The sequence below is a fragment of the Psychrosphaera sp. B3R10 genome (assembly GCF_018861025.1).
In the GTDB taxonomy this organism is placed as follows: Bacteria; Pseudomonadota; Gammaproteobacteria; order Enterobacterales; family Alteromonadaceae; genus Psychrosphaera; species Psychrosphaera algicola.
Genome location: NZ_JAHKQH010000005.1, coordinates 1 through 57671, shown reverse-complemented (window position 1 = coordinate 57671; position 57671 = coordinate 1). Strand labels below are relative to the sequence as shown.

Genomic DNA, 57671 nt, shown 5'->3' with positions numbered 1-57671 from the left:
GAGGCCTTAAATACCCTTAAAATACAAGGGGTTGCATCTTGGTTCGTAAATTGCTTATATTAATCCATTAGAACTGTTTATTTATCAAGCAGGCCCGATTATAATGCGGGGTCGTGCGCTGTAACAAAATTAGGTATTGAAGTCATGAAAGCAAGCAATGAAAATCCAGTAGAAAAAAAGGTTTCTTCTAGAAGGAAGTTTTTAACAAAAAGTTCAGCCGGAATTCTGATCGCATCATTACCTGCAAAATCTGTTTGGGCAACTGGTGGCAATATCGCCGGCTCAATAATCGCCTCTGGTGGTTCGTCAGACTGGTCTTCAAGTAACGCTGTGTGTTTACGTTCGCATGGCTATTGGAAAACCCACTTAAGCAATATTGACAGCAGTGAAAAAAACAAAGCATTTAAAGATGCGTTTAATGCCTATCCAGTAGATGATAACCTTAACAATATTATTGTTAAGCGTAGTTCTAACGGCTCTTACATTGATTGGCACCCAACGTTAAAATACTGCGTTAAAAGTGAAGGCGACAGCGGCGTTTATTTGAACAATAGAAGCAATTCTAAGCCATTCATTACTGACAGAAGTATTAACAATACGTGTACAGGAAAATACCGTAAAGAACATCAATATGGTAAGGATTACCCGTATTTTGATTTTTCAGGACCAGACAATGTAAATGCGCAAATGGTAACCATGTATCTGAACGCGCTTTACCATGGCCAATATGGAATTAACTATCCTGTGCTTTCTGCCTATGGTGGCCCTTTTGCAACAATAGCCGATTTTGCAGATAACTTAATTAATATGCGAAATATAAATGGTGCTGGCGCATTAGGTCGTGCACTTGCGCAGCTAATTGATCAAAATCCTGTATAAGTTGATTAATGTTTAGTTTTTCAGACTTTGTCGAGGCTCATGATTTTTCAGATGGGTCTGGGTGTGTTTTATTTCATACTGAAACAGGCGAGTCTTTAGCGTATGCATGCACCACTGATGTTTTATTGAGTAACCAAACTAACGAGATTAATAACATCGTTAGTTTGTTACTTGAAAAGCGATTTATTCAATCTACTTAGGATAGTTAAATGCACTTTCAATTAGAAGTGGCGCCATTTAAATTAAATATCCAAACCACAATCCCACTAGTAATCGACAATCTAACTAAGTTATACCCTCCTCAATTATTAACGTCAGTTGATGATAATTCTTTGGCTGACTACGATGTTTCTATTGATTACAGTGGCTTAGTTCGGAAATATATTAAACCTCAATGTTCCTTTAAATTTGACCAGTTCGAACCGTTTTTAGGCTTGCCCATTGGTCATGCCTATGCAAACTTAGAATGGGGCATGAATTATGTTATTGCGAGTAACATATTTAATTACTTAATTATTCACTCGGGTATTGTCGCCAAAAATAACAAAGCCGTACTTTTCCCTGCGCCTCCTGGCAGCGGCAAAAGTACCTTAACCGCTTATCTACAGGGACAAACATCATGGCGTTTACTTTCTGATGAAATGGCTCTAATCGACCCTGAGACACTTGAAGCGATTCCGTTTGTTCGACCTATTTGTTTAAAAAATAGATCAGGCCAACTAGTACAACAATGGTTTCCGGAAGTCGCCGTTTCAACAATTGCAGGGAACACCCATAAAGGCGATGTAGTACATGTTAGCCCATCGAAATTTAGTTGGGAGCAACGTAAAACACGAGCTGAAATAAAATCAGTGGTCTTCCCAAGATATGACCCAGATGTCGAGCTGGAAGTTTACGCCCTGACCAAAACCCAAGCTTTTATGCAACTAGCCGAAAATGCGTTTAACTTTAGTTTATTGGGCGTTGAAGGTTTTGAAACAATTATTCAAATAATCGAAAAAGTAGACTGCTACGAAATCGTTTACAACAACGTTAAAGAAGTTGAGAAGTTTTTAGATGAAGAGGTTCTTTTTGAAAGCTAAAGACATAATTTCGCTACTTAATGATCCGGCTCAGGCCGCAAGTTTGTCTAAACTTAACTGGCAAATACTCATTAAAGTTTTGAGAAAAGAACAACTACTCGCTCGTTTTGCAATTAATTTTAAGCGACAAAATATTGCTTTAAGTGACGATGAAATATCTGCACACCTCGACGTTCATTTAGGCAACTCAATAAAAATAGCAATTCGCCAAAGCCAAAGTGTAAAGTTTGAAATTGCCGAATTAGCTCGCCTTTTAGGTCAGTCTAGTCAGCAACTTATTTTGCTAAAGGGTGCGGCCTATTCAGTGATGAACAACCTTGCTAGTGAAGGTAGGACCTACGGCGACATTGATTTATTAGCCGCAAAAGACAAAATTGACAGCTTTGAAAAAATCCTTAATACCTATGGCTGGACTGGCAAAGAAGTTAATGATTATGACGATAAATATTATCGAGAGTGGAGCCATGAAATCCCACCATTGATGCATTCAAGCCGCGGTACGGTAATCGACTTGCATCATAACTTGGTCCCTATAATTTCGGGTAGAGCACCGAACATTGAATTATTTGTCAAAGATGCCATTCCGGTAGCTGATATGAACGTATTGCGCCCTAGTGCAATGACATTACATAGTGCGGTTCATCTATTTTTAAATGAAGACTACGACCATGGCTTACGCAATATTCATGATATTAGTTTATTGATCAGCGAACATCACTCAGCAGAGTATTGGGCAGATATTTACAGCTTAGCTACAGAATCAAATTTCAGCCTTGAACTTTATCTGGCGCTGCGTTACTGCAAAAAACTATTTAACACAACCGTATGCGAGAGTACTTATCGCAAACTCGGTAAAAAGCATGCTTCACTAATAAAAAATGCATACTGGGACCTTGTGTTCCATGGCGCTCTTGCGCCGAAACACCCTTTAGTGACAGGCCCAATAAACAAGCTGGGATTGCTTCTTGCCTACATTCGAGGGCATGCTGCAAAAATGCCGATGAAAGTGCTTATTCCACATATTTTTACAAAAGCTTATCGTGAAGTGGTAGAAACATTTGCTGGAAAATCTTACTTTGTTAAAAATCAGGATACCCAAAAATGACTAAATATTTAGCATTGTTTTTATTGCTTATAAGCCAAGTAGCTTTTGCCCATGATATGCAAAAGAAACTGACACTTATCAAAACAGCGAAACAATCTATTGTTGGCGTCGGCATATACAACCCACTTGGTGCGCCGCGTTATCAACTGAGAGGGACAGGCTTTGTTGTTAAAACAACAAACAATAATGAATCCTTTATTGCCACTAATCATCACGTGGTCAACGGCAAAGGGTTTGATGACGCAAAATCTGAAATATCTATCCATGTCGGGGAAGGTAAAGACGCCCTGTTTTATAAAGCGGAACTTATCGCTCAAGATGAACGCTCGGATGTCGCAATATTAAAAATTCGAGCTCACTTACCCACTTTGCCCCTTGCAACACCTAAATATTCCTCTCCCGCGGGTTCTGAGATATTTATCGCCGGTTTACCGATAGGTTCGGTACTTGGTTTGTATAAATCTGTTCATACGGGGTATGTCGCGGCTTATGTTCCTATGGCCATTCCTCAAAATAATGCCAGTCAGCTAACGATTGAAGTCATTAAACAGTTGCGTAATCCATTGTTTGTTTACCAACTTGATGCCACTGCGTATCCGGGAAACAGCGGTAGCCCTGTGGTTGATAGTGAGTCCGGTAAGGTCATCGCGATTTTAAATAGTGTAAAAGTAAAATCCACAAAAGAGCATGTATTGTCTGACCCTAGCGGCATTAGCTATGCAATTCCAGCTGATTACATTTGGGCACTTTTACCACAATAAATGTACTAAATACTGACTTTTAACGATGAAAAAGTCTTATTTGGTCGACAACTTAAATGACTAAATAAGACACAATTGATTAGTTAATTTTATTCGCATTCGTTTTGTGACAATATTAACAACTTCATATTTTTAATTGGAAAACTACTGGTGAACATCGTACTTTATATTGGTTTCGCTCTTGTTTGTTTCTTTTATCTTGCAAGTTCTGCCCTCATATTTACCAGTAAGGCTAAAGGCACTCTTAGAACGGTATTTCTGGTTACGTTTTTAGGTACGTCAGCCTGGGGAGCCGCATCACTTTTTGCCGCGACCATGCTAACTCGCAACCCATTTTTAGTCTGGCCCTTATTAGAGTCGCTATTTATGACAACATGGACCTTGTTGTTACTGGCGATGCTTGATACTTCCACAAAAAACTTTTTTTGCTTTCTAAAACAAAAATATAGCATCACAGTAATCGTAGCGGCGATTCTCTTTAATTTGGCTTTTGCATTTTTAGGTTTATCTCCTGAACTGAAGTTTAAATTGTTAGTTAGTGCCAGCCTGTTAACCGCCATCATTCAATTGATCCTGCTTGAGCAAATATATCGCGCAGCCCACAACGATCGCTGGGGTTATAGACCGTTCATTTTAGGATTGGCGAGCGTAAATATTTACCACCTTATTATGATGTCTAATGCTTTGTTGCTAAATACCTTGGACCCGGTTTACCTTTCTGCAAGACCCTTTATCTACGTGCTCATCGTGCCTTTTATTTTACTGACCATTAAGCGAGTCGATAATTGGAATTTGAGGATCTTTATTTCCAGAGATGTTGTTCTGCAAAGTTCGTTATTGGTATTCGCCGGTGGCTATTTGTTATTAATGTCCTTGACTGGCTACTTCATTCAACGGTCAGGTCAAGCATGGTCGGGCGTAGTGCAAATCGTATTTGTTGCCGGGGCTTTATTGCTTTTGGCCTATATATTTATATCTGAGTCGGTTCGCAAGTATTTTCGTATCTTTATCCAAAAGCATTTTTACGCTAATCAATTTGATTATCGTGAACAATGGCTAGGTCTAACCATGACTTTAGACGCTGAAAACTCAGATGACGACTTTTATGAAGTGGGTTTGAAAGGCCTGTGTAAGTCACTAAATTATACACATGGAGCCTATTACAAATTAACAAATGGCCAGCTTGAACTTAAAACAAAAGATCTTTTTTCGTTAAACCAAAACGCCACTAATGAGTTGCTGCATTTGTCCACCAAGTTAGCGGAAAATAGATGGTTTGTTGACGTGTCCGATTTTGGTGCAGCGGAATATGCCGTGGAATTTAGAGGCTATTTTATTAATCATTTAATTATGTTTGATGTCGAAATTATTGTCCCTATCTTTATTAACGATGAGTTTCATGGTGTTTTTGCACTGAGTAGTTATGGTAATGAAAAACTGGCACTTAATTGGGAAGTTAGAGATTATCTGACGACTATTAGCTCTCAAATCGGCAGTTACATTCGATTTGGTGAAGCGCGTCTTAAATTGGAAGAAAATGCTAAATTTGCCGCCTTCAATAGGATGTCTGCGTTTGTCGTTCATGATTTAAAAAATGTCATAGCGCAAATAGGCATGATAGTGAAAAACGCCGAAAAACATCGAGACAACCCCGAATTTATCGACGATACATTCGAAACGTTAGGTCACACCAAAGAACGTATGGATCGGATGTTGTCTCAACTTAAAGAAAAACAACAAACGCGCGGAAGCGAAACCCGATTTGAGCTTAATGCTTTTGCGGCTAAACTTCGTGACGATTTCAATCGAAATCTTCCGCAAGTGGATATGGTATTACCTTCTGAACCTATTTCAGTTTTTGCAGATTATGATAGGCTTTACTCTATCGTTGGCCACCTTATTGAAAACGCACAACAGGCAACGTCGGATGATGGGCAAGTCAAAATGACTCTGGATCAGGTCGACAATAATTATATTTTAACAATTACTGATACAGGCGTTGGCATGACGACTGAATTCATGAATAATCAATTATTCACGCCATTTGTCACAACCAAAGGAAACGCTGGGATGGGCGTTGGAGTGTATGAAGCAAAAAGTTATGTCGAGGAACTCAACGGAACATTGACAGTTTCAAGCCAAGTTGGCAAAGGCAGTACGTTCAAGATAACGATACCTAAAAAGGAAGACTAGTGGAAAAGTTACTGATAGTAGAAGATGACTTAGGAATTCAGAAGCAACTTAAGTGGGGCTTAGAAGGATATGAATTGGTATTTGCTGAAGATCGCCAAACCGCAATTTCCCTACTACGTCGCCATGAACCTAAAGTCGTGACTTTAGATTTAGGACTTCCACCCGATCCTGCCAATGCCAGTGAAGGCCTTGCAACACTTTCAGAAATAATGACTTTGGCCCCAAACACAAAAGTCATTTGTGTCACCGGCAACTCAGACAAAGCCAATGCATTAAAAGCAATAGAGCTTGGCGCATACGACTTTTATCAAAAGCCTGTTGAAATGGATACCTTAGCCATCATCATTGGCAGAGCTTTCCATGTGGCCGATTTAGAAGCTGAAAACAGAAACCTCCAACTCGGTGAAAACCCTTTTGGTACTATCATAGGGTCAAGTCCAGCGATTCAAAAAGCCTGTAAGCTTTCTGAGCGTATTGCGAAAGCTGACATCACAACTTTATTGTTAGGTGAAAGTGGAACGGGTAAAGAGGTTTTTGCCCGCGCTATTCACGACGCTAGTCCAAGAGCTAGAGGTCCATTTGTTGCGATTAACTGTGCTTCTATTCCAGATAACCTATTAGAAAGTGAACTATTTGGATATGAAAAAGGTGCCTTTACCGGTGCGGCTAAACAAACAAAAGGTAAAGTAGAATTTGCCAATGGTGGAACCTTATTTCTTGACGAGATAGGAGACATGCCTTTAAACCTGCAAGCTAAAATGCTTCGTTTTCTTCAGGAAAGAGTCATTGAACGGGTTGGCGGCCGCAGCGAGATAAGTGTTGATGTTCGCGTAATATGTGCGACGCACAGAAATTTACCGGACATGGCCAAACAAGAAAAATTCCGTGAAGATTTATACTACCGTGTTGGTGAAGTTACTATTGAACTTCCGGCATTGCGCGAACGAAGCGGCGACGTTGTTGTATTAGCGAAGCACTTTTTGAATGTCTTTAATAAAGAGTTTGGGCAAAACGTCAGAGGCTTCTCTGAAGACGCAATAAAAGCGATGTTGAATCATGAATGGACCGGTAATATTCGTGAATTACAAAATAAACTAAAATCCGCCGTTATTATTTCTGATGCGAGTCTGATTACTGCTGACGACCTTGGCTTTTACGACGAAGCTGATGAAGACGATATAACGGAACTCAACTTAAAAGCCGTTCGAGAACAAGCAGAAGGTAAGGCGATTCGTATGGCATTTGCCCAGGCAAAACACAACATATCGCGAACCGCTGAGCTACTTGGGGTGACACGCCCAACGCTATATTCTTTGATAGAAAAATATAACCTCAAAGACATCAAACCTGATTAACAGGCAATCCGCAGCTGGTGTGAAAACGGCCTATCGTTGATAGCGTAAAACCGTACAACACATTCCAGCACGGGATACTCGTTACAAATAAAGGAGACGACAATGTCTCCTTTTTTCATTTAATGAAGTAATACTAGCCCTCAGAATTATCCAGTCACCCCAATGGCAAGTTTATACGCTTTAAAGTGTCCATAAAAAAAGTGAGGTAAAACCTCACTTTAATTTTAAGCTATATACCCGTAACAAGATTAGCTTTCTTTGTCACTACCGCCGTTTTCGTTCATTTTACGCAGTTCTTTTAAAATTTGTCCCTGCAATAACACCGAACGTCTATTCATGATCAAAACGGACTCAAGCAAGGTTTCCAACTTCTCAGTTTTCATATTACCTTCATAAGCCAATGCAATTTCTTGCATTTCAGCGTCGCTTACCGCTTCCTCTTTTATAGAGTTCATGGCTTGCTGCTGTGCTTGATTAACTTGCTTCTGTGGTTGCGTCGTTGCACGACTCAACTTAGTACCCGTTGCAGTCTGGGTGATTTCCATATTCTGAGTTTTACCATCGTCTTGGTGGTTTAGTTCCCCAGATACTTCTTTAATCACTTCTTCAATTAGGCCGATATCCACTTTTCGCTTTTCTTCCATGAATGCATAAAGAAGAACACGATCTAAGAAAGTGTTTATTTTACGTGGAATACCTTCTGTGAATGCATGGATCCGAGTGACGGCTTCATCACTAAATAGTGGTTGCCCTTCCCAGCCAGCCATTTGCATACGATAGGCGATATATTTATACAATTCTTCTTCAGATAACGGCGTCAGGCTTGCTGATGCGATAACCCGTTGTCTAAACTGCTCCATTTGAGGAGCGCTTAATATGTCCTGTAATTCAGTTTGACCTAGCAAGAAGCTTTGGATAATTGCTTTGCCATCCACCTGAATATTAGACAACATTCTTAATTCTTCGACTGACTCAATCGGTAAGTTTTGCGCTTCGTCGATGATCAACAACAAGCGACGACCTAAACTATTTAACCGACGCATATAGTCTGTTAATTCAGCAATGTGAGCCGCCTTTGTGTCGCCCTCTGGGTGTAAATGAAATAATTTAGTGATAGCGACTATTAGATCATCAGGCGATAAGTTAGGGGTTACTAACTGCTTAGCAACGATACTTTCTTCTTCTAATTGCGAGATCAAATGATTGGCGATGGTCGTTTTACCTGTACCAACATTACCGGTGATGACAATGAACCCCTCACCTTGGCTCAAGCCATATTGCAGATAAGATAGCGCCTTTTGATGGCCAGTACTTGCGAAAAAAATCTCTGGATCAGGGGTAAGTTGAAATGGTTTTTTACTTAACCCGAAATACTCCTCGTACATTAACCTGATACTCCGTTATTTGAAATTTCGTTATGTGTTTTAGCATTTCGACCTGATATTAAAACGGTCAATGCTGGAACCCAAACCAATGATGCCAGAGTCGTAAACAATAGACCAGTAATGATAACTGTACCCATTGGTTGCCATAACTCGCCACCGTAAAGTGTTAAAGGCAATAAGCCCACTATAGTTGTTAAGGACGTTAAGATCACTGGTGTGAAGCGACTACTCGCAGATTGCACCATAGCGTTCCTGGCCGATAGGCCATTTTTTATGCCTCGGTTAAAGCCATCAACCACAATAATTGCGTCGTTGACCATGATACCGATTAAACTTATTAACCCAATAAATGCCATCATTGAAAAGCTGATACCGGTCATGAACATACCAAAGACCCCACCAGCAAACGCGATTGGCAGTAAACTTATGATTACCGCTGGCTGAGCAAAGCTATTAAACTGCACAAACAACAGTACAAATATAGACAGCACAACAAGTATCATGATTTCTGACAGTCCTCCGAAGTTTTCTTTTCGGGCTTCTTCTTCACCACCGACAACATAAGAGAGTCCATCATCCCAAGATAAGGTATCAAGATAACTGATAAGCCCAGCGGTGATTTCGGCAACATTTCCACCCGGTAATACATCTGCTGAGACGCTATTCATTCTCATTCTTTGGTAATGGTAAAATGGTCCTTGTAACTTATTGAGTTCAACCCGCGCTACCGCACCTAATGGAACGGCCATGCCTTGAGCGTTTACCACTAACAAATCGTCTATCACTTCTGGTTCAATATCATTGCCCTTAACGACAATGGGATAACCTTGGCCATACCTATCGGTCATGTTGCCAACGATAGCACCATCTAAATGATTTCTAACTTGTTGCTCTACATCACCACTAAAAATAGACGACTTTGTTGCAAGATATTCATCAACTCTAACATCGTACGCCCAACCCGCATTAGCTGAAATATTACGTATATCGAACACGAACTTTTGCTTTTCTAAGTAAGCTTCGACCGTGCGACTGCGTTCAGCTAATTGTTCCAAATCGTCACCTAGGAACCTAATGGTAATAGGTCTGTCGGTTACAGGCCCCTGTTGAAATTCAAACACATTGACCTTCGCTGCTTCAAAATCTGCATAATCGGTTCGAATTTTAGCAATTACGCCCTGCACTTTTTCTCGCTCATATGAGTCAATTAACAACATGATTTGAGCAAAATTCACCACACCTCTGCGAGGAATGTGGTTGTAATAGATTCTTGGGTTACTGCTTCCGACCGTTAACATGACATCGGTAACGTCAGGGTACTTTTCAAACTCTTCGCTTAATGACAACGCAACGCCTTGAGTATGACTTAGCGAAGAAAACTGAGGTGTTTCGACATTGACTACGATGATATTTTTTTCCGCTTTCGGGAATAAACTCACGCCCACTTGAGGGAATAAACTGATACAGCCAGCAGCAATTGCTATAAATATTACAATGGCGACAATAGGTAATTTTAGTACCCCATGTAACCCTCTTGAATATAGGCCATTGGCAAATTTATCAAGAACATAAGACAAGGTTAACTTAGAGTGTTTTGACACCCCAAATACACTAATCAAAGCAGGAAGGATAATGAGTGCGACAAACAAAGAGGCAACCAGTGCTATGGTAACTGCAACTGGCAAAGCTCGCATAAAGTCGCCGGTATCACTGCTTAAAAGCAGCATAGGTAAAAATGCAAACACTGTAGTTAGTGTGCCCGCGACGAGCGGCATGCCGACTTCTGAAAGTACTTGTTTAATTTTGTCCAAACGAGATTGGCTCTGATCTTTTAATTTTGCAAACTGCTCTACCACTACAAGCGAGTTGTCGACTAACAAACCCAGTGACACAATTAGTCCCGCGATGGTCATTTGTTGTAGTACAAAACCAAAGGTTTTCATGATCACAATAGTAATAAATATTGTCAGCGGTAATGCCAGTGAAACCCAAAAAGATTGCTTGAGTCCCATAAAAAACAGCAAACAAATAAGTATTAGTAGAAGGCCATAAAACAAGTCGAACATAAACCCACTAACGCGGTTTTGAACGCCGGATTCTTGGTCAAAGGTTGTCTGAATGTCAACTTCTGGGTAGGCTTCTAAAAACTTAGAGACTTCAGCACGAACTGACTCACCAAAATTAAAGATATTCTCACCCATTTTGAGCTGGGCGGTAACAAATACGACAGGTTGTTGATTTAAGTAACTTAAATTGTCTGGTTTAAAAGGCGCTAACGATAACTCGGCAATGTCTGATAACACCACATGGCCATTGCCATCGGACTTAACAATCGTGCCAGCTAGTTCTTCAAAATTGGTGTACTCACCCGACAGGTTGATTGAAAAACGCATATTATCGCTGTCGATATAACCCGCATGGTCTGCTCGGCTATTTGCAGCGAGCGAACGACTTATATCTTCGATTGAAATATTGTGTTCCAGCATTTTTGCCGTATCAGCTTTAACAGAAACAACAAGTGACGGTAGTCCCCAGACTTCAGCCTGTCTTACAATTGGTATGGCTTGTAATCGTTTTTGTAAATTTTGTGACGTGCGTTTCAACATTTGCCAATCGTTTGTTGGCGAAGAAACCGCTAATTGCACGGCATTAACAGTAATAGGAGATGCTTTAACAAATATTATATTGCGGACGGTTTCTGGAAAATCAGAACGAACTCGATTTACTGCATTTACAACATCATCAAAACTTTTGGGCGCTGCAGTACCGTGCAAAAATTTAATTGTAAATGTAACTGCACCTTGTTTAATTTCCGTTTCAATCGTTTTAATGTCTTCGACAAGACCTAGAGACTGCTCGATTGGACCGACAACTTCACTTTCTAACGAATTAGGCGACATGCCCGGTGCCATCACTTCCACCACGTTAATAGGCATGTCAAATTGTGGGTCTTCTGCTTTTGGCATCGAAACTAAAGCAGATGTCCCCAATAACAAAATCATTAAAATAATTAGATTAAGTAGTCGTATATTGTTGGCAAAATATTGAGCAAGTTTTAACAGCACGTGGCTTAATCCATTTATTTAATAATTGAAAGAGTTGTTAATCCGTTTGGTTCTACTAAAACGTAATCTTGAGTGAAATCAACAATATTAAATCGCTGCATACTGACAGTGCCAGAATCTGACTTAGTTTTAATCAAGGCAGTTTGATTAAAGTCGACTTTCAACAGATGCGCAGGGACGCGAAAAACCAACTGATTTTCGCCAGAAAGTTCGACATCAAATAGAGTCCCAATGACCATGTTTTTATATGGTTGGATCGCAAGACTAACGTTATATAAGCCGGTAAATTGATTAGGTGTTGATGTCAGTTTTTTTACTTTAGCCAGTTGCGAATTTGATTTATCTCTGGCACTAACGGGCAGTTCGACACCATAATTTAAATACCTCAATTCACTACCTAACACGTCAACATTGATAACTAGATTGTCTTTAATTGGCGCAATTTCCAATATGGTTTGCCCTGGCGCTGCGAATTCCCCAAGTTCTAACAATCTTGAAATAACAATTCCATCGTACGGTGCGACAATCGAGGCCGCTTCAAGTAGCTGACGCACTCTAATAATGGCGGCTTTTAATTGCGAAGATTGTGATTTGTTTCGTTCGTATTCACTTGCTGATACGGCATTTTGCTTTCTTAATGTCAGTAGGCGTTTGACCTCTTCATTAACAAATGCTTTTTCAGCCAATAAAGAGTTAAGTTCAGAATTTAATTCATCGGTGTCAACCGAAGCCAGCAAATCCCCTTTTTTAAACTGCTCGCCAACATCGACATTGAGATGCTTTAAGTTACCTGAGGATTTAAAGGAATATTGGTAGGTTAAGTAAAAATCCAACTTACCGATCCGCTTTGCTGATTTAGCGTACGGTTCCAGTTGTAAGTCATCGTTATCATTTGCAAAAACGCCGAACCCTGTAATTAGCAACGCTGCTAAAATGATTAATTTCTTGAGGTCACGCAATTTCTATCCCCTTTTAGGTCTAACTTCACATTAGACAATCCAATATTTTGGCGTTTACGCCTTCCAACGATCTCTACAATACAGCTGAATCAACAAGTTTACATTTTTCAATGCACTTTTTTGTCTTAAATTTGCACATTTTTTTCATGGCGATTACTGTTAAATACTATTCTGCATAATAAAAACAATAATATGAACCATTTTGTCATCGAATTCAGAAATCCAACTGCCGCAGAATGAATACGCTAACCAATTAAAAACTGGATTATTCTTTCTTTGGATAACATCTATCCCGTCACTTGTACGATAACAACTTGCATAACACTATCTTACAATCGCTCTTTGTCAGCCATATGACCAACAACGGTGTCTACATGTTTTGTTCAAAATAATGTTGTGCGTCAAGGACTTTAGTTATGTATCGCTTTGTCTCTGGGTGTGCTCTAGACTTAATCTTATCGTGTACTTGTTGTGCTGACAGTTTGTTAATAACATTGGCGGCTTTTTTTAGGTCTTTGGTACCATCGCGACTAAACAGTGCCGAAACATTTCCCATGCCTGTATTATAGGCTGCTATAACACAATAGTGTTTACTCAACGGGTTCTTAATATCTTTAAAATAGGTTTGATATAACATCGCCAAATAAGTTGCGCCATACAGCACATTTTGGGGTGGCTGGTAAAGCTCATTAGCGGACGGTGCTTCTGAGCTTTTGCGTAAGTGACGATTGACGTCCAATCCAGCCGTGGTCGGTACAATTTGCATTAAACCAAACGCTGGTATGGGTGATTGTGCTCGCGGATTAAAACTCGACTCCACTTCCATTACGGCATAAATCAAAGATACCGGCAGACCGTGATATTTTGCCTGCTTGTTAACATCCGTTTTATATAGCAATGCCCGATCAACTCGCTTATTTGGCAAAGACACTTTTGAACCAATGACATCTTTAGAAACTGCTTTCCCAGATCGTAACAAGCTTTCGGTCTTAGCAATCTCCTTATCAATTTCTTTAATGTATGAACGTTCTTTTTTCTGTTCTCGCAAACTGAGTTGAGTAGATTGAAATTGCAGTTGGGATTTAGTTTTTTTCAAATCGTCTATGTTCGACCGAATAAACTCGGCACTGGCGGCCAAATTCGCGTCACTGATCAACTGCTCTGCTATTTGATCAATGTCGACAATATCGATACCTAGTGATTCAGCCACTGACTTGTCACCAATTTTTTGTTTCAGAGCATCTTCAATAAATTGTTTAGTTTCTGGGAGTGACTGATTTGCAGATCGTTGTAGACCGATGGCATTGTTTTCGTAATCGATCACCAGCTTTTCCGATAGGTCATCGGAATAATGAACCCATTTAGAATTAGTACTTACGTCGGCATAACCCCACACTTGCTCCACGCGACCTTTATATTCGGCTAAGCCATCTCTAAATGCATCACGGTAAGATTTAAACGCTAACTGATTGTCGAGTTTAAATTTTGCTAACTGTGCTTCTTGTTCTGCTTTATGTGCCAGAGCCGCCGTTTTGGTTTTGTCATCAACAATTACACCGTACACCTGCCAACTCAAAATAATGCAACATGTTGTTGTTAATATCTTTTTCACTACAAAATTCCTTTTACAGGTTGCCAGTAAATTTTCATTTCTAAATAGTCATTATAGTCGTACTTTTGAGAACTGAAATTTAATCTTAAAAACACATTTTAAGTGTCCAATAATCACGGTTTAACTGGCATTTTTGGCCTATTTCTGGTTAAATTCCGCCAAATTTTATCGACACGAGAAACCAGCCTGTGATCACCACCGCAAATGTCACTATGCAGTTCGGCGCTAAGCCATTATTTGAAAATATTTCCGTAAAGTTTGGTAACGGCAATCGCTACGGCCTAATAGGCGCGAACGGTTGTGGTAAATCCACATTTATGAAAATTTTGACCGGCGATCTTACGCCTTCCTCTGGTAACGTAAGTTATGGCGAAGGTGAGCGACTGGGCATTTTACGTCAAGACCAATTTGCGTTTGAAGAATGCACAGTGTTAGACACTGTCATCATGGGTCACGAAGAGCTTTGGAACATCAAACAAGAACGCGACCGTATTTATAGCCTTCCTGAAATGTCTGAAGAAGATGGCATGAAAGTAGCGGACTTAGAATCTGAGTTTGCTGAAATGGGTGGTTATGAAGCTGAATCTTCAGCAGGTGAATTGCTGTTAGGTCTGGGTATCTCAACTGATTTACATTATGGCCTGATGAGCGAAGTTGCTCCGGGTTGGAAGCTTCGTGTGTTATTGGCTCAAGCGCTATTCTCAGAACCTGATTTCTTGATGTTAGACGAACCGACCAATAACTTGGACATCGATACAATTCGCTGGTTAGAAGACATTCTTAACCAACGTAATTCAACGATGATCATCATTTCGCATGACCGTCACTTTTTAAACTCAGTTTGTACTCACATGGCCGACTTAGATTACGGTGAGTTGCGTATTTACCCAGGTAATTACGACGAATACATGTTGGCCGCAACTCAAGCCAGAGCGCGTATGTTAAACGACAACGCAAAGAAAAAAGCTCAAATTGATGACTTAAAGCAGTTTGTTGCTCGTTTCTCTGCCAACGCCTCTAAAGCTCGCCAAGCAACGTCGAGACAGAAGCAAATGGAAAAAATTAAACTCGAAGACGTGAAAGCGTCGAGTCGCGTCAATCCATTTATTCGTTTCGAGCAGGAGAAGAAACTTTATAGAACCGCTTTGGAAATCGAAGACGTATCTAAAGGTTTTGACGAAGGCCCGTTATTTAAAGGGTTAAACCTAATGGCGGAAGTAGGCGAACGTATTGCGATCATTGGTGAAAATGGCGTCGGTAAAACAACCTTATTACGCTGTTTACAAGGCGAACTTACGCCGGACAGCGGTTTTATTAAGTGGTCTGAAAATCACAAGATGGGTTACTACGCCCAGGACCACGCGGCAGATTTTGAACAAGATTTAAACTTATTTGATTGGATGAGCCAATGGCGTCGTCCAGATGACGATGAGCAGTCGATCCGTAGTTTCTTAGGCCGTATGCTGTTCTCATCAGACGACATTAAAAAGTCGGTAACCGTGCTATCTGGTGGTGAACAAGGTCGAATGTTGTTTGGTAAAATAATGATGTCGACACCAAACATTTTGTTAATGGATGAACCAACTAATCACATGGATATGGAATCGATTGAGTCATTGCAAATGGCTCTTGAGCAATATGAAGGCACTTTGATTTTTGTCAGTCATGACCGTCAATTTGTATCTTCAATTGCAACCCGTATCATTGAAATCAAATCTGATGAAATCGTCGACTTTAGCGGTACTTACGACGAGTATTTACAATCAAAAGGGGTTGATGCGTAAGTATCGATATCCCTTAGGTGATACCTCAGTTGAATGCTGGTCGATAGCGTTCAACTGAGTTTCTCACCTCCACAAACCTCGCCACGCAGTTGCACCTGATACAAGCCTCAATTTACTTTATATTGAACTAACAAAGTTTAATAACGTCTTACCTCATGTCATATTATGAGGTTGCATTATTTCTAGTTGGAAAAAATATCTACTGTACTCAGCCCTATTGCACGTGGGAATCGTAGCGATAAGCGCCTTTCTGTTCGACACTAAATCTAGCTCTATATTAAACTCAAGCACACCGCCAAAACCGAAACTGGCAATATCCTCTTATTTAGTTCAATTACCTGAAAAACCAAAAGATCCAGTTTCATCACCCAATGTAACATCTACTGCAACGGCAATTGCAACAAGTCCATTAACGCCAACTCAAGCCTCCGAGGAAAATAGCGAATTACCAACAGAAATAACCGGTGCAGAAGAGTCTACCGCTGAAAAAACACTTACCGAAACAAAAGAAAACACGCTTGTCTCGAAAGTTACGCCAAATCCGAATTCGTCTATCAAAATGCCATCCAGCGAAAACCAGCTAAGCAATCCGTCATTACATTCCATATTAGAATCGACCAAAAATTATATTCAAACCCAAACCCCTCAACCAACAATAGATTCAATACAGTCTACAGGAGCGAATACGTCGAAAATAAGGAGACCAGACATGGATAGCCTGCGTTTTGCTGCTAAAGGCAGTGGCATAAAGGTCATTGGGGTTGCGACACATGGCGCCTTGCAGGTTAAATTTAATTCAATATGTTTTAGTATTGAAACCGACCAATGGCGCGATTTGGTATGGGTACCAACCCCCTGTCCACGCTCAGCAGATAAAACCCAACAAATACTTAATCATAGCCTCAAAAAGTTTGGTTTAAAGTAATAAGACTTCTATTGGGTTTTACCACTTATAGGTTAGTAAAGGATTTATCATTCGCTAGGTGACCAATAAGCTGGGATTTGACGGGAAAATAACATATTATTCTGCGCTAACTTACCTTAATGAAAAGGAATTCTGATGAATAAACTCCTTGTTGGCGGCGCCATTGTTGCTGCTTCTGCCGTCGTTGCTGCGCCTAAAATAATCTCTTTGAATATCGCTGAAACGATAACCGGCTTAGTTCAAAATGTTACCGAAATGCCTATTTACAACGCTGAAATAAAGTCAATGGATTCAGGCTGGTTTTCTACGTCAGGTGTAATTTTAGTGACTTTAGAATTAGACAAAGTCATGCCACCTAGTTCACCTGACAAAGCGCCAATGGACGATATTGAAATTGAGCTGGATTTTAACATAGACCACGCGCCCGTTTTGACCTCGGGTAGCAAGTTAGCAAACATCGAAGTTAATTACCGCGCTGAAAATTTAAAGTCGAGTGTAACTTGGGATCATGCTAAACCGCTTTACCAAATACATGCACAAATTGACCTCAGCGGCGATCTGTCCTATCAAGACAAGTCAGAGAAGTTCCAGTTTACCAGTGACGACAATATAAAATTTGACGTTAAATCTTATGCGGGTAATGCACATACACTTGACGGTCACCTCATTTATACCGGCGAATTACCGGCGATAGACGTTACGTCTCCTGAAGTAAACATGACTCTGCAACAGTTAGTATTTGATTCTGTAATTAAAGGTGATTTGGCATCAATGTTTAATTACGACCAAATACCTCAATATGAGATGACGGTGTCGGTTAATCAAATTGAAGTTAAAAATGAAACCTCTCCTGATGTTTTGACCCTAGACCACATGTCTATTTTGGTAAATTCAGAACTGGATGACGCAACAAACCTAGTGCGTAGTGACCAAATCTATAAGCTTGGTCGTTTTAGTTTTGGTGAGTATTTTGGCGAAGAATTTGAAATCGCTTTAGAAGTAAACAAACTCGATAAGAATATGTATATGGAATTAGCTAAAATCTTTTCCGAGCCAGCGCCTGTCGAACATCCAGAACAGCAGGTTGAGAAAATGGTGACATTTTTAGAAAGCAATTTACTTACTATTTTAGGCCCAGAACCAGAATTTAATATCACTCGCTTTAAAGGTAAACTGCCGGAAGGTCACTTCAACGCTGTGCTAAACGCCAAAATTGAAAATGTCGAAACGGCCCCCGCAACAATTAAAGATCCAAATTTCTGGTTAAGCCATGTAAATGCGTCTAGTCAAGTTCAAATTTCTAGACCTTTGTTTACTGTAGCTGTTGCAAAGTTTATTCGAGGTCAACTGGTTAACAATCCGCAACTCGCTGATGCAACGCCGGAAGAAATTGATCAGATCACGGTTCAACAAACGCCTCAGTATATCGCAATGTTAGAGTCTCAAGGCATGATAGTGCCAAACGAAGCAACTGACGAATATACGGTAGACTTTTCAATTGCCGAACGTGCCGCTAAGCTAAATGGTAACGATATACCATTACCGCTATAATTTTACTCGTCGTAGTGAGTTATTTAGCACGGCTCTAACCGCGTTGATTATGTTTGAAATAGCTCCACCTTTGGTGGAGCACTTCAAACGTCAACATTCAAATTTGTAGGTAACTCTTGAATCTAAAACGACTATTAGTGTCTTCACTCATCGCATTTACATTTTATGCGTCATGGGCGTATTGGGCCAATCTATCGCCTACGATAGCGTTAAATGACACAATTCGAAGCGCCTTGGTGCAAGGCCTTTACAGTGGTTTAGTTACTTTGGTATTTACGTTTATCTTAGAGAATATTGCAGCTAAATTTCACAGCCACATTCTTTCTCTAAGCTTAGTTACACCATTTATTTGTAGCCTTCATAAACTGACCAAACGAAACAAAGTGGTTTTTGGCAGTTTTCATCATGGATTACAAAGCCTTGCCGTAATGACAACAAAGCCACGACGCCTTATTTGGGTTACCCCTATCGTGCCTATCATGCTGCAATCGGTTTTAGTTATTTCGGTTAATGTTGTGAATCAAACACCTAACCTTTGGTTAACAGTAGCGCCAAGCATTTTATTTAGCGCCATTTATGCGTACGCCTATTTAATTTCGTTTCTTACAAAGTCGCCCGCCGAAAAATAAGTCATTCGAGAAACAATACTTTGAATATTAGCCCGGGCCGTTTAGCCTAATTCGTTGGCTTTTCGATATCGCCCTTCATAATCGAATATCCGTTCTACGATTTGCCAATAATGCTTTTGCTTTCTGGCGACCACAAAGTCAGGTGGCGTAAACCCGTTTTGTTTTGATTCAACGTCATCGGCGGTTTTAAAATCCTGGGGCGCGGCCGAATTATTTAGACGTCGTCCGTAAAGGCGGTTAAATTTATATTTCGCTTTGTCGTTACTAAAATCAAAAGTTTCAGTCAACTCTAGGCCGTCTTCATCAAAGTATCGAATTTTGACTTTTTGGCTGTCGCGTTCACTCTCTTTTTGAAATTCAAACATCATTCCGGCGCAACGAATTACCATGGCATTTTTTAATTTGAGTGCTGCTTTTAATTTGTCGTCTGGGTCGACAATGTCTTTTTGGCATTGATGGCAAACCCGAGCGGCGATGTCATTTTCCGCGTTGCAATGTTCGCATTCCTTAAATCGAAAGCGGTAATCGCAATCGATGCGCTCAATGGCCTGATTGCTATTTTCAGCGGTTTCATCGTCTTCGTAATCATGCTGTAAAAATCCCTGACACTTACGACCATAGTGTTCTATCACCTTTCCTTCTTGGTCTTTTTGCCCCCAAAAAGTATTGGCAAAACCACAACTTGGGCAAAATACTTGAACAACCTCTGAACTAGAGTTCGGCTTTTTTTGGCCAACTTCTGGATAGAAAATATTGATGCCGTTGCCCGCATAGTCGATTACCAAACAGTCTTTTTTGTTGTCACATAAACGCAAGCCGCGGCCCACAATTTGTTGATACAAACTCACCGATTCTGTTGGTCTAAGTATCGCGATTAAATCGACATGCGGCGCATCAAAGCCCGTGGTCAACACGGACACATTAACTAAATATTTTAGTGTCTTATTTTTAAACTTGGCAATTAAGACAGCACGAGTCACTAAGTCTGTTGCACCTGTGATCAACGCAGTGGATTGTTCTGGCAAATAACCACAGATTTCTTTTGCATGTTTTACACTCGCGGCAAATATCATTACACCTTGTCGTTTCGACGCTAGCTCTTCCACTTGCTCAATAATTGCCTGAGTGACTCTTGGGTATTTAACCAACAAGGCATTAACTTCCGCCTCGTTGAAATTGCCGTTAGCTGTGCTGTTTAACGCGGAAAAATCGTATTGTGCTACGGGGGCATCGACCAATTTAGGTGGTGTCAAAAAGCCATGTTTGATCATGTAGGTTAGCGGTAGCTCATATATACAAGATTTAAAAGGAGTCGGGGTCGCACTGCGTTTTATACCGTGGTAATGATATTGATAAATCCAGCCTAACCCCATTCGATATGGAGTCGCGGTTAAACCAAGTACCTTAATGTCTGGATTGTAGCCAGCAAGCTGTTTGATGATCTCTCCGTACTGGCTGCTATTTTCACCTTCAGTTAATTCACTTACTCTGTGGCATTCGTCAATAATAACTAACGAATAACTTGTAGCGAACAGGGGTAAATTTCGAACGACGGATTGCACACTGGCAAACGTCACTTGGAAGTCGGTTTGTTTGGTATTTAAGCCCGCTGAAAATACCCCAGCTTTAACGCCTTGTTGATCGCCATAGCTGCGAAACTTTTCTACATTCTGCTCGACCAGTTCTTTAACATGGGTCAGCACAAGGATTTTACGTCGCGCTAAACGAGCAAGTTCAGCAATAACTAAGCTTTTTCCGGCACCAGTAGGCAATACAATGACCGCGGGTTCATTGGTTTGCCTAAAGTGTTTGAGCGTTGCGTTAACCGCATCTTGTTGATAAGGACGTAATGTATACATCAAACAATTTTTTTAATAAAAGTGGTCTATTATTGTATCTCACTCGTAAACTAAATCTTATATATTTTGTAAGTTGGCTAGGCCAAAGACAAAAACTGTATCGGTCTATTTCCAATTATTTATATAAAGCAGCGTAAAAATATCCGGAATAAACAATTTCTTACACTTATAGTAGCTTTCTTCATTGTGAAAATACGATAAGATACGGCATCAATGTAAAAATCGCCAAAATTATAATTTGTAACAGGGATTTCAAAATGAGTAAAACATGGTTAAAGATTGCCTTACCTCTAGTTGTACTAGGCGTTGGTATTGGCTTAGGTCAAGTTGTTGGTCAATCTGGTCACAAAGAAAAAGATAAAGAGAAAGTAGATACTCGACCTATTGTCAGTGTTCGAGCCGTTAACTCAGAATCCCATCAAGTTAAAATTGTTGGACATGGTGCAGTGACTCCTGTTGAAAAAACCATGTTGTCAGCGCAAGTCGCCGGCGAAATTTTAAAATGGCACCCTAACTTTGTTGCCGGTGGTTTGGTTAAAAGTGGCGAAGTGTTAGTTGAAATTGACCCTGTGCCTTATCAAGCCGCTCTATTAAGAGCCGAATCAAGCTTGTCAGCCGCCAATTCCAAGCTTGTTGAAGAACAAGGTCGTGCGGACGTTGCCAAAATTGAAGCTAAAACTTTACCTGATGCCAAAGTTACTGACCTATATTTGCGTAAACCACAATTGATGAGTGCAATGGCCGATGTTAAGTCAGCACAAGCCTCGGTTAAAGCTGCGCAAAACGACTTAAACAATACAAAAGTGGTCGCCCCTTATGACGCGTTAGTGATTAACCGCACCATTGGCCGAGGCCAATATGCTTCTCCGGGTATGTCCATTGGCGAAATTTACAATATCGAAAAAGCCGAAGTCTCGTTTCCGATTGCCGGCTTCGACCGTTCGTTTTTACCAACGCAGTTAGCTGGTAAATCTGCTCAAATTAGTACCGAAGGCAACTTTTCATATACACGCCAAGCGGTGATTTCAAGAGACTCTGGTCGCATAGATTCAGACACTCGTATGAGTCACTTAGTCGTTGAAATTAACGATCCATACAGCCTAAAAAGCGACCAGCCTAAAGTTATGTTTGGCAGCTATGTTCAAGTTAGTTTTGACGGCGCTCCTTTAAACAACGTTTTCCGTTTATCTCAAGATTTAGTCAGCAACCGTAAAGTTTGGATTATTGACGAAGACAATAAACTTCGTGTTAACAAGGTTGAAGTGGTCAGAGAAGAAGGCGAGATCTACTTAATTGGTTCGGGCTTAAACGAAAATGACAAAATTGTCACCACGGTGCCAGAATATCCTCAAGTTGGTATGGAAGTACGTGTTGCAGGAACTGAAGCCATGGAAAAAGATAAAAAATCAGATGAGTCTCAAGTTGTTTCCCCAGCTGCTGCACAAAACGTGACGAATGGATAAGGCAATATTATGAGTGACACAAGTACTAAACCCACAGGGATAATAGCTTATTTTGCCCACAATCCAGTTGCGGCAAACTTAATGATGATCTTTATTTTGTTCATGGGCATTGTGAGTTATTTCACTATACAGCGTCAGATGTTTCCAAATATTGAAATCAACTACATTGAAATTAGTGCCGCGTATCGTGGTGCATCCCCTCAAGAAATAGAAGAAAGTATTTTAATTAAGGTAGAAGAGTCTCTTAAAGACGTCACCGAAATTAAAAAAATGTGGTCACGAGCGTTCCGTAACTCTGGCCAAATGACGTTAGAAATACACCCTGATAAAGACCTTGCTGAAACCCTCGATAAAGTAAAAATGCGCGTTGACAGTATAGCGACATTTCCTGCGGCGATGGAGCCGGTCAATATTCGACAAATTGAGTTTAACCAACAAGTTATAGAGTTATCGATTGTAGGTGATTACCCACTGTCTGAACTCAAACCAATGGCCAAACGACTTGAAGACGAGTTATTGCAGTTGAATAACGTCTCGTTAGTTAATGTCGCTGCGCCTGATGAAGAAATCGCAATTGAAGTTAAACCAGAAGAGTTACGTAAATACAATCTGACCCTAACTGATATTTCACGTGCGATAAGCAGGCATTCTGCAAACTACTCTGCAGGTCAGTTACGCACTGACAGTGGCATAGTTTCAGTCCGTATTGAAAACCAATATTATAGTGGTGAAGAGTTTAGACTTATCCCCGTTAAGGTTGGTAAAAATGGTGATAAAGTTTTACTACGTGATGTGGCCGTTATCAAAGATGGCTTTACTGAAGGCGAACGTTATAACAAATACTCAGGCCAAAACTCGATTTACATCGCTGTAAACGCGACTAAAGATCAAAGCATGATACCGGTTGCCAAGTCTGTAAAAGACTTTATTGAAATGCGCAACAAAACGTTACCCGATGGTATGGAAATTAAAATCCTAGTCGACATGACTTACTATCTCAATGCACGTTTAGATATGATGCTGAAAAACCTTTTACAAGGTTCGATTTTAGTTGCTTTAATGTTAACTATCTTCCTCCGCTTTAGACTTGCTGCCTGGGTAATGATTGGCTTGCCATTGTGTTTCCTCGGGGCTGTTTTTCTAATGCCGATGTTTGGTGTAACAATTAATATCCTGTCTTTGTTTGCCTTTATCATGGTACTCGGGATAGTGGTCGACGATGCCATCGTAATAGGCGAAAGTGCGTACTCTGAGATTGAGAAAAAAGGTGGCGGTGTCGATAATGTTGTCCGCGGTGCACAGCGTGTTGCAACACCGGCCACATTTGGTGTTTTAACCACAATCGCGGTATTTGCACCATTTTTAGGTTCAAGCGGCCCTCAAGGCGCGTTTTTCTATAATATTTCAGTTGTTGTTGTTTTGTGTTTGGTCTTTAGTTTAATAGAATCAAAACTCATTTTACCTTCGCATATTGCGCATACTAAATTCCCACCGATAAAAGAAAACGGCTGGCGTTCTAAGTTCAACAAGAAGTTCTTTGGCTTTGTATATGGCCCATACCGCAGCTTTTTAACCAAATGTGTTGAATGGCGTTGGACAGTATTCATGACCTTTATCGCCTTGTTCTTTGTGAGTTTTGGACTAATAACGGCTAACCATGTTCGTATGGTACCAACTCCTAAAGTGCCACATGACTTCCCTGATGTTCAAATTGAAATGAACGACAATGTTTCTGACATTCAAACAATCGAAACATTACAGCTCATTGAACAAGTCATCATGCGAATCGAACGAGAGACTGTAGAACAATACGGTACTGGTATGGTTCGAGATATTTTGGCCTTTAACCAAGGACGAACTCAAGGTCGTATCGTTGTGCCATTGGTTGACGAAGAATTACGCCCATTTGATACCTTTGAACTTGCCCGTAGATGGCGCGAAGCGTTACCTCGTTTACCTGGCATGAAGTCGATGACCGTACGTGACGACGTCAATAGCCAAGGCAATGGCGACGGTGACTTTGGTTACTTACTATATGGTTCTGATATTGACACCTTAAATGCAGCAGGTTTGAAATTTATTTCTATGTTACAGCAGGAAAATGGGCTGTTTGATGTCAGTTCAACCATTGACCCTGCGAGTAAAGAAATTCAAATGTCGCTCAAACCTGTCGCGTATGACTTAGGATTAGATCTGCAGACGATTGCGTCACAAATGGGCGCGAGTTTCTACGGTGGTGAAGCACAACGTGTTATCCGTGGCGGCGAAGAAATCCGAGTCATGGTTAGATATCCTCAGTTAACACGCGAACGTTTTGCTGACTTAAAATACGCTGTCGTGACAACTCCTGGCGGCCAAGAAGTCATGTTAGGCGATGTGGTTGAGTTAATTGAAAAACCTGGTATCAGCTATATTCGACGTGAAAACGGCTTCCGCAGTGTATACATTTGGGGTTCTATCGACGAAGAAACCGTTGAGCCAAATGAAGTTGTTGAAAAAGTCAGAGAAACATTATTACCTGATTTAAAAGTCTTATTCCCATCGGTGCAAACCGAATTGGGTGGTTCGATTGAAGAAGAACAATCACAGCAGAACGAACAAATTATGTTCTTCCTAGCTGGTATGATGCTGGTCTATGTGTTGCTCGCCGTACCACTGAAGAGTTACAGCCAACCTATAATCATAATGTCGGTTATACCATTTGGTTTAACCGGTGCGATTTGGGGCCATTATTTCTTTGGCATCGACCTAAGTATGATGTCGACGTTTGGACTCATTGCCGCCGCCGGGGTGGTGATAAATGACAGCCTCGTTATGACCGACTACGTAAACCAAATGCGTAAAGAAGGTCATTCAATAACGCGGTCTGTCATTGATGCTGGTTGTGTTCGTTTTAGGGCGATTACATTAACGTCGATTACTACGTTTGTAGGTGTATTGCCGATTATGTTTGAAACCAGCTTACAAGCTCGATTTGTTATCCCAATGGCGGTAGCACTTGGCTTTGCCGTGTTATTTGCTACGGTGATCACTTTAATTTTGGTACCTTGTTTGTACCTTATTTTGGAAGACAGCCGAAAACCATATAGAGCCTTAAAAAAGCTTTATAGCAAAGAACCTAAGGTTAAATCAGACGACTTAGCTTCTGATCCATAACTCCAGGTTTAATAAAACTGTGGGCAAACCGGATACGTCTGGTTTGCCTGTTTCCCCCTCAAATAGCAGTAATCCCGACTCATGCTAGATCTCACATTATTTGCCTTATTTATCCCTACATTTTTTGTCGTTAGCATTACCCCAGGTATGTGTATGACATTGGCACTTACTCTTGGTATGTCAATTGGTGTTAAACGCACGATGTGGATGATGTTTGGTGAATTACTTGGGGTTGCCATTGTTGCGGTGTCAGCGGTCATTGGTGTATCGACCATAATGCTGCAATACCCATTTATTTTTCAAATTCTAAAATGGGTCGGTGGCTTATATTTAATGTGGTTAGGTCTAAATATGTGGCTTAACAGAGGTAAACTTGCGTTATCCAGTTTGCCCCAAGAACAGCAAACCATATCGAGAAAGCAATTGTTTAATCAAGGATTGGTAACTGCCGTTGCCAATCCCAAAGGTTGGGCCTTTATGATTTCATTACTGCCGCCATTTATTAACCCTGAGCTGTCGATGCCACTGCAGTTAACGATATTAGTTGCCATCATAATGGTCTCGGAATTTGTCTGCATGATGTTATATGCGTCTGGTGGCAAAACATTGGCTAACTTATTAAAGAGTGAAAACAACGTGACCAAAATGAACAAAATTTCAGGCACGCTTATGGTCGCAGTAGGAGTATGGTTAGCCCTTGGTTAATGTTCAGAAAGCCAATTTTTGATTAGTGGAAAATGGTCGTTTACCGCATTTTTGTCGGTAAGTATATTGATATGGTCATAGTCGAGCATGTTGCCATTGACCTTCGATAACTCCGAAAACTTTGCGTTTTGATTCGATTCATTAATAAATAAATTAACATCATCTGAATGACCCAACACCCGATCCTTAGAACCCGTTAAATGCCATGTTGGTGGCCAGTTAGTGGTTTTAGCGGACTCTCCGTAGTCAAATCCGTCAACAGAATCGACCCATTTACTTGGTTTCACCCAATCTGAGCTTTGTTTAACAGCTAAATACGTTTCACTTTCGGCACCAATACCAAGTTTTACAGCGTCTAAATAACCCGACTTTTTGGCCATCCAAGGTGCAAAGCGATGCCAAAACAAACTCACCTTTAATAACCGCTCGAGATTCCAAACTAACACCTGTCGCTTTGTTCCAAAGCAGATGGCAGATACTACTTTGTTTTGTAATTGCTCAAATCGGGTATAACTGCTGTGAAACAAAATACCGCCCCAAGAGTGGCAAATCACATGCATTTTACGGCCAGTAAGTTTAAACACATATTCAATAGCAGCCGGAATATCCTCAACTATGCATTCGTGATAACCATGGTTAAAATTATGCTTGATTTGAGGCCGACTTTTACCGCGTCCACGATAGTCTAAAACAAAGACATTAAACCCTTGGCTCGCTAGATAACAGGCAAGTCCCTTGTCTTTGTCATTATAAAATATCCGCCCATTTTCTATTGTGCCGTGCAGCATCAATATTGGTTGGCCGTCATCACGTTGATAAATATGACGTAAGTGCAATTGGTGAGTTTTTAGGTCTAAAGTTCGTGACGTCTGGATCATACTTCCTCCACTGGTCGGATGACACAATGTAGACCAATAAATTCGTAAACTCAATTAATTATTTCACTTGCGGTTCAACTAATTCCTAACTATTGTTACTTATCGAGAGGACTTTCGAATATAAGTATATGGACGTAAATACACAATTTTCTAACACCATCAGCAATAAACATAGATTTGGATTAGGCGTAATCTTTGCGCTCGTCATCATTAATCTAATGGCATTGCAACTCACTATAAAACAACAAAAAAATGATAATCACTTAGTCAACATTGCTGGCCAGCAAAGCATGTTGTCGCAGAAGATCACACTGTATTTAACTCGTTTAGCGCAATCTTCTGACATGCAAACTCGTCGTCAAAATCTAACCATACTTGAGGCCGCAATTACCCAATTCGAACAGAACCACAATCAGCTCACTCAAACATTGCCTCTAGCAAATAAACAAACATTATCGGATGAAATTCAGCGGCTTTATTTTGAAGACTCCCCCTCTTTGAACAGCGACATCATTGATTTTATATTCTGGGCGAGAAGAACGGTCGAGTTTGGATTTGATGCCACATTAGATGAAATGCCGTTCTCCACAATTGAGCGACTAATGACCAAATTAAATTCTGGGGTCGATACATTTGAAGCCGCCGCCAATAACAACCTAGTTAAATTGGAATGGGTTGTGACTGTGTTGACCATCGCCATGATTATTGCGCTTATTGCGCAACTGATTTACGTATTTAATCCATTACAGAGGCTAATAACTACTGCGATTGCACAGCTATCTAGTGAGAAGGAAACCGCTCGAAAATTGAAAGAACAGGCTGAATTTGCAAGTGAAGCCAAAACGCTCTTTATGCAAAATATGAGTCATGAATTACGCACCCCACTTAATGGCTTATTTGGTATGTTGGAATTAGCAATTGAACAAGAAGGCGTTATTGCGAAAGACACTCTTATTCGAAACGCTAAGCGTTCCGGTAATCAACTCCTACGTATTATTAACGAAATTTTAGATATTTCGGCGATCGAAAATCGAGAACATACCGTTAAAAACAGTAACTTTTCCATCACTCAAATATTCGACGAGTGTTTGTCGCCAATAGCCATTATTTGCGACCAGAAACACATCCAGTTAGAGATGGACATTTCAGAAGCAATTCCAGAAAATTTATACGGTGCTGGTAATAAACTTAGGCAAATCATCAACAACCTACTTAATAACGCCGTTAAATATACTGACCACGGAACCATATCGTTTAAGGCACACTGTCAGTTGCAACAAGAAAACGTCTTACTTTCCATCGAAATCGCGGACACTGGTATTGGCATGACAAAAGATCAGCAAAGTGTGATTTTTAGTGACCACTCACCTGAAGATTCGACTAAACATTATAATCGTGCAGGCCTTGGACTTAACATTGTGTCTGAACTCACTACACTAATGGATGGAGAATTAAAATTACATAGTGAATATGGCAGAGGCTCCAAGTTTACGATTATTGTGCCCTTTGCCTTGGCAAAAGCCCCCTCTGAGCAGGAACTCGAAATCGTTAATTTCAATAATCAATACGACCTCGCCCATAAAAAAGTCGCCGTCGTTGATGATTTAGCCACCAGCCGAAAGCTTATTTTACATCAACTTGTTGCCTTAAATGTAAAGGCTGAAATCTTTAGTTCTGGTGAAGAGTTATTAAAATGCGATATTAATCAGTTTGATTTATTTATCATCGATTTGAACATGCCTGGTATGGGTGGTGAGCAAGTTGCGGAAATACTTAAACCGAAATTATCACCGCTAAAAAATCAAAAACTAATCCTCATTTCAGCGTCTGAAGACAACCTTGACGCTTTTCAATTAAAGGAAAACTTATTCGATTTCCATTTTAGTAAGCCACTGCAGGAATCGAAGTTTTTTGACACATTAATCACTGCATTATCAAACGACAAACTCGATCATACCCCGAGCAATTTCCATATTCTTGTCGCTGAAGATAATGACATTAATGCCCATGTTGCTGAGCAATACTTAAAATCTATGGGCTATAAAGTAAGTCGGGTGAGAGACGGACAACAAGCCATTGATTTATGCAGTGATCCCAATAACCAATATGACGCTATATTGATGGATATCAATATGCCTAAGGTTGATGGTTATGAGGCGACTAAAGTTCTGCGCGAAAAACTTAGATTAACCATTCCAATAATTGCATTAACGGCCAACGCATTTGAAGAAGATATTAAAAAATCCCTTGCAATCGGTATGAACAAACATTTGGTTAAGCCCTTTGACAAAGAGGATTTACAACTCGTATTACGGTCGGTACTGGCCGAAAACGAAACGATTAATTAATCATTTTTAGGATCCAAACCTGCTGGTTTTTATAGGATTTTGTCGGTTTTCAATCTAGTATCATGGTGTACGTATAAAAAGAGCAGTAGCATGACAAAAAATCAGCAAACGATCTCGCAAGTATTAACACAACTAAATTCAGTTTTATTAGGTAAACCGCATCAGGTCAAACTCGCGGTGACCTGCCTTTTAGCCAATGGGCATTTGTTAATTGAAGATTTACCGGGAATGGGAAAAACAACATTATCCCATGCGCTCGCCATTGTTTTTGGCCTTGATTATCAACGTATTCAATTTACCTCTGACGCACTTCCTGCTGACTTAATTGGTGTTTCGATATTTAATCAACACACTCATGCCTTTCAGTTTCACCAGGGGCCTATTTTTAATCAGTTAATTTTAGCTGACGAAATAAATCGGGCAAACCCAAAAACCCAAAGCGCTTTGTTAGAAGCCATGGAAGAGTTGCAAGTGAGTGTTGACGGTACAACCTACCCACTACCAAAGCCGTTTTTTGTCATTGCCACACAAAACCCGTTGCACCAAACCGGAACTTACCCACTGCCTGAGTCGCAATTAGACCGCTTTTTGATGCGAATTAGCATAGGCTTCCCGCCACACGAGGCAGAGCTAACTATGCTAAAAAATGGCGGCGCAAATCAGACACTAAAATCGCTGACCGCCGTATTTACTGGAAAGGAATTGGCCGAAATTCAACAACAGATCCAAGATGTGAATATTTCTGATGCCACCTTAGGTTATGTCATGCGCCTGCTGCATTTTACTCGTCAACCTGGGCAATGCCCTAACCCACTATCTCCCCGTGCAGGCTTGGCTTTGATCAGTGCGGCGAAGGCTTATGCTTTTATCGAAAACCAAGACTATGTTACGCCTGATCATATAAAACAGGTTTTTGGTGCGGTTGCTGAACATCGATTTGGTATTCATAGCGTAAGTAATGAACACTCTATGTCAGCCGCCATTTTAAATAACGTCGACCCCTTGTTGTAATTACGATGGCTACCCAAAAAAAAGGGACATTAAAAAAGTTTATCGAAAAGCGAATTCCTCGCCAAACGCGGATGACGTTAGACCATAGCCGTTTATTTATTGTTCCTACGGGTTTTGGCTTCAGTTTACTTCTGATAATCGTGTTGCTTTTTATCCTTGGAACCAATTATCAAAACAACCCTATCCTTATTGTCAGTTACTTGCTGTTTACTTGGCTTTTCGGTGCGATGTACCTATGTTTTTTTAATTTAAACGGCGCCACGCTGGCCTTAACAGACTTACCTGACACTGTGAGTGGTGAGCCATTCTCAATGTTGTTGCACCTAGGCTCTAAAAAAGATCGTCACAATTGGATTTTTAGCTTACCTGACCGTTCCGAGCATTGCGTGTTTGACGTCAAAGCGAACACGACGTTTACGGTTCCTTGCACGGCGAAACGGCGAGGCCACCAGCAATTAGGAGATATTAGACTTCAATCTCGGTATCCATTTGGGTTATTTCGCTGCTGGACTTTTTTACGCTTTTCCAACAAACAATGGGTTTACCCTTCGCCTTTGGCCGAACCATGGCAATTAGGTTCAGCTACTGCAGGCTCAACTTTACAAAATCATATCGACAGTTTGGAACTTGATACCTCAACTAAACAGTCAACCAGCGACATGGACTTTGATGAGCTCCGCACTTACCAAGTTGGGCAACCCCTTTCTCGTGTTTCATGGAAACATCAAGCCAAAAATCCCGATGCAGATTGGTTGGTAAAACAATATTCCAATAACGACATCGACTTAAAGTGGCTGTCCTTGTCTTCCCTATCGGGCCACGACTTAGAGCAAAACTTATCGATATTGTGTTTCGCCTGTTTTGAATTAACCAAACAAGACGCCGAATTTGGGTTGGCATTAACCTCGTCTTTATTTGGCAACAAAATCATCATGCCAAATAGAGGGGAAGCCCATCTTACTGAGTGTTTAAAAGCCCTTGCCTTGTATGGACTAACATCACATGAAGCTTAATTCGAGCAATACGCGATTTGAGTTAACGCAGCAAATTATTGCCAGCGTTTTATTCTGCTTGATGTTTGCATTAGACGAGCCTATCACGACAGCGGTTTTTATTGCCTGCTCTGGTCTTTTGGTCTTTCGATTAGTGTTAATCCACCAAGGCTCAGCATTACTTAGTGTCTTATCCCGCGCATCCAGTAAAAATATCGGGGCCCTGGGGATGACGGTTGTTATCCTGTTGTCTGTTCGGCACTCAGGCTTAATCAACGCTATGGTCAACTTGTTGTTGGCAGGGTCTGCTCTTTGGTGGTTTACCCTGCCCGCTACAATTAATAGTCAAATACCCCGACAGTTTTTTATTATGCATAAATTGTGTTTATGTCTGTTTTTCCTGATCAGCGTTGGTTTTATTTACGAACAAACACTTTTGTATAGCTTGTTGTTTTTCGTGCTCATTTTGATTACTTGGCTAGCCCTTTTTATTTGTGAGAACCCAGAACAACCCATATCAAATACATTTCGATTTTTGATTAAGTACACTCTGGTTTGCGTGCCATTAGCAGCTTTGATTTTTTTACTGTTACCAAACCTAGCGCCTTTTTGGAAACTACCTAAACAAGAGCAAACGGTGTCGGGCCTCAGTGAAAGTATGACACCAGGTGATATAGCCGAATTAGCCCAATCAACCCGTTTGGCCTTTCGAGTCGCATTTGATGACAACAATCCGAGCCAGCAGCAGTTGTATTGGCGTGTTATGACAATGCCTAACTTTAACGGCAAAACCTGGGCAATCGCCGGGTTGCCCAAACGTTCTCGGAATGCCCAACAATCAAATTCGTCCCTATATATTGCTGATGATTTATCGTCTGATAACGACGTTTCCCCCTCTAAAATAAACTATTCAGTAATAGCGGAACCAACCCACCAGCCTTGGTTGTTTTCGTTGGCAAATAGTCATTCAAATACCGACAAAGTGAACCATAACCACGATGACACTTTAAGTTATGCCACTAAATTAACGACTAAACTGAAATATGAAGCGCAAACTGGCCAGCTGGCTTTAGCGTCTGTTTTAGGTGCGGAGCAAGCGGTAAAGGTTTCAACTAGACCAATAACTTTGACGGACAGGCAAAAGAAAAAAAACCTATATTTGCCACCTAACCTACATGCAAATACGGCGGAGTTAAGCCATCGTTGGATGTCTATCGCAAAGCAAACTACCAGTGACAAACAACAGCAGAGCCAACTTTTTATCAAATCTATTGCCAACTACTTCCGTCAAAATGGTTTTATATACACCTTAACGCCACCCAAATTAACTGGGGATCATATAGACAACTTTTTGTTTGATACACAACAGGGCTTTTGCGCTCATTATGCCAGTGCCACAGCAGTTATGTTGCGACAACAGGGCATTCCTACCCGAGTTGTCGCAGGGTATCAGGGAGGCGAATACAACCCCAATGGCAACTACTTTAACGTTTATGACTCATCAGCGCATGCCTGGGTCGAATTTTGGGTGCAACAAGCAGACAATAGCAATTCTGGACATTGGTACCGCTTCGACCCTACTGCGACGATTGCGCCAAATAGGATTTTGCAGGGACTTGGCGGCTCAGAGGTCATTAATAACAACGTAAATGTCGAGCCGATGGAAATGGTTAAATCCGTCGCTTGGTTAAATACCCTACGCCAGCAAATCCAATCTCTTGATTATTATTGGACGATATGGGTTTTGGATTTTGATCCCACCCGTGAAGAGAATCGCATTACCAGTTGGTTACAAAGTACCGATATGCGCCATATCCTTTATGTATTTATTACCCTAATTGTCATCATTGCAGGCGCGGTCTGGATGACAATCAGACCCCGTGGCCAAATTAATGAAATCACCCAAGTATTAACCAAACTAGAACAACGTTTAACAAAATATGACAGACAACATAATCCTAAAAAAAGCTTTACGCCCCGTGTCTTAACTCGTCAATCACAGCAAACCCTTGCCGACTATCAAGCGCACTTATTGCAATATTTCCCCGAACTGGCGGAGCCATTAAACGCCATTTTTTCTAACATTGATGCCTATTTGTACCAACCCCAAGCAAGTGACAAAAATGTATTTATTAAAATCGTTTTTCGTCAAATTTCAGAGTTAAGTTAAGATCGAGTCACTAGCAGAGACTCAATTGTTACGGTCTCATATCCGCTCACAAATATTATAAAAAACGTTAAATATCAGTCAAATAACTAAAGTTCAAACCGGTTTCAAAGTCCCATTTATTTCTAATTATGACAACCCCAAATGACCATTTGTAACAGAAGCGTCATACAGTCGTTATAAAAATGACATTAACAACCAGTAGATTGTGCCGCAGATTTTTCGATTAATTGGACATTTTGTCCAGTCAGTAATTAACAACAAAATTTTGAATGCGGAGAGCAAAATGGAACTTAAAGATTTATTTAAATTGTCAGCTCTGACTGTTGCTGTTTCATTAACAGCGGCTTGTAGTAGCGATGATGACAAAAAGACAGAAGTTGATGAATGTGCAGTGACGCCAATTCCAGCTGGTTGTGCAGGTTATGAAGAACCTAAAACGCAAACTGAAATTGACCAAGAAACACTTGAAGCTGAATACTTAGCGGCAACTGGCGTTGAAGCCGACATCATTCTTCTTGAAGGTACAATTACTGCTGACATGACGTTGGAAAGCGACAAAGTTTACGCACTTCGTGGTCCTGTTGTTGTTGGTAACGACAATGCGGATGCAACGATTCTAACCGTAGAAGCCGGTGCAACAATATTTGGCGAAACTGGCGGCGACTACTTAGTTGTTAGTCGTGGTTCAAAAATTATGGCTGAAGGTACAGCTGACGCGCCAATTATTATGACGTCTAAACAAGACATCCTAGGTGAGCAAACAGCACCTGGTCAATGGGGCGGTGTTGTTATCCTTGGTAACGCAAGCTCAAATAAATGCCCAGACGACGGTACGTCTTGTGCGCTTCAAGTTGAAGGCGCATTTGATGGAGCGGTATTTGGTGGGACAGACGACACAGACAACTCTGGTGTGTTGAAATATGTTGTTGTTAAATATGCGGGTTACGAAATTGCCCCAGACAACGAATTAAACGGCGTAACATTTGGTGGTGTCGGTTCAGGTACGGTTGTTGACTACTTGCAAGTACACGCAAATGCGGATGACGGTGTTGAATTTTTCGGCGGTACAGTAAATGCTAAACACTTAGTATTAACAGGCAACCAAGACGATTCAATTGACTGGGACAACGGTTTCCGTGGCTCAATCCAATATGCTTACGTTGAACACAATCGCAGTGGCGGTGAAGCAAACCGTGGTATCGAAGGCGACAACGACAAAGACATGACTAAAACACCAGTGTCTAACCCAATGATCGCTAACTTAACTATTGTTGGTAACAGCTACGATACTGCAGACAAAGATTCTGAAGGCGTTTACTTACGTGAAGGCACAAAAGCGTCAATCTACAACTCTATCATCACAGGCGCTGGCGGCGAATGTTTTGAAGTTGAAGCGGTTGATGTAAATCCAAACGGTCAAGACTACTTAAGCAATGGCGAAATCACGATTCAAAATACCGTAATCGCATGTTCTGAACCATTCAAGTATGGCGATGCTGACGTAAACCTAGATACATGGTTCACTGATGTTGCTAAAAACAACTCACTATCTGACAGTGCTTTCTTAGCGGCTAACGGCCAACCACTTGCACATGATGACTCTCCAATTACAGGCGATAACAAAGTTGTTGCAATGGATGTTGTAGGTAAAGGCGCATTAGAAACTGCAGACTTTATCGGTGCAATTCCTGAAACATCAGATTGGCGTGAAGGTTGGGCATTTGGTTTCGGTGGTGGTGTTCCATCAGTTGCAGGTTGTCCTGCTGGCACAGCATCAATTGATTCTGTTGACGGTGTAATGGATACATGTGAAATTTCTGGACGTTTAACGTCAAACCTTACATTAACTAATGACAAATTGTGGGCGATTAACGGTCCGGTATTTGTTGGTGGTGACAAAGAACAGTCAGCTATCTTAACAGTCGATGCAGGCACAACAGTTTACGGTTCGAATGGTGGCGACTACTTAGTGGTTTCACGTGATTCTAAAATCGAAGCGGTTGGTTCGGCGACAGCGCCAGTTGTATTTACATCTAAAGAAGACGTTCTTGACCAAACTGAAGGTTCTGGCCAATGGGGCGGCATCGTTATCTTAGGTAACGGTATCTCTAACAAATGTCCTACTGACGGTTCTGAATGTGCTCTACAAGTTGAAGGTGTCACTTCTGGTGGCGTATTTGGCGGCACAGACAACACTGATAACTCAGGTACATTAAAGTATGTTGTTGTTAAAAATGCAGGCTTTGAAGTAGCTCCTGACAACGAGTTAAACGGTGTAACATTTGCTGGTGTTGGTTCTGGTACAACGGTTGATTACTTGCAAGTACACGCAAATGCAGACGACGGTGTTGAGTTCTTCGGCGGCGCGGTTAATGCAAAACACTTAGTCCTTACTGGTAACAAAGATGACAGCGTAGATTGGGACAACGGCTATGTAGGTAAACTACAGTATGTTCTTATCCAACACGATTCTGCAGACGGCGAAGCTAACCGTGGTATCGAAGCGGATAACGACAAAGACATGTCTAAAACACCTGTATCTAACCCTATGATTTCTAACATCACTATCATAGGTAACGCCTACGACACAGCTGATAAAGATTCTGAAGGTGTTTATCTTCGTGAAGGTACAGCAGCTAAGTTCTACAACGCGGTTATTACTAACGCAGGCGGCGAATGTTTTGAAGTTGAAGGCGCTGACGTTAACCCGAACGGTCAAGCTTACCTTGAAGCAACTAGCGGTTTACAAATCAGCTTCATGACTTCTGTAATCGCATGTTCTGAGAACTTCAAAAATGGCGACAACGATGTAGACCTAGACGCATGGTGGACAGCCGCTGGTAACACTAAAGCAGCAGACAAAGCCGCAGTGTTAAATGGTTACTTCACTATCGACGCAACAACAGCGACTGATGTTAATGCAGTAGATTCGTTCTTCGACACAACTGATTTTATCGGTGCGGTTAAAGATGCGGACAACGACTGGACAGCGGGTTGGGCAGTAGGTCTAGACTAAACTCCAGTAGAGTAAATTCGTTAAGGTTGGTATCAGCCTTAACGTCAATATCAAAAGCCACTGCATGTCAGTGGCTTTTTGCTTTTTGCTATTTACTTTTTACGTGATAGCTATTTGGAATTCGGTTTATCCCATTCCTCAGAGCTAACAATTTTGATAATGACGCAGAAAATGAACAAGGTGCGGAAATCTATGGATATTCAATTATGATCGCCTATAATTCTGCGCAGCGTTGTCCCGTTAACCAGTTTTATACGAGGTCCATTTGAGTAGCGAAGTCATCCGAGTTGAACCCAATTTATGCCCTTTGTGTAATACCGATAACCAGTGCGGAAATCTGACAAATTGTGGAGAAGATTGTTGGTGTACATCACCCGACATTACGTTTACCAAAGAACTGCTAAACAAAGTGCCGGATGACCTTAAAGATAAAGCCTGTATTTGCAAAGCGTGTGCGCTAATGCAAAATTAATGTGGTTGGCTTACCGATTTTTGACTCGCGTCAAAAAAGCGTTGAGTCTCTACTGAACCTATACCAAAGGTTGAATCGTAATTTGATTTGTTGTGAGAACTAATATTCACCAACCGATTGCCAATGACTCGATATTCATCATGGCGCTCACCTGACGCTTTCAATGAAAAGACGATATACGCACGCCCTTTCCCGCTGTAAGTAAGCGTTGACGCCATTGGGAATCCGTTGTCGTCGATAATGACTCGATAGTCGCTGTTAAATTTATCCACATAATCACGCGTTCGTTGATCATTTATTATTGAATCCAATGCCAGCTTAAATTGTAACTCTCTTACTTGCTGACCTTTGTATTCCACTTGTTTTTCAGAAACAAACTCAGCTGTTTTTAACATTTTTAGTAGACGCTGAGATTGGGATAATATCGCAGTGACATCTCGAGTTCTAAGTTCGTTTAGTCCCTTTAATGTCGGCGTTTTAGCCTCTTCATCTTCTGCTACCAATTCAAACTCGGTTTCCAATTGACTCATAATATCGGCGTCATAGGTAATCGCTAAGCCATTTTTACCATAGTTAATATACGAACTGATGTAACCAGAGTTTTGCTCAAAATCATCATCGTCTTTTTCACCGCGGGTTTCATCTACCGACAAGGTAATTCGACCCGATACCTGGCTCGTTTCAGTGAGCGATGCTAACGATGTTTTTAATTCATCGAAGCTGTCGGCATAGACGTTCGGGGAAAAATAACTACAGGCCAAAACCAAAGGGATGGCTAGTGAGCGTATTTGTACCAAATTAGCTTTGCTAAAAGGGGGGATATTGAACATGTACTTTCCATAGTGAAATATATAATTAATGACAAGGTAACTGCCGTTTTAATAAATAGTGTGCAGGCAGTTTGACCTAGTTACAAGCTAAGTTACAAGCTAAGTAAAAACCCACAATTGTAACAAAGAATGTAGTTTTAGATCCCAAAGCACTCAGTTACCGCGATCAAGTCGAGGTTCTGTTTTGATTTTGTTACAACTTCGTTTTGGCTTTTTTACTTAACTCACCTGTCAGACTTGCAACATTTGATTTCGTTCAATAAATTGTAGCTTGTCTCCTTTTTTGGATTGCCTTATGTTTCAGCAGTATTATCAGCGATTTTTAACCGCAAACCCTAATGTTCAACATTTTGCCTGTCACAGTCATCATTATTGGCCCGACGTAACACGAGAAGCGATGTTGGAATACTGGGATGACACCGCAGAACTGGTAGACGATAAATGGCAACGAATTTTGGGCGAAAAAATGCCGCAGTGCCAATCGCTTATTGCCGACGCACTGCACATCCAAGCACCTGAACGAATTGTCTTTGCGCCCAATACGCATGAACTTCTCTACCGTATTTACAGCATTTTTGACCAAACAAAAAAGATCAAGATTCTAACCACGGACAGCGAGTTTTATTCATTTCAAAGACAAAGTGAACGTTGGCAACAGGACGATCTCGTCGACATAGTTCGAATCCCAACCGAGCCCTTTAGCACCTTTGAACAACGTTTTACTGAACAAGCGAACAAGGACGAGTACGACTGGATCTTCTGTAGCCAGGTCTTTTTTAATTCCAGCTTGGCCATCTCAGATCTTAAGCAGTTTATCGATGGCTTACCGCAATCGCCAATCATCACCATTGACGGCTATCATGGTTTTTTTGCTATCCCTACTGACTTAAGTGAATTAGAACACAAAATATTCTACCTCGCGGGCAGTTACAAATATGCTCAGGGCGGTGAAGGCTCATGTTTTGCTGTGATCCCAGATGGCAACTTCCAGCCGAGTTACACGGGTTGGTTTGCGGAATTTGGCGATCTCCACCAGCGTGTTCCCGGCAAAGTCGGTTATGCCAAAAATGGCCAACAGTTTGCCGGTGCGACAACGGACTTATCGGCTATGTATCGCTTACACGCGTCATTAACTTTATTTAAAAAGAATGGCATTACCGTTGATACCATCCACAACCATGTCCTCAAATGCCAACGGGCGTTTTTAGCCATCATCGACGACTTGCAACACCCTGACATTAATCGCAGTAATCTAATCCAAAATAGTCTATTTGATGCCATCGAGTCCTCGAACGACACGCCAATTAACAGGGTAAATCAACACGGTCACTTTTTGACATTTAGGTTACCTGAGGACAAAGTCCAGCAACTCGCAAGTTACCTTAGTGAACATGGCATTAAAACCGATTTCCGTGGCGATCGTCTGCGTTTTGGTTTTGCCCTGTATCACCAACCTGAGCAATATGACTTGAGTTGTTTAAGGTAAAATCACAAACGTAACTTGATGGCAAAAGACGATGATAATCGCTCTTTTGTCATCCTTTTTATTTCACGCCTATTTAATCTCATGCCTCTGTGGTTTGTTGAACCATGTTAGAAAGCCTCGATAACGCCTGATAAATCAATGCATCCAAGTCTAAGCGCCTTGGCATTTCCAAAATATGACAATCCCTTCGCTGTGACATATTTCTGTAACTCTTGCTTCATCTAAGTGTCACAAACCGACCGTAGACTAGCGTCAAAATTTTATAGTTTAAAAATACTAAAAGAATCAATGACTCTGGAGTAATCATGAGCCTATCTAAATATCGATTTGGTTTGTCAGCATTAACATTAGCCATGACAGCCGCACTTGCACCGACCTTTGTTTATGCTGAAGATGACAAAGACGAAGACGTAATGGAAGAAGTAGTCGCAACGGGTACACGCCTAAAAGGCAGTGCCGCAGCCGTTCTTGAAGAACGCCGTGGGCAAGCATTTGTTGCCGACATCATGGGTGCGGAGCAGATTTCTCGTACCGGCGATGGTGACGCTGCATCAGCGCTTCGCCGCGTAACGGGTCTAACATTAGTCGATGGTAAATTTATTTATGTTCGTGGATTAGGTGAACGTTATTCATCAACCCTATTAAATGGTGCAGCAGTACCAAGCCCAGATCCAACTCGTTCGGTAATCCCACTGGATTTATTTCCTGCCGATATCATCGAAGGTCTAGCGGTTCAAAAATCATTTTCTCCTTCTATGCCAGCAGCTTTTGGTGGTGGTAATGTCGACATCCGTTTAAAGAGCATTCCAGATGAACGCATTTTTAATTTCAGCGTTAAACTCGGCGGCAACACCAATAACTTTGACGACGGACTTACCTACACTGGTAGCGATACAGATTGGTTGGGACAGGATGACGGTAGTCGTGATGCGCCACAATCAATCAGCCAGTTTTGGGCTCCGGTAGGCGAAGCTTCTACTTCCCTTGACAGAATTAGTGCAGACGAAAGCTTACAGGGTTTATTAGATTTAAATAAAGACCTAAATCCAGAAACCACGACAGTCGCTCCAAATCTAGGGTTTGATGTGGCTTTTGGTGATGTCTATGACGCCGGTGATTTAACGTACGGCTTCATGACTACTTTTGCCTACGATAATGCTTGGCAAGTCGCTAAAGAATATCAACTAGAGCAATGGGCGTCGTTTGATAACGAAGACGGCTCAAAAGAATATACGTTTGTGCGCGGTTACGACGATATACTAACGACCACAAACGAAGTTAAAACGTCGTTTATGTTAAACCTCGGCGCCAATTACAACAAAGCTCACGAGTTAGATTTAACCTATATCGTCTTAAACGATACGAGCGATAAGGCCCGGAATAAATTTGGCCGATCGAGTAACGTTTCACCATCTGAAAATAATGCCATTTTAAACGGCAAAGAAATTGTATACGAACAACGTAATTTAACGGCTTTGCAAATTCGTGGTCAGCACACATTTACTGATTTGAATTTATTAGGAATCGATTGGATTATTTCTGATTCTGAATCTCGACGTGAAGCACCAAGCGGCCTTGATTTGTCTTATATTGTTGGTGATACCAATGAAGACGGAATTTACGACGCAGAAAACGAGTCATCACTTCGTTTAGGCCGTACCGCTGCACGTTTCAATTTCCAAGACCTGACCGATGAAGTCACTAACATTGGTTTTAACGCGTCTCTACCAGTTTATCTTTCTAATTTGGAAATGGAATTTAAAGTCGGTGCAAGTGCTGTTGAAAAAACACGTTCTGCTGACAACCGACGCTTTGATATCGATACCCGCGCTTTGCCATCAGGGTTTGATTTAACGGGTAACAATATCAACGAAATACTTGGCAACGATGCCATTGCCGACGCGAGCTTAGTGCGCTCAGTTCTAAATGACACCACAATTGCCGGTGACTTATACACAGCCGAGCAAACCATTAACGCGTTTTATGCCGAAGCTGACTTCTTTATCAATAACGTATATCGCATCTCTGGTGGTTTTCGTTTTGAAGACTTCAGTCAAACTGCACTGCCTTACGACCCATTTAGTGGCGAAGTTCAGCTAACAAATAACCAAACGTCTGTAGATGACTTAACGTTTGAAGAAGATGGTATTTATCCTTCACTTGCCTTAACGTACATGATGAATGACGAAATGCAGCTTCGTTTCAGCTATGGTCAAACCGTTGTTCGCCCTGACTTAAGAGAAATCACCGCGGCGACTTACATCGACCCGCTTACTGAATTTCCAGTATCAGGTACACCGGGACTCGAAACCACAGATATGACCAACATTGATATCCGTTGGGAATGGTACATGGCTGCGGGTAACAACATTTCTGTCGGTATCTTTACTAAAGATTTAGACAAGCCTATTGAAGCCGTGCAAAGCCCTTCTCAGGACGGTCCACCGCTTATTCGTATCGCCAATGGCGAAAACGCGTCAGTGACAGGTATTGAGTTTGAATTCCTGCAGGACCTTTACGTTTTAAAAGACGTTTTCGGAACTTTTGCTGAAAATTCGTTTATCTCAGGTAACCTGACATTAAGTGATTCTGAAATTAACTTGGACCGTCAAAACATCGTTGACCAAACTGGTGTTTCGACCTCGATAACCAACTTAGAACGTCGTCTAACAGGACATTCTGAATATGTGGTTAACTTACAATTAGGTTATGACTCAGCAAATGGCGAGCATTCTGCGACGGTTGTTTACAATGTATTTGGTGAACGTGTGATAGTTGCGGGTATCGACGGCTATGATGACGCCGTTGAAAAACCATTCCATTCTTTGGACATGAATTACACATATTATCCAACGTACGATACGTCCATTAAACTAAAACTCACCAACATTTTAGATGAGCAAAAAGAAATTTCTTTTGATGACGAGCTTCTACGTTCGACCACCAAAGGTATTGGCTTCAGCGTTGCTTACAAAATGGAGTTTTAATCTAAGCTCCCCTGTCGTTTATTAACGCGACAGGGGAACGCAACAACCTTGTTTTATCCACAATTTCATTATTTTATATCAGTATATTGTGGATAAACACACCACGCTCACCGCTACATATGCCTTAATGACAGCATTAATTTATGCCTGGTTTTTAACAAAATCATCCATCATTGACGCGTTATCTTGCAGTAGATGTTTATTCATATTCGGCTGAAATACGGGACATTAACGCCTGTCACTGAGATGTCATAATTCATTCATTTAAAGATAACAATATTGTCATGTTGACAGGGTTAAATAGCACCAATTGTTACAGATATGTAAAAGAATTATGCAAACTCAAACCGTTATGGATCAACCTAAGTTTGATCTGGACCAGACAATGGAACATTTAGTCCAACTTATTCACCGCCCATCCATCACACCAAATGATGCTGGCTGTCAGCAATACTTGTCACGTGTGTTCCAAAGGCTCGGCATGCAATGCCATGCTTTTGAAGTCGAGGGGGTTTCTAACCTTGTTGCCAAGATTGGTAAAGGCAAAACACGCATAGCCTTTGCAGGACACACTGACGTGGTTCCGGCCCCATATCCTGAACAGTGGTCGGCGGATCCGTTCACATTAACGGACGTAGACGGTCTGCTGATCGGACGCGGTGTTGCAGATATGAAAGGCGGAATCGCAGCCATGTTAACTGCATTTGAACATGCCTTGCCTCATATTAATCTCGACGATTTCACCTTTTACTTCTTGATCACTTCTGATGAAGAAGGCGAAGCTGAATACGGCACTGCTGAAATCATGGAGTATTTAAAGCAACGAGATGAAGTACCACATTACTGCATCATCGGCGAACCGAGCAGTCAAAGTAAAGTGGGCGACGTGATAAAAGTCGGCCGTCGCGGCTCTGTCTCAGGCGAGGTTGTGATCCAAGGCGTACAAGGCCATGTTGCTTATCCTCAGGACGCTAATAACGCAGCGCACAAAGCGATGATGTTAGGTCGTTGGTTGAGTGAACTGTCGTGGGATGAAGGCAGCAAAGACTTCCCTGGTAGTCAGTTACAAATCACTAGCATAGACACAGGAACATGGACAGATAACATCATTCCGGGTCAATGCACGCTACGATTTAATGTACGGTACAGCCACAAACAATCCCAAGAGCAAATCATTAAGCGCATTACAGATGGCTTAATGCAACTAAAGCAATTGACTAAAAACATTGATATTAAGTGGTCTCGGCCTTGCAAACCTTACTTTACCAGCGGCAGTAGTATCGTTGATGAAGCAAGCCAAAATATCAATATTCCTACTCATATTGCGCCGCAGGATATCGATCTAATCGCAGAAGTAGAACGGGCTATTTTTAACGAACTTAAGCTATTTCCGCGCCTTTCAATGTCTGGTGGTACGTCAGATGGTCGCTTTATCGCTGCAGCGGGTTGCCAAGTGGTTGAACTCGGATTACCCAATCATTCCATCCACAAAACAGACGAACACGTTAAAAAACATGACTTGCATGAACTCACCAAAGTTTATAAGTCGGTTTTGTTACAAATATTGGCTTAATTACGTAATTGCTTTGGTCGTAAGTTGCGACCAAAGCCTTACGCTCTCTAAAACTCAGCATTAATGCTAGTTTGCGGATTTATCCTACAATGTCATTTAACTGACACATTTCTAAAATAGTATGTCGCCATATTTTCTTAGATTTGTGTTTTTAAATGAGAATTTCAACCATAGTTCGTACCAGTTCGTTCACCATCTTTACTGTTGTTTTAGCATTAACCTTAATCCTGTTCTGGGCTAAACAAAGATTGGTGCAAGCGGATGTTAACGACTCGAGCTACCGTCAAGTTTATCAAGACATTAACATTCGGCTTTATCGCACGATACAAATGTACTTAAATTCAGGTGACGCGCTCTTACTGAGCGATGCGGACTCGTTTGTAGAACAAATAAAAACTCAAATAAAAACCGAAAATTTCGATCTTGAGACGACTAAGCTATTAACCTCTGAACTTTCCAATATTCAACAGAAAATGGCTGGAAAATACCGCGCACTCGGTAAGTTAGGCGGCAATGAAAATGCACTGCTCGATAATGCAGAACGGGAATTATTTGGTGCTGCAGATAGCTTGGCCGATTACGCCAGTCTAAATTTTGACAATGACCCTAAAGTCGCAAAAAAACTACTGCACCTAGCTTCTTCGTTTTTATATGAGTCGCAGCAGTTATCCCATTATCGCTTGTTTTTTGTGGCATCCGGTGATGACGCTTTTAAATTAAATATCGACAGATCGCTCGCCAATTTAACGCAATTGAATAACGAACTGTCAAACATCGGCCTTTTAGGCGTATTTGCCGAATCAGAAGACGACGGCTTAGACTTTTTTGATGATGACGATGACAAAACTGACATCGCGGAAGAGTTTATAAGCACGCTCAGAAGCGTTGTAAATCGCTACCCAAAAGAGCTCCAAAATACGACGAAGACCATAGATAACCGCTTGTTGTCGCTAGCCGAAATTAAAACCGACATAAATAAGCTTGAGCAAATAACTGAACAAGTTGCTATCCACATAACTCAGCAAAAGAAAAACACTTATCAGTTTGTCACGGTTCTAACCACTATCATGATGTTGGCTACGACCTTGATTGTTGGTGGTAATTACCTCGTCCAACATACCTTAGTATTGAAACCGCTAAGAGCGCTACGAGATGCGTTTGATAAGTTGGTAAATACGGGTGAAATGGTGGCGATTAATAGCGATGCAAATTCTGAATTTGGTGAAATTGCCCGTTCATTTGACCAATTGCTAACGATGCAAAAGCAAGAAGCAGAACAAAAGTCTGAACAAATGGTTGTTGTTTCAGATGCGCTAAACTCACTAATCGAGCAAACCGAAGAAATTGCACAGGCAACAGACGAAACCGGAAATAAGGTTTCTGAAACGCAAGCCGTTTTAGCTAATTTGTCGCATATCAACAATCGATTAAACGAACTCGCCAAAGATGTTGAACAAAACGCCCAAGACACTTCAAAGGCAATGGTTATAGGCCGCGAGGGGGCTGACCAAATGTTAGCTGCAAGCCAATCTACGGCCCAACAAGTCAAAACCAGCTACGCTAAGTTAGAGCAACTCATCAATAGTATTGTTAGCGTGCAAGAGGTTATGGATGTGATCAAAAACATCGCTGGCCAAACTAACTTGCTGGCGCTTAACGCTGCAATTGAATCAGCCAGAGCCGGCGAACATGGTCGCGGATTCTCGGTTGTTGCCGACGAAGTAAGAAAGCTCGCAATGAAAACCCAAGAATCACTCGACAACACAAGTGATATCCTGAATGAGTTAACAGCCCATAGTGACCACCTACAACATAATTTCCAGCAAATATCGACGGCCGCAGAGCAACAAACACATATTGCTCAGTCATTAATTGAAACTACTGACGAAGTGCGCCACAAAGCGCAAACATCTTCGGATGTTGCCGAGCAAACCTTAAGTTGTGCGCAACAACAACAAAATGACTTTAATGAGTTCGAGCGGTTAATGTCTCAAGTAACAGAAACCGTTACCACAGCCAAGCAACAAGTCGTTCAGGTGCAGGGGTCGGTGACGGAACAAGCCAATAAGATAACCGCCACGTTTTTGAATAAATAAGGCAACAAGAAGCTAATGAAGTTGCCTCAAGAAACGGCTTTTAATCGTTGTTTCTTGAGCCATGCGTTATGTTCAAATTCAACCTCGTATTTTGCCCAGCGTTTAAACTCTGTTAGATGACAACGGTTTATTGGTTCAGCTTTGTTGGTCGCTGATCGATAGACCACATCTGTTTTGGTCACCCGAATGACTTCTCGAACATCCCACGCCATGCCCAGACCGGCGTTGCTATAAAAACAAGCTGGGGTAATTAAAATGTCATCTCCACCCTGGGCATGTTTCGCATGCTCCAAAGCCAGCTCACAAATGGTGATTAACTCATCGGTGCTAACATCCACAAACGAGTCGAGTTGCAGTAGCGCTGCATTAAAATCTTCGTGACTAAGATGTTGTTTATTATCTGGCACTTCCGCGTGATGAAACGTTAAATAAGCTGGGTAGCGACGCCAATGAAACAAGTTGTTAAACACGACTGCAAATAACACTAATACGCCGATGTTAATCAACACAACGTTAACAAAATCCCACAGAACAAAACCCTGGGCACTGTGAGCAGTCAACACAATATACAAGGCTGTTGCGCCACCGGGCGGGTGAAGGCACTTTGATATATACATTGAAAACACCGCTAGCCCGACCGCAAGTGCACTTGCCAGTTGTACATCAGGCACAATACTAAAAGCTAAAAAGCCACACCCTGTGGAAATAAGATGACCGCAAAATACGCTCCATGGTTGCGATAATGCGCCGTGGGGTAACGCAAAAATAAGCACTGAAGTTGCGCCCATTGCCGTTAGTAAAATAGATGAGTAATCGCTGGGCAAATAGATTTGAGATAAGACAAAGCAGAAATAGATCCCAAAAGTTGCCCCGACCCCAGAAATGAGTTTTTCAGCAAATGTGGTTTTACTGCTTTCAAAGCCTATGAGCTTTAAAAAAGTTGCGTAAACTTGAGGCGAGTTAACTCTACGATTTGATTTTTGAGACTCAGCCATTATGCCGTAACCAAAATACAAAACGGTTTAATGCCAAATATGACTTCATCAAAGGGATAACAAACATCGTTGTTTTTATCCCACCACAATTAAAACGACCTTCGTTCCAATCCTGCTTCGATATAACAAACGTTCTCAAAACATGCTCCAAATTTGCAATTGGAGGAGACTAAAAGATGCAAATGTGTTTGTATAACGAATATTAAACATCTTTAATATGAAAAATATTGATACTAATGGATATTTCACTCGCCAAGACATTTTTAGCGATCATGGGCACAGGCACTTTTATCGAGGCCGCTCAGAAACTCAATATCACTCAAACCGCTGTTACATCAAGGGTTAGGAGTTTGGAAGCGCAACTTTGTTGCACCTTATTTGTTCGCAATCGTTCCGGTGCCAAGCTTACCCGGGAAGGTGAGGTATTTGCTAAATACGCATTGGCTTTAGTGCAAACCTGGGAAAATGCCCAGGCACAATTACGACTGCCGATAAACCTGAGTGAATCTGTACACATTGGTGCCGATATAAGCTTGTGGAATCCTATTGTCGTAAACTGGCTAAACCAACTCACACACCAACACCCGTCGATAACTGCACACACTGAAGTGGCGGCGACCGAAAAATTAGTTGAACAACTGCAACTTGGGAACTTAGACGCCATAGTTGTGCATCAACCAAACTATTATTCGGGCCTGACGGTAGAACAAGTCGCCGAAGAAAAGTTAGTGCATGTACGTTCAACTGAGTCGGCATTACCCAATCTATTTATCGACTGGGGCGCCGATTTTAAAAACAAGTTTGACGCCGCCCTGCCCGTTCCTCGCCAAGCTGCACTGAGCTTTAATTTAGGGCCACTTGCATTAAAATTTATGTTAAGCCGCGGTGGCAATGGTTACTTTAGAACTCGGGTTGTTGAAACCTATTTACGTTCCGGTCAATTAGAAATGGTTCCTAACTCACCGGAGTTTTCATATCCGATTTATGTGATTTATCGGGCTGGTCAAACAACGAGCACATTAAAAAATGTTATCAGCAGCTTAAAAATCAGCCTAGACACTGATGAACCTTGGGTGATGTAAAGCCATAACCCACTGGCATTTATCAGTTTACTAAAGCTACTGCCTAAGCCGTTCTTACCTCAGTCGTTTGCAAATAGACAATGCCAGAGGAAACCTGTTTCGACTGTTTTTTGGCTTCTGATGCTAACAACGACACTTCATGGTGGGTATCCATAAGTTCAACATCCGGACTTATAACACCACAGGATAAATCTAATAGAGGAAAACGTCGTTCGTTACCTTCGCGGTCTTTTGCCATATAGCCGCGCTGGATCAAATGCTCGGGTTGAAAATAATGACTTATCCGCTGATTAAAACATTCTAAAACGTTAAGACAGTGCTCTTTACAATCGCCGGACTGAAAAATAACGACAAAATCGTCGCCTCCGACATGACCAACAAAATGCTCTCGGCAGATCTCCGACAAAATATCGGCAACCAGCTTAATGACGTTGTCTCCTGCGGCGTACCCATAAATGTCATTAAAGGGTTTGAAATAATCTAAATCAAAGTACGCCATGGAAAAAGGAATATTGTAGCTCAATAAATGGTTGATACGTTGCTGGATAACCACATTGCCAGGCAACATGGTGAGCGGGTTGGCGTGTTGCGCGTGTTTGATTTTTTCCTCCGTCATTTTTTTTAACAAAGACCTAACATTAGCCAAGCCAACATATTTGCCTTTGTTTACTACAATAAATTCAGGACGTTTATCAAACTCGTCGTTATCGGTAATGTACTTACTAATCTCATCTATTGGCGAGCCAATTTCAACCGAAAACATTACTGGATTCATCACCATGTCGATGTCTTTGCGTTCGTATAATGCGCGACCAAAATCGCTTGAAAATAACTCAGCCAATTGATCACGATATACTAAACCAATTGGTTGGTTGTACTCGTCTACGACTGCAACACAAAGTTGGTTATCGTCACTTTTAAAAGTCTTATAAACTTCGATGCATTTACGGTCAGCTTTGACAGGCATAACGGGTTTAACTAGGTTACCTATTTCAAATTGCTCAGTATCAAATCCTGCGACTTCTGTTTTCCCAACAACACATTGTATTAACTGGCTTGGGAATGTGGTCTGCGGTGAAACATTCGGTTTAGCTAATAAGAAGCCCTGCGCGTATTGCATGCCTAAGTTTTTTAACAGTATATATTCATCATGCTGTTCAATACCTTCAGCAATAATACTCACCCCTGTCGCTTTACCCATTTCAAAAATGGTTCGTAATAATTCGCGCTTAACAATGTTGTTATGGCAATCACTAATAAAGTACCTGTCAATCTTGACTATATCTGGGCGTAGCTCTGCCCACTGTTTTAATCCAGAGTGGCCAGTTCCTAAATCGTCTATCGCAATTTGCAGTCCCATGTTCCGATAATGCTGCAAACTGTCTTTTAATAAAGACGGATCAGTAGCTTCAAAACGTTCTGTAACTTCAATCACTAACTTTTCAGGTTTGATCCCAAATTGCTGAAGTAACTTTATGGTTTCACCATGGGGATGTGACTTTTGTTCAATTGTATGCGGGCTTACATTAATAAATAGTTTGCCAGCAAGTTCTAATTCAGCAAATCGTTTAAATGCGAGTCTGCGGCATAAAAGCTCTAACTCGGACAATAGTCCAAATGCATGAGCCACTTCAAACAATACATTAGGAAACTGCAGTGGATGAGAAACAGGGCCGCGCGTTAATGCTTCATAACCCATTGGTTCTTGGCCAATAACGTCAAATATCGGCTGAAAAACAATTTGCAGGTTTTGCTCATTTATCAATTCCTGCAACAGTAATTTATATTCTTTTGGATACATCATCATTACTTAACTCAGCCGTAACCTGTTTTTCATATAAATTTTATATGATGACCAGTACGGTCTGATACTTCTCTATTGACCAACGGAATGGCGCTAAGTTAAATGTATTAGATGATCAAAATGTGACAAGACGGCATTTTTATTTCGTTGTCACAATTCCACAACCTTTGTCACATAGCTTTAATATTTGTGTAGCAGAACTGACACATTACCTATCTAGAATGACGCTCATTGTTTCTATGGGGTCATATTTAATGAAAAAATTTGCAACACACTTAGTCAGCTCAGCAATTATTGCTGCATGCGTTATTACGCCTAGCCTAGCTGAGGCAGACGAACTTCAACCTGTGATTGAAAAGAGCAGTGAAATCACTGCATCTGCTTCAACGTCACAGGCTAAAATTGATAAATTAACAGAACAAACACAATCGAAATTTCAGCAGTATCAAACTGTAAATAAAGAAATCGAAGGTTTGGACGTTTACAACAATCAACTACAGAAGCAAATCAACAATCAGTTAGCTGAGATGAAAAAGCTCAACTTAGATATTGACCAAGTCTCTGTTATTGAACGCCAAATCACGCCTTTGATGATCCGCATGATTGACGGGTTAGCGCAGTTTGTAGAATTAGACGTGCCGTTTTTACCTGAAGAACGCGCAAACCGAATTTCCGGCTTAAACACTATGATGGAACGCGCAGACGTTGCTGTTTCTGAAAAATTTCGCCGCGTATTAGAAGCTTACCAAGTTGAAGTTGCCTACGGACGTTCAATCGAAGCCTATGCCGGCATCATCGATGTGAATGGTCAACAACGCGATGTTGATTTTTTACGTATCGGGCGTGTTGCTCTTATGTATCAAACTCGTGATGGTTCAGTTGCAGGACGTTGGGATAACGAAACTCAATCTTGGCAAAACCTTGGCGATGACTATCGCATGCACATTACTAAAGGACTGCGTATGGCGAAAAAACAACTCGCCCCAGACCTGTTAGTTATGCCAATCAAAGCCGCGCCATAAGCCCAGACACTGAATTTAAAGGTTAACAAAAATGATTAAGTTTATTAAACCCGCTTTAACAGCAATCATCGCAACTGGTTTTGCATGTTCAGTGTTTGCGGCCGACGAAGCCAAACCACTTAACTTAGACGAGTTATTACAACGTTTAGAGCAAGGTCAACTTGCTCAGTCACAGGAAAATAAAAGCCGTGAGCAACGTTTCCTATCTCAAAAAACAGAACAAGTTAAATTGCTTAACGAGTCAACTACACGTCGTAACAATGCGATTAAAACTTCTGAGAAGTTAGAAACACAATTCGAAAACAACGAATTTAAATTAGCTGACTTATCAGAAGCGTTAAACAAACGCATGGGTTCTTTAAAAGAACTGTTTGGCGTTTTACAACAAGTCTCTGGTGATACCGCAGGCAAATTTAAATTATCTAACGTGTCGGCTCAATATCCAGGCCGTGATGTGTTCTTCGAAGAACTAGCCCAAAGCATGGGCGGCAGCTCTAACTTAGCGTCAATTGCAGAAATCGAGCAAGTTTGGTTCGAACTACAGCGTGAAATGACAGAACAAGGCAAAGTAGCTCGTTTTACAACAGACGTTGTAGAAGCCAACGGCAACAAAGTAAATAAAGAAGTTCTGCGTATTGGTTCATTTTCACTTGTCGCCGACGGTAAATATTTAGATTTAAACCCAACAACGGGCACTGTTGCCGAGCTGATTCGTCAACCTTCTGGTCGTTTTTTAGATAACGCTCAGGAGCTTCAAACATCAACTAACGACGTTGTTCCATTTGCCCTAGACCCTACAGGTGGTTCAATTTTAGGTCTATTAGTACAAGCGCCAAACACACAAGAACGTGTTGAACAGGGCGGTACAGTTGGTTACATCATTATCGTTGTCGGTATTATCGCTTTCTTAATTGCCTTTGAACGTTTTGTCGCTCTTACCATTATCGGTCAAAAAGTGATACGTCAGCTGAAATCTAAAGAACTCAGCGACAACAACCCATTAGGCCGCGTCCTAAAAGTAAATCAACAATTCCCTAACGTAGCCTACGAGACGCTAGAACTGAAACTTTCTGAAGCCATGCTCAGAGAAATGCCAAAGATTACGCGTAACTTAACCTTGATCAAGATTGTATCGGTTGTTGCACCGCTACTTGGTCTACTTGGTACGGTTACCGGGATGATTAAGACGTTCCAAGCAATTACATTGTTTGGTGCCGGTGACCCGAAACTTATGGCAGGTGGTATTTCTACAGCCCTAATGACAACCGTTTTAGGTCTAGTTGTAGCCATTCCAACGGTAGTGTTATCGAGCATGTTAAATACACGCAGCAAAAACATTTTGTTCACTATTCAAGAACAAAGCGCAGGCATTATTGCAGAGCGTGCTGAAGAACAACTTGGCCGTCGCCAAGAAATTAAAAAAGCCAACGCTAGTCAAGTAGCGTAAGGAGACCGGCGTGTTGTTTTTCACAGAAGGTTTAGAGGCCATCAGAGAGTTTTTAGACTCCGGCGGCATCATATTAAGCGCCATTGCTGTGATGATATTTGTAATGTGGTTAATGATTTTGGAAAGATTGATTTATGGCTTCACTGGTCATAAAAAAATGAAAAAATCATTAATCAGCAACTGGCAAGCGCGTGCAGAGCGCGCTTCTTGGAATGCTGAGCAAATTCGTCAGGCATTTGTCGCAAGAGCAAAATTAAAACTCGATCAAAACTTAACGTTAATCACAACGTTTGTTGCACTTTGCCCGTTAATGGGACTACTCGGAACCGTAACGGGGATGATTGAAGTGTTTGATGTTATGGCAATCAGTGGCGGCGGTAACGTTCGCTCGATGGCCGGTGGAGTATCAAAAGCGACGATCCCAACAATGGCTGGCATGGTTGGCGCGCTTTCAGGCGTATTTGCAAATAGTTATTTACAACGAAAAGCAAAACGTGAAATCGAAATATTAGAAGACTCGTTAGAGTTGGAAATCCAACACTAACCAAGTTTAAGGAAACATCATGAGAGCGCCATTAGCGAACTTACTTGCAGAAGAAGAAAACGAAGCAATCGATTTAACCCCTATGTTAGACGTTGTTTTTATCATGCTGATCTTTTTTATCGTCACCGCATCGTTTGTTAAAGAAGCGGGTATTGACGTCAACCGCCCTGAAGCCGCAACTGCAGTTAAGAAAGAACGAGCAAATATCCTGGTCGCAATTTCAGATAAAGGCGAAATTTGGATAAACAAACGTCGTGTTGATATCCGTGCAGTACAAGCCAACATCGAGCGTTTGAAAGCTGAGAACCCTCAGGGGTCAGTTGTTATTCAAGCTGATAAAAAGTCGACGACAGATACATTAATTAAAGTTATGGATGCGTCACGTGCCGCTGGTGCGTTTGATGTTTCCATCGCAGCACAAGACCAATAGGTATTACTATGTTGCAACGCCTTATTATTGCCTTCGCCATCGCAGCCGTTATCACTTTAGGTTTGTTATTTGGCATGCAGGCCCTTATCAAATCAGGTGGTTCGGCTTTAACTGAGCCGGCCCAGGGTAATGTTCTTGATTTTGTTAGGCTCAAACAGGAAGAGTCCGTACAGAAAAAAGAACGTAAACCGAAAAAACCACCAACTCCGGAAGAGCCGCCTCCGCCAATGGAACAGCCACAAATGTCGCCGCAAACAGCAGATGCCAACCAATCTAGTTTTGATTTTGGCGCTGATATTTCTGCCGACATTTCACTCGATGGCGGCCTTGCACTAGAGTCTGGGGACGGCGAATATTTACCTATCGTAAAAGTTGCACCTGTGTACCCAAGACGTGCATTACAGCGCGGTATTGAGGGTTACGTTATTGTTGAGTTTACCGTAGACAAAACCGGTGCGGTCAGGCGTCCAATCGTAATTGAAGCACAGCCTGAAGGCTTGTTTGACCGAGCAGCAATGGACGCTGCACTTAAATTCAAATACAAACCTCGTGTCGTAAACGGTGAAGCAACTGAAGTTTCTGGGGTTCAAAACCGCATTACGTTTGAAATGAACGGTTAGTAGGAAATTGAAAATGAAAAACTGGTTATCTTATTCCATTATTGCGAGCAGCATTTTGCTCTCAACAGGCTTGACGGACATCTTGCCAAACATCCAAGTTGCAAGCGCGTTTGCTGCTGACAAAAGCACAGATAGTAGCGTTGAAAAAAAGCGCCGTAGAACCCCCGCTTTAGGCGCTCGTGTTTATAGTCAATTGGCCCGGGCGCAGGAGTTGGCTGACAAAGGCAATGTGGCTGAAGGCTTAGAAGTTCTAGACCAAGTTAAATCAAAATCATCGAGCCTTAACAGCTACGAAAAAGCCATGATGTTTAATTTTTATGGTTTTATCTATTACAACGCTGAACGCGTAGATGAAGCACTTGCGTCATTTGAACAAGTTGTGAAACAAAACCCGATCCCAGAGTCATTAGAAAAAGGCACTCTGTTCTCTTTATCACAACTTGCAATGGCTAGCGGCAAGTACGACAAGACTCTGCAATATCTTGAGCAATGGGAACAAGTTGATGGCGGTAAGATCCCAGTTAAAAACTATGTCCTAAAAGCACAGGCAACTTATCAACAAAAAGATTACAGCGCGGCAGCAGGTTATATCGACCAAGCAATTGAGTTACAAGTCGCCGATGGGTTTTTAGCAGAAGAAAGTTGGTACGTATTGCAACGTGCCGTTTATTTTGAACTGAAACAACCGGCAAAAGTAGCAGCCGTTTTAGAAAACATGGTGCGTTTATTTAACAAGCCTGAATACTGGTTACAACTCGGTGGTATGTACGGTGAAATCGGTGAAGAAGGCAAGCAACTTGCGGTATTAGAAGCGGCTTTCCAGCAAGGATATGTCACTAAACGTTCTGATTTAAGAAATTTATCGCAGGTATATTATTTAAATGGACTGCCGTTTAAAGCCGCTCAGGTTATCGAAAAAGGATTTGAACTTGGCGCGCTAAACAAAGATGACAAAACATTGAGCTTCTTAGCGCAGTCATATGTCGGTGCAAAAGAATACGACAAAGCCGTAGCGACTTATCAAACATTGGCGGATATCTCTGATACCGGCGTGGCGAGTCAGCAGATTGCTGAGATCCGGTTACAACAAGGTCGTTTTGAAGAAACCGTGGTCGCAGCAAAGGCCGCAGCTAAAAGAGGTAAATTGGACAACCCAGGTAATCTCTATTTAGCCCTTGGAATGGCAAATTTTAACTTAAAGCAATTTGACCAAGCATTGCAGGCATTTGAACAGGCTAAAGCGTATAAAAATGCAAAAAAAATGGCTCAGCAATGGCTTAAATTTGTCGAACGTGAACAAAACAATGCACGTCAATTAGCGGCAAGTTTGTAATTTTTATACTCCACAATTAGCGTTTTAAAGACGGCGGGCTGATACTTCATCAGCTCGCCGTTTTATTTCATCAAAAATTGTCACAACAAGTCGCTTTCTCAAGCTTGAAAAACCTGTACTTAGACCTCAGATCTACACATTACTTTGAGGGGTCTATGTCAATAAATTCACTAACAAAACAGTCGGACTTACAGATTAAGTCGAAATTCAAACCTGCTTGGTGGCTCAAAAATCGTCATTTGCAAACAATCGTACCGAGATTATATCCGGTCCCTTGTGATTTTAGAGTTTGGCATAATCAGTTTGACCTCTCCGATGGCGACTTTGTGGAAATATCATGGAGCCGACATACCAATGATATTGAACCAGAGCAACCCATCGTTTTGGTTCTCCACGGTTTAGAAGGCTCCATAGACAGCTTTTATGCAAAGCGCATGATGAATGCGTTGTACAATAACAAGTGGAGCTCAGTGTTAATGCACTTCCGCGGTTGCGGCAACCAAACAAATCGTAAAGCGCAAACGTACCATTCTGGCCAAACGACTGATGTCGCCGAATTTATTCAATACTTAAAACAGCGATTTCCGAACAATCCAATTTATGCTGTCGGTTTTTCACTTGGTGGTAATGTATTAGCTAAATATGTTGGTGAAAACGAAAACAGCCACCTTGAAGGTGCAGTGGTAATTTCAGCACCGCTTGACCTCGCTATCTGTGCAGACGCTATCGGACATGGTTTTGCGACCGTTTACGAGAAGTATTTAGTGGATAAACTGGTTAACAGTACCTGTAAAAAAATCGACTATTTACAAGACTCGTTTCCAATTAAATTGAAAATCGACGATGTAAAAAACATTAAAACCTTAGTTGAGTTTGATGAAAAAATAACGGCGCCACTTAATGGTTTTGAAAGTGGTCTAGATTATTATCAAAAAGCGAGTGGCAACCAGTTTCTAAAAAGCTGTCAAACGCCGACATTAATAATTCATGCTGAAGACGATCCATTTATGACCAAAGAGGTTATCCCAACAACAGATATGTTGTCTGACTACGTAACGTTAGAAGTGAGCCATCACGGTGGGCACGTTGGATTTTTAGCGGGCAACAACCCGTTCAACCCTGAATTTTGGGCAGAAACACGAACTGTCGAATTTATTCAATCACTCATAGCGACACCTAAATGATCATCCCATGGCAAAACCTCAGTGACGACGCACTCGATGGAATTATAGAATCTTTTGTACTGCGTGAAGGCACCGATTATGGCGAACAGGAAAAGTCATTTGCAGCTAAAAAACAGGATGTTTTAAACCAAATTAAATCAGAGTCTATCGTTATAGTATTTTCGGAATTACATGAATCCATTAATTTAATGCAAGCAGACACGTTTAAAGCCGAATAAACTAACATAAAAAGCTGTAAGACGAAGCTATACCAAATAGTAGATAAATCTTGATACTAAAGGCGATTAAATGAAGTTGATACCACCTACTCAAGATCATTTGGCTACACTAATGACCTGGTTTCCGACAATGGAGGCACTTACCTTATGGTCTGGTCCCAACTTTAGAATCCCGTTTACCACAGACAGTTTTGTCGAAGATTTAAAACTAGATTCAATCGCAAGCTATAGCTTAATTCAGGATAAAAAATTTATTGGTTTTGGTCAGTATTACGAGCGTTTAGGGCATATTCATTTGGCGCGACTAATTATCAATCCACAGTTCCGCGGCAGAGGCCATATCAATGCTCTCGTTAACGGCCTCATTGCCCTAGGCAAAGATAAATTAGCATTAGACAAGGCGTCGTTATTTGTCATGACAGATAACCCACCAGCGGTATCAGCGTACCAAAAACTGGGATTTGTTCATACGGTATACCCTGAATCAATGCCTATGGTGAATATTCACTACATGACTAAATCGATTAATGCCCATATAGAAAAAACCATCTAATTCATATGAACGGGCGGGTGTATGATTTAAATCAGCAACTCTGACCCCGCTGGTCCGTGCTATCGACCCTTTGATATCCCGATCAGCGACACTGAAAATCCTCTAGACAGAC

43 protein-coding genes are annotated in these 57671 nt (G+C 41.3%); 34 read left to right on the top strand and 9 right to left on the bottom strand.

Annotation, left to right across the window (positions count from 1 at the left end):
* The first annotated feature begins 144 nt into the window (after nt 1-144).
* From KO525_RS00980 to prsR, 7 genes are all read left to right on the top strand, one after another.
* The gene (locus KO525_RS00980) at nt 145-879 is read left to right on the top strand and encodes a hypothetical protein (protein ID WP_215961928.1); all 735 of its coding nucleotides are present in this window, start codon (nt 145-147) and stop codon (nt 877-879) included.
* Nucleotides 880-887: 8 nt separating this feature from the next.
* Complete coding sequence (locus KO525_RS00975; protein ID WP_215961927.1) at nt 888-1079, top strand: hypothetical protein; 192 nt, start codon at nt 888-890, stop codon at nt 1077-1079.
* 9 nt (nt 1080-1088) lie between these two features.
* Nucleotides 1089-1961 carry an HprK-related kinase A gene (locus KO525_RS00970; RefSeq protein ID WP_215961926.1) on the top strand — a complete coding sequence of 291 codons (873 nt, stop codon included), beginning with the start codon at nt 1089-1091 and terminating at the stop codon, nt 1959-1961.
* Nucleotides 1951-3066, top strand: a complete 1116-nt coding sequence (locus KO525_RS00965) for a nucleotidyltransferase family protein (protein WP_215961925.1) — start codon at nt 1951-1953, stop codon at nt 3064-3066. The genes KO525_RS00970 and KO525_RS00965 overlap by 11 nt, the downstream gene beginning before the upstream one ends.
* Nucleotides 3063-3827: a serine protease gene (locus KO525_RS00960; protein ID WP_215961924.1), complete on the top strand. Its 765-nt coding sequence runs from the start codon at nt 3063-3065 to the stop codon at nt 3825-3827. Before KO525_RS00965 ends, KO525_RS00960 begins: the two co-directional genes overlap by 4 nt.
* A 150-nt stretch (nt 3828-3977) precedes the next feature.
* Nucleotides 3978-6020, top strand: coding sequence for an XrtA/PEP-CTERM system histidine kinase PrsK (gene prsK, locus KO525_RS00955; RefSeq protein WP_215961923.1), 2043 nt, complete (start codon nt 3978-3980; stop codon nt 6018-6020).
* Complete coding sequence (gene prsR, locus KO525_RS00950) at nt 6020-7375, top strand: PEP-CTERM-box response regulator transcription factor (protein ID WP_215961922.1); 1356 nt, start codon at nt 6020-6022, stop codon at nt 7373-7375. The genes prsK and prsR overlap by 1 nt, the downstream gene beginning before the upstream one ends.
* Before the next feature lie 248 nt (nt 7376-7623).
* Here prsR and KO525_RS00945 read toward each other — a convergent pair whose 3' ends face one another.
* From KO525_RS00945 to KO525_RS19915, 4 genes are all read right to left on the bottom strand, one after another.
* Nucleotides 7624-8760 carry an XrtA/PEP-CTERM system-associated ATPase gene (locus KO525_RS00945; protein ID WP_215961921.1) on the bottom strand — a complete coding sequence of 379 codons (1137 nt, stop codon included), beginning with the start codon at nt 8758-8760 and terminating at the stop codon, nt 7624-7626.
* On the bottom strand, nt 8760-11825 hold the full coding sequence (locus KO525_RS00940; protein ID WP_215961920.1) for an efflux RND transporter permease subunit: 3066 nt from the start codon (nt 11823-11825) through the stop codon (nt 8760-8762). Before KO525_RS00940 ends, KO525_RS00945 begins: the two co-directional genes overlap by 1 nt.
* A 14-nt stretch (nt 11826-11839) precedes the next feature.
* Nucleotides 11840-12784 (bottom strand): efflux RND transporter periplasmic adaptor subunit, encoded by a 945-nt coding sequence (locus KO525_RS00935; protein WP_215961919.1) that lies wholly within the window; start codon nt 12782-12784, stop codon nt 11840-11842.
* 370 nt (nt 12785-13154) lie between these two features.
* Nucleotides 13155-14396 (bottom strand): transglycosylase SLT domain-containing protein, encoded by a 1242-nt coding sequence (locus KO525_RS19915; protein ID WP_215961918.1) that lies wholly within the window; start codon nt 14394-14396, stop codon nt 13155-13157.
* A gap of 188 nt (nt 14397-14584) precedes the next feature.
* Here KO525_RS19915 and KO525_RS00925 point away from each other — a divergent pair, with 188 nt between their 5' ends.
* The 4 genes from KO525_RS00925 (at nt 14585) to KO525_RS00910 (ending at nt 19285) form a co-directional block, all read left to right on the top strand.
* Nucleotides 14585-16180, top strand: coding sequence for an ABC-F family ATPase (locus tag KO525_RS00925; protein ID WP_215961917.1), 1596 nt, complete (start codon nt 14585-14587; stop codon nt 16178-16180).
* Between the two features lie 223 nt (nt 16181-16403).
* Entirely contained in the window at nt 16404-17105 is a 702-nt protein-coding gene (locus KO525_RS00920; protein WP_215961916.1) for a hypothetical protein, read from the top strand.
* Between the two features lie 135 nt (nt 17106-17240).
* The gene (locus KO525_RS00915; RefSeq protein ID WP_215961915.1) at nt 17241-18656 is read left to right on the top strand and encodes a DUF945 family protein; all 1416 of its coding nucleotides are present in this window, start codon (nt 17241-17243) and stop codon (nt 18654-18656) included.
* A gap of 116 nt (nt 18657-18772) precedes the next feature.
* Nucleotides 18773-19285 (top strand): hypothetical protein, encoded by a 513-nt coding sequence (locus KO525_RS00910; protein ID WP_215961914.1) that lies wholly within the window; start codon nt 18773-18775, stop codon nt 19283-19285.
* 41 nt (nt 19286-19326) lie between these two features.
* Here KO525_RS00910 and KO525_RS00905 read toward each other — a convergent pair whose 3' ends face one another.
* Nucleotides 19327-21147 carry a DEAD/DEAH box helicase gene (locus tag KO525_RS00905; protein ID WP_252736858.1) on the bottom strand — a complete coding sequence of 607 codons (1821 nt, stop codon included), beginning with the start codon at nt 21145-21147 and terminating at the stop codon, nt 19327-19329.
* Nucleotides 21148-21401: 254 nt separating this feature from the next.
* On the opposite strand from KO525_RS00905, the gene KO525_RS00900 reads away from it, so the two are divergent.
* From KO525_RS00900 to KO525_RS00890, 3 genes are all read left to right on the top strand, one after another.
* Complete coding sequence (locus tag KO525_RS00900) at nt 21402-22607, top strand: efflux RND transporter periplasmic adaptor subunit (RefSeq protein WP_215961912.1); 1206 nt, start codon at nt 21402-21404, stop codon at nt 22605-22607.
* 9 nt (nt 22608-22616) lie between these two features.
* Nucleotides 22617-25763: an efflux RND transporter permease subunit gene (locus KO525_RS00895; RefSeq protein WP_215961911.1), complete on the top strand. Its 3147-nt coding sequence runs from the start codon at nt 22617-22619 to the stop codon at nt 25761-25763.
* A gap of 81 nt (nt 25764-25844) precedes the next feature.
* Entirely contained in the window at nt 25845-26468 is a 624-nt protein-coding gene (locus tag KO525_RS00890; RefSeq protein ID WP_215961910.1) for a LysE family translocator, read from the top strand.
* Here the strand turns inward: KO525_RS00890 and KO525_RS00885 are convergent.
* The gene (locus KO525_RS00885) at nt 26465-27346 is read right to left on the bottom strand and encodes an alpha/beta fold hydrolase (protein WP_215961909.1); all 882 of its coding nucleotides are present in this window, start codon (nt 27344-27346) and stop codon (nt 26465-26467) included. The genes KO525_RS00890 and KO525_RS00885 overlap by 4 nt on opposite strands.
* A 128-nt stretch (nt 27347-27474) precedes the next feature.
* Between KO525_RS00885 and KO525_RS00880 the strand changes: the two genes are divergently transcribed.
* From KO525_RS00880 to KO525_RS00855, 6 genes are all read left to right on the top strand, one after another.
* Nucleotides 27475-29694, top strand: coding sequence for a response regulator (locus tag KO525_RS00880; protein WP_215961908.1), 2220 nt, complete (start codon nt 27475-27477; stop codon nt 29692-29694).
* Nucleotides 29695-29784: 90 nt separating this feature from the next.
* Nucleotides 29785-30705, top strand: a complete 921-nt coding sequence (locus tag KO525_RS00875; protein WP_215961907.1) for a MoxR family ATPase — start codon at nt 29785-29787, stop codon at nt 30703-30705.
* Between the two features lie 5 nt (nt 30706-30710).
* Nucleotides 30711-31718 (top strand): DUF58 domain-containing protein, encoded by a 1008-nt coding sequence (locus KO525_RS00870; RefSeq protein ID WP_215961906.1) that lies wholly within the window; start codon nt 30711-30713, stop codon nt 31716-31718.
* A complete protein-coding gene (locus KO525_RS00865) occupies nt 31708-33867 on the top strand; it encodes a DUF3488 and transglutaminase-like domain-containing protein (protein WP_215961905.1) in 2160 nt (719 codons plus the stop codon). Before KO525_RS00870 ends, KO525_RS00865 begins: the two co-directional genes overlap by 11 nt.
* Before the next feature lie 283 nt (nt 33868-34150).
* Nucleotides 34151-36883 (top strand): hypothetical protein, encoded by a 2733-nt coding sequence (locus tag KO525_RS00860; RefSeq protein ID WP_215961904.1) that lies wholly within the window; start codon nt 34151-34153, stop codon nt 36881-36883.
* Between the two features lie 265 nt (nt 36884-37148).
* Nucleotides 37149-37355 (top strand): cysteine-rich CWC family protein, encoded by a 207-nt coding sequence (locus tag KO525_RS00855; RefSeq protein WP_371744360.1) that lies wholly within the window; start codon nt 37149-37151, stop codon nt 37353-37355.
* On the opposite strand, the gene KO525_RS00850 is transcribed toward KO525_RS00855, so the two are convergent.
* Nucleotides 37352-38185: a hypothetical protein gene (locus KO525_RS00850; RefSeq protein WP_215961903.1), complete on the bottom strand. Its 834-nt coding sequence runs from the start codon at nt 38183-38185 to the stop codon at nt 37352-37354. The two genes, KO525_RS00855 and KO525_RS00850, sit on opposite strands and share 4 nt — an antisense overlap.
* A 295-nt stretch (nt 38186-38480) precedes the next feature.
* On the opposite strand from KO525_RS00850, the gene KO525_RS00845 reads away from it, so the two are divergent.
* The 4 genes from KO525_RS00845 to KO525_RS00830 all read left to right on the top strand — a co-directional run bounded on the left by KO525_RS00845 (nt 38481) and on the right by KO525_RS00830 (nt 46327).
* Nucleotides 38481-39671: an aminotransferase class V-fold PLP-dependent enzyme gene (locus tag KO525_RS00845; RefSeq protein WP_215961902.1), complete on the top strand. Its 1191-nt coding sequence runs from the start codon at nt 38481-38483 to the stop codon at nt 39669-39671.
* A gap of 305 nt (nt 39672-39976) precedes the next feature.
* Entirely contained in the window at nt 39977-42658 is a 2682-nt protein-coding gene (locus tag KO525_RS00840) for a TonB-dependent receptor domain-containing protein (protein ID WP_215961901.1), read from the top strand.
* Nucleotides 42659-43043: 385 nt separating this feature from the next.
* Nucleotides 43044-44231, top strand: a complete 1188-nt coding sequence (gene dapE / locus KO525_RS00835) for a succinyl-diaminopimelate desuccinylase (protein ID WP_215961900.1) — start codon at nt 43044-43046, stop codon at nt 44229-44231.
* A 155-nt stretch (nt 44232-44386) separates the two neighbouring features.
* Nucleotides 44387-46327 carry a methyl-accepting chemotaxis protein gene (locus KO525_RS00830; protein WP_215961899.1) on the top strand — a complete coding sequence of 647 codons (1941 nt, stop codon included), beginning with the start codon at nt 44387-44389 and terminating at the stop codon, nt 46325-46327.
* A 26-nt stretch (nt 46328-46353) separates the two neighbouring features.
* Here KO525_RS00830 and KO525_RS00825 read toward each other — a convergent pair whose 3' ends face one another.
* Entirely contained in the window at nt 46354-47322 is a 969-nt protein-coding gene (locus KO525_RS00825; RefSeq protein WP_215961898.1) for an HPP family protein, read from the bottom strand.
* Nucleotides 47323-47558: 236 nt separating this feature from the next.
* Here KO525_RS00825 and KO525_RS00820 point away from each other — a divergent pair, with 236 nt between their 5' ends.
* A complete protein-coding gene (locus tag KO525_RS00820) occupies nt 47559-48404 on the top strand; it encodes a LysR family transcriptional regulator (RefSeq protein ID WP_215961897.1) in 846 nt (281 codons plus the stop codon).
* A gap of 43 nt (nt 48405-48447) precedes the next feature.
* On the opposite strand, the gene KO525_RS00815 is transcribed toward KO525_RS00820, so the two are convergent.
* Nucleotides 48448-50211 (bottom strand): bifunctional diguanylate cyclase/phosphodiesterase, encoded by a 1764-nt coding sequence (locus KO525_RS00815; protein ID WP_215961896.1) that lies wholly within the window; start codon nt 50209-50211, stop codon nt 48448-48450.
* A 251-nt stretch (nt 50212-50462) separates the two neighbouring features.
* Here KO525_RS00815 and KO525_RS00810 point away from each other — a divergent pair, with 251 nt between their 5' ends.
* The 9 genes from KO525_RS00810 (at nt 50463) to KO525_RS00770 (ending at nt 57559) form a co-directional block, all read left to right on the top strand.
* Nucleotides 50463-51230 carry a DUF3450 domain-containing protein gene (locus KO525_RS00810; RefSeq protein ID WP_215961895.1) on the top strand — a complete coding sequence of 256 codons (768 nt, stop codon included), beginning with the start codon at nt 50463-50465 and terminating at the stop codon, nt 51228-51230.
* 31 nt (nt 51231-51261) lie between these two features.
* Nucleotides 51262-52677: a MotA/TolQ/ExbB proton channel family protein gene (locus KO525_RS00805; protein WP_215961894.1), complete on the top strand. Its 1416-nt coding sequence runs from the start codon at nt 51262-51264 to the stop codon at nt 52675-52677.
* 10 nt (nt 52678-52687) lie between these two features.
* Nucleotides 52688-53221 carry a MotA/TolQ/ExbB proton channel family protein gene (locus KO525_RS00800; protein ID WP_215961893.1) on the top strand — a complete coding sequence of 178 codons (534 nt, stop codon included), beginning with the start codon at nt 52688-52690 and terminating at the stop codon, nt 53219-53221.
* 19 nt (nt 53222-53240) lie between these two features.
* On the top strand, nt 53241-53651 hold the full coding sequence (locus KO525_RS00795; RefSeq protein WP_215961892.1) for a biopolymer transporter ExbD: 411 nt from the start codon (nt 53241-53243) through the stop codon (nt 53649-53651).
* 8 nt (nt 53652-53659) lie between these two features.
* Entirely contained in the window at nt 53660-54271 is a 612-nt protein-coding gene (locus KO525_RS00790) for an energy transducer TonB (protein ID WP_371744359.1), read from the top strand.
* A 13-nt stretch (nt 54272-54284) separates the two neighbouring features.
* Complete coding sequence (locus KO525_RS00785) at nt 54285-55604, top strand: hypothetical protein (RefSeq protein WP_215961891.1); 1320 nt, start codon at nt 54285-54287, stop codon at nt 55602-55604.
* Between the two features lie 155 nt (nt 55605-55759).
* Nucleotides 55760-56788 (top strand): hydrolase, encoded by a 1029-nt coding sequence (locus KO525_RS00780; protein ID WP_252736859.1) that lies wholly within the window; start codon nt 55760-55762, stop codon nt 56786-56788.
* Complete coding sequence (locus tag KO525_RS00775; protein ID WP_215961890.1) at nt 56785-57006, top strand: YheU family protein; 222 nt, start codon at nt 56785-56787, stop codon at nt 57004-57006. Before KO525_RS00780 ends, KO525_RS00775 begins: the two co-directional genes overlap by 4 nt.
* A gap of 70 nt (nt 57007-57076) precedes the next feature.
* A complete protein-coding gene (locus KO525_RS00770; protein WP_215961889.1) occupies nt 57077-57559 on the top strand; it encodes a GNAT family N-acetyltransferase in 483 nt (160 codons plus the stop codon).
* Nucleotides 57560-57671: the final 112 nt, after the last annotated feature.

Coding starts and splice junctions, on each gene's coding strand:
- KO525_RS00975 (WP_215961927.1), top strand. CDS start 888: ATGTTTAGTTTTTCAGACTTTGTCGAGGCTCATGATTTTTCAGATGGG.
- KO525_RS00860 (WP_215961904.1), top strand. CDS start 34,151: ATGGAACTTAAAGATTTATTTAAATTGTCAGCTCTGACTGTTGCTGTT.
- KO525_RS00840 (WP_215961901.1), top strand. CDS start 39,977: ATGAGCCTATCTAAATATCGATTTGGTTTGTCAGCATTAACATTAGCC.
- KO525_RS00780 (WP_252736859.1), top strand. CDS start 55,760: ATGTCAATAAATTCACTAACAAAACAGTCGGACTTACAGATTAAGTCG.
- KO525_RS00915 (WP_215961915.1), top strand. CDS start 17,241: ATGAATAAACTCCTTGTTGGCGGCGCCATTGTTGCTGCTTCTGCCGTC.
- KO525_RS00795 (WP_215961892.1), top strand. CDS start 53,241: ATGAGAGCGCCATTAGCGAACTTACTTGCAGAAGAAGAAAACGAAGCA.
- KO525_RS00900 (WP_215961912.1), top strand. CDS start 21,402: ATGAGTAAAACATGGTTAAAGATTGCCTTACCTCTAGTTGTACTAGGC.
- KO525_RS00830 (WP_215961899.1), top strand. CDS start 44,387: ATGAGAATTTCAACCATAGTTCGTACCAGTTCGTTCACCATCTTTACT.
- KO525_RS00960 (WP_215961924.1), top strand. CDS start 3,063: ATGACTAAATATTTAGCATTGTTTTTATTGCTTATAAGCCAAGTAGCT.
- KO525_RS00945 (WP_215961921.1), bottom strand. CDS start 8,760: ATGTACGAGGAGTATTTCGGGTTAAGTAAAAAACCATTTCAACTTACC.
- KO525_RS00825 (WP_215961898.1), bottom strand. CDS start 47,322: ATGGCTGAGTCTCAAAAATCAAATCGTAGAGTTAACTCGCCTCAAGTT.
- dapE (WP_215961900.1), top strand. CDS start 43,044: ATGGAACATTTAGTCCAACTTATTCACCGCCCATCCATCACACCAAAT.
- KO525_RS00870 (WP_215961906.1), top strand. CDS start 30,711: ATGGCTACCCAAAAAAAAGGGACATTAAAAAAGTTTATCGAAAAGCGA.
- KO525_RS00770 (WP_215961889.1), top strand. CDS start 57,077: ATGAAGTTGATACCACCTACTCAAGATCATTTGGCTACACTAATGACC.
- KO525_RS00775 (WP_215961890.1), top strand. CDS start 56,785: ATGATCATCCCATGGCAAAACCTCAGTGACGACGCACTCGATGGAATT.
- KO525_RS00845 (WP_215961902.1), top strand. CDS start 38,481: ATGTTTCAGCAGTATTATCAGCGATTTTTAACCGCAAACCCTAATGTT.
- KO525_RS00805 (WP_215961894.1), top strand. CDS start 51,262: ATGATTAAGTTTATTAAACCCGCTTTAACAGCAATCATCGCAACTGGT.
- KO525_RS00815 (WP_215961896.1), bottom strand. CDS start 50,211: ATGATGATGTATCCAAAAGAATATAAATTACTGTTGCAGGAATTGATA.
- KO525_RS00980 (WP_215961928.1), top strand. CDS start 145: ATGAAAGCAAGCAATGAAAATCCAGTAGAAAAAAAGGTTTCTTCTAGA.
- KO525_RS00885 (WP_215961909.1), bottom strand. CDS start 27,346: ATGATCCAGACGTCACGAACTTTAGACCTAAAAACTCACCAATTGCAC.
- KO525_RS00880 (WP_215961908.1), top strand. CDS start 27,475: ATGGACGTAAATACACAATTTTCTAACACCATCAGCAATAAACATAGA.
- KO525_RS00810 (WP_215961895.1), top strand. CDS start 50,463: ATGAAAAAATTTGCAACACACTTAGTCAGCTCAGCAATTATTGCTGCA.
- KO525_RS00895 (WP_215961911.1), top strand. CDS start 22,617: ATGAGTGACACAAGTACTAAACCCACAGGGATAATAGCTTATTTTGCC.
- KO525_RS00890 (WP_215961910.1), top strand. CDS start 25,845: ATGCTAGATCTCACATTATTTGCCTTATTTATCCCTACATTTTTTGTC.
- KO525_RS00875 (WP_215961907.1), top strand. CDS start 29,785: ATGACAAAAAATCAGCAAACGATCTCGCAAGTATTAACACAACTAAAT.
- KO525_RS00850 (WP_215961903.1), bottom strand. CDS start 38,185: ATGTTCAATATCCCCCCTTTTAGCAAAGCTAATTTGGTACAAATACGC.
- KO525_RS00785 (WP_215961891.1), top strand. CDS start 54,285: ATGAAAAACTGGTTATCTTATTCCATTATTGCGAGCAGCATTTTGCTC.
- KO525_RS00865 (WP_215961905.1), top strand. CDS start 31,708: ATGAAGCTTAATTCGAGCAATACGCGATTTGAGTTAACGCAGCAAATT.
- KO525_RS00820 (WP_215961897.1), top strand. CDS start 47,559: ATGGATATTTCACTCGCCAAGACATTTTTAGCGATCATGGGCACAGGC.
- KO525_RS00970 (WP_215961926.1), top strand. CDS start 1,089: ATGCACTTTCAATTAGAAGTGGCGCCATTTAAATTAAATATCCAAACC.
- KO525_RS00790 (WP_371744359.1), top strand. CDS start 53,660: ATGTTGCAACGCCTTATTATTGCCTTCGCCATCGCAGCCGTTATCACT.